At 68.8% G+C, this 56,115-nt stretch carries 51 protein-coding genes (1 of these 51 only partly in view); 20 read left to right on the top strand and 31 right to left on the bottom strand.

The window, feature by feature from the left end:
• Positions 1–281: 281 nt before the first annotated feature.
• From AC0IYU_RS29335 to AC0IYU_RS29420, 18 genes are all read right to left on the bottom strand, one after another.
• The gene (locus tag AC0IYU_RS29335; RefSeq protein WP_472124461.1) at positions 282–1,883 is read right to left on the bottom strand and encodes an ABC transporter substrate-binding protein; all 1,602 of its coding nucleotides are present in this window, start codon (positions 1,881–1,883) and stop codon (positions 282–284) included.
• A 38-nt stretch (positions 1,884–1,921) separates the two neighbouring features.
• Entirely contained in the window at positions 1,922–3,658 is a 1,737-nt protein-coding gene (locus AC0IYU_RS29340; RefSeq protein ID WP_472124464.1) for a hydantoinase B/oxoprolinase family protein, read from the bottom strand.
• Positions 3,655–5,352, bottom strand: coding sequence for a hydantoinase B/oxoprolinase family protein (locus AC0IYU_RS29345; RefSeq protein ID WP_472124467.1), 1,698 nt, complete (start codon positions 5,350–5,352; stop codon positions 3,655–3,657). The genes AC0IYU_RS29340 and AC0IYU_RS29345 overlap by 4 nt, the downstream gene beginning before the upstream one ends.
• Before the next feature lie 268 nt (positions 5,353–5,620).
• Positions 5,621–7,777, bottom strand: coding sequence for a hydantoinase/oxoprolinase family protein (locus tag AC0IYU_RS29350; RefSeq protein WP_472124470.1), 2,157 nt, complete (start codon positions 7,775–7,777; stop codon positions 5,621–5,623).
• A 42-nt stretch (positions 7,778–7,819) separates the two neighbouring features.
• Positions 7,820–9,025, bottom strand: a complete 1,206-nt coding sequence (gene metC, locus AC0IYU_RS29355; RefSeq protein WP_472124472.1) for a cystathionine beta-lyase — start codon at positions 9,023–9,025, stop codon at positions 7,820–7,822.
• Complete coding sequence (locus AC0IYU_RS29360) at positions 9,022–9,672, bottom strand: cysteine dioxygenase family protein (protein WP_472124475.1); 651 nt, start codon at positions 9,670–9,672, stop codon at positions 9,022–9,024. The genes metC and AC0IYU_RS29360 overlap by 4 nt, the downstream gene beginning before the upstream one ends.
• 25 nt (positions 9,673–9,697) lie before the next feature.
• Positions 9,698–10,546: an amino acid ABC transporter ATP-binding protein gene (locus AC0IYU_RS29365; protein ID WP_472124477.1), complete on the bottom strand. Its 849-nt coding sequence runs from the start codon at positions 10,544–10,546 to the stop codon at positions 9,698–9,700.
• Entirely contained in the window at positions 10,533–11,351 is an 819-nt protein-coding gene (locus tag AC0IYU_RS29370; RefSeq protein ID WP_472124480.1) for an amino acid ABC transporter permease, read from the bottom strand. Before AC0IYU_RS29370 ends, AC0IYU_RS29365 begins: the two co-directional genes overlap by 14 nt.
• Positions 11,341–12,087: an amino acid ABC transporter permease gene (locus tag AC0IYU_RS29375; protein ID WP_472124483.1), complete on the bottom strand. Its 747-nt coding sequence runs from the start codon at positions 12,085–12,087 to the stop codon at positions 11,341–11,343. The genes AC0IYU_RS29370 and AC0IYU_RS29375 overlap by 11 nt, the downstream gene beginning before the upstream one ends.
• A complete protein-coding gene (locus tag AC0IYU_RS29380) occupies positions 12,084–13,331 on the bottom strand; it encodes an aminotransferase class I/II-fold pyridoxal phosphate-dependent enzyme (RefSeq protein WP_472124486.1) in 1,248 nt (415 codons plus the stop codon). Before AC0IYU_RS29380 ends, AC0IYU_RS29375 begins: the two co-directional genes overlap by 4 nt.
• Positions 13,328–14,152, bottom strand: a complete 825-nt coding sequence (locus AC0IYU_RS29385; RefSeq protein WP_472124489.1) for a transporter substrate-binding domain-containing protein — start codon at positions 14,150–14,152, stop codon at positions 13,328–13,330. Before AC0IYU_RS29385 ends, AC0IYU_RS29380 begins: the two co-directional genes overlap by 4 nt.
• A 107-nt stretch (positions 14,153–14,259) precedes the next feature.
• Complete coding sequence (locus tag AC0IYU_RS29390) at positions 14,260–15,108, bottom strand: transporter substrate-binding domain-containing protein (RefSeq protein WP_472124492.1); 849 nt, start codon at positions 15,106–15,108, stop codon at positions 14,260–14,262.
• Between the two features lie 100 nt (positions 15,109–15,208).
• Positions 15,209–16,879, bottom strand: a complete 1,671-nt coding sequence (locus AC0IYU_RS29395) for a rhodanese-like domain-containing protein (RefSeq protein WP_472124495.1) — start codon at positions 16,877–16,879, stop codon at positions 15,209–15,211.
• A gap of 109 nt (positions 16,880–16,988) precedes the next feature.
• Positions 16,989–17,885, bottom strand: a complete 897-nt coding sequence (locus AC0IYU_RS29400) for an NmrA family NAD(P)-binding protein (RefSeq protein ID WP_472124497.1) — start codon at positions 17,883–17,885, stop codon at positions 16,989–16,991.
• Positions 17,882–18,982 carry an ABC transporter substrate-binding protein gene (locus AC0IYU_RS29405; protein ID WP_472124500.1) on the bottom strand — a complete coding sequence of 367 codons (1,101 nt, stop codon included), beginning with the start codon at positions 18,980–18,982 and terminating at the stop codon, positions 17,882–17,884. Before AC0IYU_RS29405 ends, AC0IYU_RS29400 begins: the two co-directional genes overlap by 4 nt.
• A gap of 157 nt (positions 18,983–19,139) precedes the next feature.
• Positions 19,140–20,756 (bottom strand): ABC transporter substrate-binding protein, encoded by a 1,617-nt coding sequence (locus AC0IYU_RS29410; RefSeq protein WP_472124729.1) that lies wholly within the window; start codon positions 20,754–20,756, stop codon positions 19,140–19,142.
• Positions 20,757–20,761: 5 nt separating this feature from the next.
• Entirely contained in the window at positions 20,762–22,279 is a 1,518-nt protein-coding gene (locus tag AC0IYU_RS29415; protein WP_472124503.1) for an amidase, read from the bottom strand.
• 39 nt (positions 22,280–22,318) lie between these two features.
• A complete protein-coding gene (locus AC0IYU_RS29420) occupies positions 22,319–23,926 on the bottom strand; it encodes an ABC transporter substrate-binding protein (RefSeq protein ID WP_472124506.1) in 1,608 nt (535 codons plus the stop codon).
• Positions 23,927–24,142: 216 nt separating this feature from the next.
• Here AC0IYU_RS29420 and AC0IYU_RS29425 point away from each other — a divergent pair, with 216 nt between their 5' ends.
• The 5 genes from AC0IYU_RS29425 to AC0IYU_RS29445 all read left to right on the top strand — a co-directional run bounded on the left by AC0IYU_RS29425 (position 24,143) and on the right by AC0IYU_RS29445 (position 29,975).
• Positions 24,143–25,375, top strand: coding sequence for an acyl-CoA dehydrogenase family protein (locus AC0IYU_RS29425; RefSeq protein ID WP_472124509.1), 1,233 nt, complete (start codon positions 24,143–24,145; stop codon positions 25,373–25,375).
• A 104-nt stretch (positions 25,376–25,479) separates the two neighbouring features.
• Positions 25,480–26,664 (top strand): LLM class flavin-dependent oxidoreductase, encoded by a 1,185-nt coding sequence (locus AC0IYU_RS29430; protein ID WP_472124512.1) that lies wholly within the window; start codon positions 25,480–25,482, stop codon positions 26,662–26,664.
• A 55-nt stretch (positions 26,665–26,719) separates the two neighbouring features.
• Complete coding sequence (locus AC0IYU_RS29435) at positions 26,720–27,745, top strand: aldo/keto reductase (RefSeq protein ID WP_472124732.1); 1,026 nt, start codon at positions 26,720–26,722, stop codon at positions 27,743–27,745.
• The gene (locus tag AC0IYU_RS29440) at positions 27,742–28,998 is read left to right on the top strand and encodes an SfnB family sulfur acquisition oxidoreductase (protein WP_472124515.1); all 1,257 of its coding nucleotides are present in this window, start codon (positions 27,742–27,744) and stop codon (positions 28,996–28,998) included. The genes AC0IYU_RS29435 and AC0IYU_RS29440 overlap by 4 nt, the downstream gene beginning before the upstream one ends.
• Positions 28,999–29,018: 20 nt before the next feature.
• Positions 29,019–29,975 (top strand): aliphatic sulfonate ABC transporter substrate-binding protein, encoded by a 957-nt coding sequence (locus AC0IYU_RS29445; protein WP_472124518.1) that lies wholly within the window; start codon positions 29,019–29,021, stop codon positions 29,973–29,975.
• Between the two features lie 77 nt (positions 29,976–30,052).
• Here the strand turns inward: AC0IYU_RS29445 and AC0IYU_RS29450 are convergent, their stop codons facing one another.
• Positions 30,053–31,057 (bottom strand): DUF2891 domain-containing protein, encoded by a 1,005-nt coding sequence (locus AC0IYU_RS29450; RefSeq protein WP_472124521.1) that lies wholly within the window; start codon positions 31,055–31,057, stop codon positions 30,053–30,055.
• Between the two features lie 171 nt (positions 31,058–31,228).
• On the opposite strand from AC0IYU_RS29450, the gene AC0IYU_RS29455 reads away from it, so the two are divergent.
• Entirely contained in the window at positions 31,229–32,032 is an 804-nt protein-coding gene (locus AC0IYU_RS29455) for a MetQ/NlpA family ABC transporter substrate-binding protein (RefSeq protein WP_472124524.1), read from the top strand.
• A 76-nt stretch (positions 32,033–32,108) separates the two neighbouring features.
• Positions 32,109–33,710 (top strand): ABC transporter substrate-binding protein, encoded by a 1,602-nt coding sequence (locus tag AC0IYU_RS29460; protein ID WP_472124526.1) that lies wholly within the window; start codon positions 32,109–32,111, stop codon positions 33,708–33,710.
• 261 nt (positions 33,711–33,971) lie between these two features.
• On the opposite strand, the gene AC0IYU_RS29465 is transcribed toward AC0IYU_RS29460, so the two are convergent.
• The gene (locus tag AC0IYU_RS29465; RefSeq protein WP_472124529.1) at positions 33,972–36,290 is read right to left on the bottom strand and encodes an EAL domain-containing protein; all 2,319 of its coding nucleotides are present in this window, start codon (positions 36,288–36,290) and stop codon (positions 33,972–33,974) included.
• Between the two features lie 176 nt (positions 36,291–36,466).
• Between AC0IYU_RS29465 and AC0IYU_RS29470 the strand changes: the two genes are divergently transcribed.
• From AC0IYU_RS29470 to AC0IYU_RS29480, 3 genes are all read left to right on the top strand, one after another.
• On the top strand, positions 36,467–37,144 hold the full coding sequence (locus AC0IYU_RS29470; RefSeq protein ID WP_472124530.1) for a hypothetical protein: 678 nt from the start codon (positions 36,467–36,469) through the stop codon (positions 37,142–37,144).
• A gap of 737 nt (positions 37,145–37,881) precedes the next feature.
• On the top strand, positions 37,882–38,106 hold the full coding sequence (locus AC0IYU_RS29475) for a hypothetical protein (RefSeq protein ID WP_435487882.1): 225 nt from the start codon (positions 37,882–37,884) through the stop codon (positions 38,104–38,106).
• Between the two features lie 102 nt (positions 38,107–38,208).
• The gene (locus tag AC0IYU_RS29480; protein ID WP_435440923.1) at positions 38,209–38,559 is read left to right on the top strand and encodes an RNA recognition motif domain-containing protein; all 351 of its coding nucleotides are present in this window, start codon (positions 38,209–38,211) and stop codon (positions 38,557–38,559) included.
• A 171-nt stretch (positions 38,560–38,730) separates the two neighbouring features.
• On the opposite strand, the gene AC0IYU_RS29485 is transcribed toward AC0IYU_RS29480, so the two are convergent.
• From AC0IYU_RS29485 to AC0IYU_RS29495, 3 genes are all read right to left on the bottom strand, one after another.
• Positions 38,731–38,964 carry a hypothetical protein gene (locus AC0IYU_RS29485; RefSeq protein ID WP_472124532.1) on the bottom strand — a complete coding sequence of 78 codons (234 nt, stop codon included), beginning with the start codon at positions 38,962–38,964 and terminating at the stop codon, positions 38,731–38,733.
• 148 nt (positions 38,965–39,112) lie between these two features.
• On the bottom strand, positions 39,113–39,331 hold the full coding sequence (locus tag AC0IYU_RS29490) for a hypothetical protein (RefSeq protein WP_435487880.1): 219 nt from the start codon (positions 39,329–39,331) through the stop codon (positions 39,113–39,115).
• Positions 39,324–40,079 carry a Crp/Fnr family transcriptional regulator gene (locus AC0IYU_RS29495; RefSeq protein WP_472124534.1) on the bottom strand — a complete coding sequence of 252 codons (756 nt, stop codon included), beginning with the start codon at positions 40,077–40,079 and terminating at the stop codon, positions 39,324–39,326. The genes AC0IYU_RS29490 and AC0IYU_RS29495 overlap by 8 nt, the downstream gene beginning before the upstream one ends.
• Positions 40,080–40,263: 184 nt before the next feature.
• On the opposite strand from AC0IYU_RS29495, the gene AC0IYU_RS29500 reads away from it, so the two are divergent.
• From AC0IYU_RS29500 to AC0IYU_RS29535, 8 genes are all read left to right on the top strand, one after another.
• A complete protein-coding gene (locus AC0IYU_RS29500) occupies positions 40,264–42,690 on the top strand; it encodes a catalase (protein ID WP_472124735.1) in 2,427 nt (808 codons plus the stop codon).
• An 84-nt stretch (positions 42,691–42,774) separates the two neighbouring features.
• Complete coding sequence (locus AC0IYU_RS29505) at positions 42,775–42,987, top strand: hypothetical protein (RefSeq protein ID WP_472124537.1); 213 nt, start codon at positions 42,775–42,777, stop codon at positions 42,985–42,987.
• A gap of 210 nt (positions 42,988–43,197) precedes the next feature.
• Positions 43,198–43,647 carry a peptide-methionine (R)-S-oxide reductase MsrB gene (msrB, locus tag AC0IYU_RS29510; protein WP_435486045.1) on the top strand — a complete coding sequence of 150 codons (450 nt, stop codon included), beginning with the start codon at positions 43,198–43,200 and terminating at the stop codon, positions 43,645–43,647.
• Complete coding sequence (msrA, locus tag AC0IYU_RS29515; protein ID WP_472124540.1) at positions 43,644–44,156, top strand: peptide-methionine (S)-S-oxide reductase MsrA; 513 nt, start codon at positions 43,644–43,646, stop codon at positions 44,154–44,156. The genes msrB and msrA overlap by 4 nt, the downstream gene beginning before the upstream one ends.
• 308 nt (positions 44,157–44,464) lie before the next feature.
• Positions 44,465–44,800, top strand: coding sequence for a DUF305 domain-containing protein (locus tag AC0IYU_RS29520; protein ID WP_472124738.1), 336 nt, complete (start codon positions 44,465–44,467; stop codon positions 44,798–44,800).
• Between the two features lie 93 nt (positions 44,801–44,893).
• A complete protein-coding gene (locus AC0IYU_RS29525) occupies positions 44,894–46,372 on the top strand; it encodes a YncE family protein (RefSeq protein ID WP_472124543.1) in 1,479 nt (492 codons plus the stop codon).
• Positions 46,373–46,407: 35 nt separating this feature from the next.
• Positions 46,408–46,962, top strand: coding sequence for a sigma-70 family RNA polymerase sigma factor (locus AC0IYU_RS29530; protein WP_472124546.1), 555 nt, complete (start codon positions 46,408–46,410; stop codon positions 46,960–46,962).
• Positions 46,959–47,792 carry an anti-sigma factor family protein gene (locus tag AC0IYU_RS29535; protein ID WP_472124549.1) on the top strand — a complete coding sequence of 278 codons (834 nt, stop codon included), beginning with the start codon at positions 46,959–46,961 and terminating at the stop codon, positions 47,790–47,792. Before AC0IYU_RS29530 ends, AC0IYU_RS29535 begins: the two co-directional genes overlap by 4 nt.
• 46 nt (positions 47,793–47,838) lie before the next feature.
• Here AC0IYU_RS29535 and AC0IYU_RS29540 read toward each other — a convergent pair whose 3' ends face one another.
• The 4 genes from AC0IYU_RS29540 to AC0IYU_RS29555 all read right to left on the bottom strand — a co-directional run bounded on the left by AC0IYU_RS29540 (position 47,839) and on the right by AC0IYU_RS29555 (position 51,056).
• Positions 47,839–48,474, bottom strand: coding sequence for an FMN-dependent NADH-azoreductase (locus AC0IYU_RS29540; protein ID WP_472124552.1), 636 nt, complete (start codon positions 48,472–48,474; stop codon positions 47,839–47,841).
• Positions 48,471–48,938, bottom strand: coding sequence for a GNAT family N-acetyltransferase (locus AC0IYU_RS29545; RefSeq protein WP_472124555.1), 468 nt, complete (start codon positions 48,936–48,938; stop codon positions 48,471–48,473). Before AC0IYU_RS29545 ends, AC0IYU_RS29540 begins: the two co-directional genes overlap by 4 nt.
• 124 nt (positions 48,939–49,062) lie before the next feature.
• Complete coding sequence (pdxR, locus tag AC0IYU_RS29550) at positions 49,063–50,466, bottom strand: MocR-like pyridoxine biosynthesis transcription factor PdxR (RefSeq protein WP_472124558.1); 1,404 nt, start codon at positions 50,464–50,466, stop codon at positions 49,063–49,065.
• Positions 50,467–50,507: 41 nt separating this feature from the next.
• A complete protein-coding gene (locus AC0IYU_RS29555; RefSeq protein WP_472124561.1) occupies positions 50,508–51,056 on the bottom strand; it encodes an MOSC domain-containing protein in 549 nt (182 codons plus the stop codon).
• Between the two features lie 153 nt (positions 51,057–51,209).
• On the opposite strand from AC0IYU_RS29555, the gene AC0IYU_RS29560 reads away from it, so the two are divergent.
• A complete protein-coding gene (locus AC0IYU_RS29560; protein WP_472124563.1) occupies positions 51,210–52,184 on the top strand; it encodes a ferritin-like domain-containing protein in 975 nt (324 codons plus the stop codon).
• Here AC0IYU_RS29560 and AC0IYU_RS29565 read toward each other — a convergent pair.
• Complete coding sequence (locus tag AC0IYU_RS29565) at positions 52,181–52,969, bottom strand: transglutaminase-like domain-containing protein (protein WP_472124566.1); 789 nt, start codon at positions 52,967–52,969, stop codon at positions 52,181–52,183. The two genes, AC0IYU_RS29560 and AC0IYU_RS29565, sit on opposite strands and share 4 nt — an antisense overlap.
• Positions 52,970–53,178: 209 nt before the next feature.
• Between AC0IYU_RS29565 and AC0IYU_RS29570 the strand changes: the two genes are divergently transcribed.
• Complete coding sequence (locus AC0IYU_RS29570; protein WP_435440682.1) at positions 53,179–53,580, top strand: hypothetical protein; 402 nt, start codon at positions 53,179–53,181, stop codon at positions 53,578–53,580.
• Positions 53,581–53,647: 67 nt separating this feature from the next.
• Here the strand turns inward: AC0IYU_RS29570 and AC0IYU_RS29575 are convergent, their stop codons facing one another.
• The 3 genes in view from AC0IYU_RS29575 to glgX are tightly spaced (at most 60 nt apart) and all read right to left on the bottom strand, a layout consistent with a single transcriptional unit that may run on beyond the window.
• Entirely contained in the window at positions 53,648–54,754 is a 1,107-nt protein-coding gene (locus AC0IYU_RS29575; RefSeq protein ID WP_472124568.1) for an extracellular catalytic domain type 1 short-chain-length polyhydroxyalkanoate depolymerase, read from the bottom strand.
• Between the two features lie 27 nt (positions 54,755–54,781).
• Positions 54,782–55,234 (bottom strand): CopG family transcriptional regulator, encoded by a 453-nt coding sequence (locus tag AC0IYU_RS29580; protein WP_472124571.1) that lies wholly within the window; start codon positions 55,232–55,234, stop codon positions 54,782–54,784.
• Positions 55,235–55,294: 60 nt separating this feature from the next.
• A protein-coding gene (gene glgX / locus AC0IYU_RS29585; RefSeq protein ID WP_472124573.1) for a glycogen debranching protein GlgX crosses the window boundary here: on the bottom strand, positions 55,295–56,115 show its 3' end. Its footprint extends 1,321 nt past the window's final position; 821 of the gene's 2,142 nt are visible here — the last part of the coding sequence; its start codon lies beyond the right edge, outside the window — the gene reads right to left on this strand; it ends in the stop codon at positions 55,295–55,297.

The following is a 56,115-nucleotide window of genomic DNA, read 5'->3' on the forward strand; positions in this document are numbered from 1 at the left end:
GGAGCCGAGCGCAGCGAAGGCGTGTCGGTGTCCCAACCCCTTCTGGATGCGCCGAGGAGCGCAGCGTTTCGCGGGTCAGGGCTCGCCCTTGTTTGAGCGAAGCGAGTTTGGGCGAGACCCTGCGGAACGTGAGCACCGCAGGTTGCCCGGAGCGAAGCGAAGGGACGCAGCCAGCAGGGGTCGCCTTTCTTTGCTTACTTTCTTTGGCGAAGCAAAGAAAGTAAGTCGCCCGCCGGGGCGAGACCCGGCCGACAGCCTCAAGACAGCCCGCTGCAAGCGCCTTACTTCTTCGCCTCGTCCACCCAAACATCCGCCAGATTCGACTCCACCCCATCCGCCGTCAACGAATGGTCATGCACCCGCTGGTTGGCGATGGTGATGAACACAGGCTGATAGAGGTTCAGGTCCGGCACATCGCGCGCCACGGTGTCCTGGAAGTCCTTGAACAGCTTCAGGCGCCTGGTGGCATCGTTCTCCACGGCCGCGTCTTCCAGCAGCTTGTCCACCACCGGGTTCTGGTAATGCGTGCCGTTGGAAAACGGCACGCCCTTGATGAAGTTCTTCGACCAGTACAGCCGCTGCACGCCCACGGTCGGGTCGAACAGGTTGCTCGCGCCGTTGTGCGTGAAGGCGAAGTCGCGGTCGGTGTAGATGCGCTTGATGAAGGCGCTCGGGTCCTGCGCGCGCACAGTCACCGCGATGCCCACGCGCGCCAGCGCCGAGCGCAGGTAGTCGGCCAGGCGCGGGCCGTCGGCGCCGATGGGGTTGAAGTCCAGCGGCACGCTGAAGCGCACGCCGCCGGCCTTCTTCGGAAAGCCCGCTTCGTCGAGCAGCGCGTTGGCCTTCTTCACGTCGAAGGCATAGGGCGAGGGCGCCGGGTCGTGGAAGGCCTTCAGGCCGGGCGCGATGGGCGAGTAGCTGACCTGGCCGTAGCCGTAGTTCACCACCTTCACGATCACGTTGCGGTCCACGGCGTGGGCCACGGCCTGGCGCACCTTCTCGTTCTTGAAGTACTCGTTGTCGAGGTTGAACTCCAGCCGCGTCACGTTCGACGAATAGCTGTTGCCCTTGGTCTCGAAGCGCAGCGCAGGCACTTTCTTCAGGCGCTCCAGGTCGGCCAGCGGCACGGGCGTGCGGTAGCCGAGGTCGACGGTGCCGGTCTCGAAGGCCACGGCCGCTGCTGCCTGGTCGGTCACGAAGCGCACGATCAGCTGGTTGACGAAGGGCTTGGGCTTGTCCCAGTAGTCGGTGTTGCGCTCGTACACGATGTGGCTGCCGCGCACCCACTCCTTGAACTTGAACGGGCCGGTGCCGATGGGCGCGTTGTTGTTCGGGTTGCTGGCCGGGTCGGTGCCTTCGTAGATGTGCTTGGGCACGATGGGCGTCTCGGTCGCGACCAGCGCGCGGATCAGGTACGGCGCGGGCTTGGACAGCCGCAGGATGGCGGTGTACTTGTCGGGCGTGTCGATGGCCGTCAGGTTGGCAAACGTGTTGCGCCCGCGCGGGTGGATCTTCTTCAGCAGCTCGATGGAATAGGCCACGTCGGCGGAGGTGAAGTCCTTGCCGTCGTGCCACTTCACACCCTGGCGCAGCGTGAAGGTGTAGGTCAGGCCATCGGGGCTGATCGCCCACTTGGTGGCCAGCTGCGGCTGCGGGTTGACGTCGTAGTCGTACTTCAGCAGGCCTTCGGTGACCTTGGCGCTCACGCTCAGGATGGGCGTGGCCACGTTGCCGATGGTGACGAGTGCGGTCGGCTCGCTGGTCGACAGCAGCGTGAGCGTGCCGCTGTGGTTGGGCGGCGCGGCGTGGGCTGCGAGGCCCACGGCGAGCAGCGCGGCGAGGAGGGCGCTGCGAACCCGGAAGGAGGGAGGCGAGAAAAACATGATTGGAAAAACAGGGTCGGTAGAAAAAAGGAAAAAAGTCAGGCGACGACAGGCTCGATGCCGTCGCGTACGGCGCCGGCCGAAGAAGCCTCAGGCGACACCAGCCCTTCGCGCAGGTCGCGCGCCACCAGCGCCGGGTCGCGCTTCGAAGGCTCGCCCAGGCCGCCGCCGCCGGGCGTCTCGACGATCAGGCGGTCACCCGCCGGCACGATCTGTCGGCCCTTGGCGCGCAGCGTGCCGCCCGAGGCCAGCCGCAGTGCGCCCGGCCCACCATTGCCGCCGCCGAGCGCGCCGCGCGCGGGGTTCGTCACGCGGTCGAAGGCCGCCGCGATCAGGAAGGCGGCGTCAGGCTGCGCATGGCGCACCTCGATCACCTGGCCCAGGCCGCCGCGCGCGGCACCGGTGCCGCCGGAATCGGTACGGAATTCCTTGCGCTCGAACACGATGGGCGCCTGCGTCTCCAGGATTTCGAGCGACACGTTGCGCACGCCGCTCGGGTAGGCGGTGACCGAAAGGCCGTCCTTGCCAGGCCGCGCGCCGGTGCCGCCGGTGGAAAAGCTGATGACGTTGAAGCGCGAGCCGCGGCGCACGGCTTCGGCGTTGGCCTGGCTGGTGCCCGCGAGCACCTCGCCGCCAACCAGCTGAAGGTTCCACAGCGACGAGGCGCCTTCGGCCGGCACCTTGTCGGCCCGGGCCTGGCGCAGCGCGCCGAACACCGCGTCGGGCAGCAACTGGCCTACCACGTGCCGCGCGGTGACCGCGGCGGGGTGCAGCGCGTTCAGGATGCAGCCCGCGGGCGCTTCCACGCGAATGAGGCCCAGCGAACCCGCATTGTTCGGCACGTCCGAGCCCACGAGGCAGCGGATGCCGAAGGAGGTGTAGGCGTCGGTGTACGCCTTCACCACATTGATGCCGCGCGCCACCGTGCCCGAGGTGCCGGCAAAGTCGACCACAATGCCGTCGTCGGCGATGGTCACGGACACCTGCAGCGTGATGGGCGCGTCGTAGCCGTCGGCCACCAGCGTGTTGTGCCAGGTGCCGCGCGGCCAGTCGCGCAGCGCCTCGCGCATGGCCTGGGCCGAGTGCGCAATGACGAAGTCGCCCAGCGCCTCGAGGTCGTCGAACTTGAACTCGCGCAGCAGCGTGCGCAGCCGCCGGCCGCCCACCTCGTTGCAGGCCACCAGCGCGTACAGGTCGCCCTCGACCTGCTCGGGGTCGCGCACGTTGGCGCGGATGATCGCGCGCACGGCCGGGTCCACCGTGCCCTGGCGCACGAAACGCAGGATGGGCAGGAACAGGCCCTCGTGGTAGATCTCCAGGCCGTCGGGGCTGGAGCCGATGCCGCCGATGTCCACCACGTGCAGCGTGGAGGCGAACAGCGCCACGGCTTTCTTCGCTTCGCCTTCGCCATGGAAGATGGGCGTGACCATCGTCATGTCGAACAGGTGCCCGGTGCCCTTCCAAGGGTCGTTGGTGAGGAACACGTCGCCGTCGTCCATCGTGTCGATGGGAAAGCGCTGCAGGAAGTGCTTGACCGATTCGGCCATCGAGTTGACGTGGCCCGGCGTGCCGGTCACGGCCTGCGCGATCATGCGGCCGTCGGGCAGGAACACGCCCGCCGACAGGTCGCCGGCCTCGCGCGTGGAGGTGCCGAAGGCGGTGTGGATCAGCACCTGCGCCTGTTCCTCGACCACGGAGAGCAGCCGGTTCCATGCGAGCTGGTTGCGGATGAGCTGGCTGCTGGCCAGCGCCTTGGGGGTGGGGGTGGTGCTCATGCAGCGGTTCCTGCGAGATCCTTGTGGGGGGTGGAAGGGGTGGAGGCGGCCTGCGTGACCAGCCCGGCCTTCAGGTCGCGCGCCACCCGTGGGGGGTCGCGTTCTGCCGGGTCGCCGAGGCCCGCGCCGCCGGGCGTCTCGACCACGAGCACTTCGCCGGCCGGAATGACCTGCCGGCCCTTGCCGCGCAGCACGGTGCCCGAATGCTTGAGCCGCGCGGCGCCCGGTGCACCGTCGCCGCCACCGAGCGCGCCGCGCGCGGGAAAGCGGATGCGGTCCCAGGTGGCCGAGAGCACCATCGGGTCGCCGTCGGCGTTCTCGATCTCGATGACCTGCCCGAGGCCACCGCGCGACGCACCGACACCGCCGGAGTCGCTGCGGTACTCCTTGCGGCGGAACAGCAGTGGGGCCTGGGTCTCGAGGATTTCCAACGACACGTTGCGCACCCCGCTCGGGTAGGCTGTGGCTGAAAGACCGTCCTTGCCCGGCCGCGCACCGGTGCCGCCGGTGGAAAAGCTCACGATGTTGAAGCGCCGCGCGCGCCGCAGCGCGTCGTTGGGTCCGCCCTCGATGGGCTGGCCGCCGAACAGGCGGATGTTCCACAGCGAAGACGCGCCTTCGGCCGGCACGCGGTCGGGCCGCGCCTGGCGCAGCGCGCCGAATACCAGGTCGGGAAGCATCTGCCCGATGGCCGCGCGCGCCGCCACCGCGGCCGGCGGCAGCGCGTTGACGATGGAGCCTTCGGGCGCCACCACGCGAATGGGTGCGAGCGAGCCCGAGTTGTTGGGAACGTCCGCACCCACCAGGCAGCGGATGCCGAAGGAGGTGTACGCGTCGGTGTAGGCCTTGGGCACGTTGATGCCGCGCGCGATGCTGGACGAGGTGCCCGCGAAGTCGACCTCGATGCCGTCGTCGGTGATGGTGACGGCCGCGTGCAGTTCCAGCGGCGTGTCGTAGCCGTCCACCGTCATGTGGTTGCGCCAGGTGCCCTTGGGCCATTCGCGCAGCGCCTCGCGCATGGCCAGCCGCGAGCGCTCGATGATGTAGTCGCCCTGCGCCTGCAGGTCGGCCAGCCTGAACTCGCGCAGCAGGCGCTGCAGCCGCACGGCGCCCACGGCATTGCAGGCCACCAGCGCGTGGAAGTCGCCCTCGACCTGGCCGGGCTCGCGCACGTTGGCGCGCACGATGTCGATCACCGACTCCTCGATCACCCCCTGGCTCGCGAAGCGCAGCGGCGGCAGGAACAGGCCTTCATGGAAGATCTCCAGCGCATCGGGCCCGGCGTTGACGCCGCCGATGTCGACCACGTGCACGGTGGACGCGAAGAGCGCCACGGGTTTTCCGTCGTGGAACACCGGCGTGACCATGACCACGTCGAACAGGTGGCCCGTGCCTTTCCAGGGGTCGTTGGTGACAAACACGTCGCCGTCGCGCATGGTGTCGATGGGAAAGGCACGCAGGAAGTGCAGCACCGAATCGGCCATCGAATTGACATGGCCTGGCGTGCCGGTGACCGCCTGCGCGACCATGCGCCCGTCGGGCAGGAACACGCCGGCCGACAGGTCGCCGGCCTCGCGCGTCGGTGTGCCGAAGGCGGTGCGGATGAGCGCTTGTGCCTGTTCCTCGACCACAGCGAGCAGGCGGCTCCAGACCAGCTGCTGGCGCAATTGCTGGCGTGCGGGTGCGGTGCTCATGGTTGTTGCTCCCTCACCCTCTGGGCGAGGGCAGGGGTGGGGGCAAGCGGCGTTCGATGAAGCGCTGCGGTGAAGCAAGCGCCGTCGTGCCCCCATCCCAACCTTGCCCCAGAGGGGGAAGGAGCAAGACCGTATTTCTCCCTCCCCCTCTGGGGGAGGGCAGGGGTGGGGGCAAGCGGCGCTCGATGAAGCGCCGCGGTGAAGCGGGCGCCGTCGTGCCCCCATCCCAGCCTTCCCCCAGAGGGGGAAGGAGCAAGACCGTGCGTGCTCATGCGACGGCCTCTTCGGTGATCTTTGCGTCGGCGTGGCGCACGGAGGCCGTGTCGTCCAGCACCAGTGCGCCCAGCCGCGTTGCGCGCGCTTCGAAGCCGGCGATCACGTGCGTGGTCGTCTCGTCTTCGACGATCAGCGCCGGGCCTTCGATCCACTTGCCCGCGCCCAGCGCGGTGCGTTCGTAGACGGGCACTTCGGCCCACTGGCCCGCGTCGGCGTCGTACAGGCGGCGTGTGCCAGAGGGCGCTGCGCGGCCCGTGTCGGCCACCACCGCATCGGGCTCGGGTGCCGCACGGCCGCCGGCTTCCACCGCGACCGACCAGCTCACCGCTTCGGCCGCGATGTGCGGCAGGCTGCGGCCGTACAGCGCGGCATAACGTTCCTCGAAGCGCTGGTGCAACGCTTTGCTCGCGGCCGCATCGAATGGGCCTTCGGGCAGCTCGACCGGAATCTCGTGGCCCTGGCCGGCATAGCGCATGAAGGCCTGGCGATGGCGCACCAGCGCGGCACCGGGCGCGGCGCGCAGCACCACGTCGTCGGCGGTGGCCGTCAGCTCGCCGAGCAGCTTGTCGACAGCGGCGTGGTCGATGCGGTCGAGCCGCTGCGCAAGGCTGCGCACCGTCTGATACGCCACAGGCGCCCACAGGAAGCCGAGCGCCGAGCCGACGCCGGCCGAGTTGGGAATCACCAGCCGCGCCACGCCCAGCTTGCGCGCGAGCAAGGCGGCATGCAGCGGCGCCGCACCGCCGAAGGCGATGAGCGTGCTTTCTTCAGCCACCTTGCCGAGTTCGGACGCATGCACGCGCGCGGCGTTGGCCATGTTCTCGGTGACGATCTCGATCACGGCCTGCGCGGCGGATTCGACGTCGAGACCAGTCTGCGCGGCAAGGCCCTGCAGCAGCGCGTCACGTGCACGCTGCGGGTCGAGCTGCACCTTGCCCACCGCGAAGCGCGCCGGGTCGATGGCGCCGAGCGCGGCGTGCGCGTCGGTCACTGTGGGCAGCTCGCCGCCCAGGCCGTAGGCGGCCGGGCCGGGCGAGGAGCCCGCGCTGTCGGGGCCCACCTGCACCACGCCCAGGTGGTTCACGCGCGCGATGGAGCCGCCGCCCGCGCCGATCTCCACCATCTCGATGACCGGGATGCGAATCGGCAGGCCCGAGCCCTTCAGGTGCCGGTGCACCCGGCCGAATTCGAAGCTGCGGCTGATCTGGGGCTGGTAGTCGTCGATGAAGCAGATCTTGGCCGTGGTGCCGCCCATGTCGAAAGAGAGCGCGCGCGTGGCACCGATCTGCTCGGCCACCTGCCGCGCCAGCACCGCGCCGCCGGCCGGACCCGATTCGACCAGCCGTACCGGCTCGTCGATGCCGGCCTGCAGCGTGGTGATGGCACCGCCCGACGTCATGAGGAAGGGCTCCGCGCGCAGGCCGCGCGCGGTGGCGCCTTCCTGCAGGCGGCGCAGGTAGCCGGCCACCTGCGGCTGCACATAGGCGTTGGCGCTGATGGTCGACAGGCGCTCGTACTCGCGGATCTCGGGGCACACGTCGGAGGCCAGCGACACCCACAGGCCGGGCGCGTGTTCGCGCAGGAGCTCGCGCACGCGGCGCTCGTGCGCTGGGTTGGCATAGCCGTGCAGGAAGCACACGGCCACGCTCTCGATGCCGTCGGCCAGCAGTTGCTTCGCGAGCACGGCCACCTGCGCTTCGTCCAGCGGCGTGATCACGCGGCCGGCCGCGTCCACGCGCTCGACCACCCCGTGGCGCCAGTGGCGCGGCACCAGCGGTGCGGGTTTTTCGAGGAACACGTCGTATTGGGCGAAGCGGTCTTCGAGGCCGATCTCCACCAGGTCCCGGAAACCGTGCGTGGTGAGCAGCGCCGTGGGCGCGCCCTTGCGCTCGATCAGCGCGTTGGTCGCCAGCGTGGTGCCCAGGATCAGCAGGTCGACGTCGGCCCAGCCGGCGCCGGCTTGCTGCAGCACTTCCTCGACACCGCCGAGCACGGCCTGTTCTGGCGCGGTCGGGGTGGTGAGCACCTTGAGCGTGTGTTTCTCGGCGCCGCGCAGCAGCACCACGTCGGTGAAGGTGCCGCCGACGTCGACGGCGACGCGCACGCGCGCATCGAGCGCCGCGGAAGATGGGTTGGAGTTCGAGGACATGAGAGAAAGAAAGAGAGGGAGGTGTCTAGTTGTCGAGAGGAATCAGCGCAACGGCGTGGCGGCCGCAAAGGCCTGCGACAGGTCGGCAATCAGGTCCGCCGGGTCTTCGAGCCCGATGTGCAGACGCACCACCGGCGCGTCGCCGGTCCATTGGCGGTGCTCGCGCAGCCGCTCGGGCTGGGCGACCAGGGCCAGGCTTTCGTAGCCGCCCCAGGACGCACCGATGCCGAAGAGCGCGAGCGCATCGACGAAGGCGTTGGCCGCGGCCGGCGTGGCATGGCGGAACTCGAAGGACACGAGCCCGCTGGCGCCGCTGAAGTCGCGCTTCCACAGCGCATGGCCCGGGTCGGAGGGCAGCGCGGGATAGAACACGCGCGACACCTGCGGCTGTTGCTGCAGAAACTCGGCCACCTCGGTGGCATGGCGCTGGTGCTGCGCGAGCCGCACGGGCAGCGTGCGCAGGCCGCGCAGCGCGAGGTAGGCGTCGTCGGCGCCGATGGTCAGGCCGAGCGCCTCGTAGGCGGTGGAGAGCTTGGCGGCCAGCGCCGGGCTGTCGACCACCACGATGCCCTGCATCAGGTCGGAGTGGCCCGAGATGTACTTGGTGGCCGCCTGAATGGAGATGTTCGCGCCCAGTGCGAGCGGCTGGTAGAACCAGCCGCCGCTCCAGGTGTTGTCGGTGGCGACCGTCACGCCGCGGTCGCGCGCGATCGCGGTGAGCGCCGGCAGGTCGAGCACCTCGTAGAGCAGCGAGCTCGGCGATTCGAGATACAGCAGGCGCGTGTTGGGTCGGATGCGGCTGGCCAGGTCGTCGTGCGCGGGCGAGAAGTACTCGATCTCCACGCCCAGGCGCTGGAGCAGCGTGCTGTCGACGCGGCGCAGCGGCGCGTACACGCCGTCGGCCACCAGCGCATGGTCGCCGGGCGACAGCAGCGCGAGCAGCACCAGCGTGATGGCCGAGAGGCCCGAGGGCGTGAGGAAGGCGCGATGCCCGCCTTCGAGGTTGGTCACTGCGTCTTCGAGTGCGCGGTGCGTGTCCAGCCCATGGCGGCCGTAGGAGGCCACGCGCTCGCCGGCGGTGCGGCGGTGATGGTAGTCGGCGTGCGCGGCGGTGTTCTCGAAGCGCACGGTGCTGGTGCGCACCACGGGCACGTTGACCGGCCCGCTGCCGTCGCGCAGCGCCGGCGCGCCGGCGTGCAGCAGGCGGGTGCCGGCGCCCAGCTTGCTTGCGCTCTTGCCTTCGCTCATGCCGCCACCTTGCTCGGCTTGAGCTGCGTGGCGTTGTAGTTGACGACCGCGCCGGTCTCCAGGTTCACGCCGATGCGCTGCGAGAGCGTTTCCAGCGGCCGGCCGTACAGGTGGAAGTGCAGCGTGGGCTGCTCGCCGATCACGTGGATGCTGTGCAGGTCGTCGGCCAGGAAGCCGATGGACGTGCCGGGCTGCACCGTGACTTCGCGGTCGAGTTCCAGCCGGGCCACTGTGGGGTCGCTGCCGTCGTCGGTGCGGCGGTATACGCGGTTCTCTTCCTGGCCCTCGACCGCCACGATGGTGGCCCAGGTCGTGTGGTTGTGGGGAATGGAGGTCTTGCCGGGGTTGATGGAGTTCAGGTAGAGCGCCACGCCGTCTTCACCGTCCGCGGGGTTGAGCCGGTAGCGCGTGGAGGCGCCCACGCCTTCGTGGATGGCCGGGGGCGGAAAGTCGGTGCGCGTGAACAGCGCGGTGTGCGAGGCCAGTTGTTCGAGCCGCTCCGTGATGCGCGCGAGCACGGCGCGGTCGAAGGGCACGGCGGCCGCGATGGCACGCACGTCGTCCAGTGCCTGGTCGACGGCGGCGCGGCGTTGGGCGGCAATGTCCGCGGAAGAAGAGCCGGAGAGGGTGGAGGTTGCTGTTGTCATGGTTCTTGGAGGATGCAAGGTGGGTTCAGAGTGCGAAGCGCAGCCGGTCGAAGGCCAGCACCTCGGGGAAGGGGGCCGGCAGGGCCGGCGGCACTGGCGCGGCGCGGGGGCCTTCGCCCAGCGCGCGGTGCAGGAAGGCGCGGGTGCGTTCGCTCTCGGGAGCGCCGAAGATGCGCGCGGCCGGCCCGTGCTCGACGATCACGCCGGCCTCGGTGAAATACACCTGGTCGCTGATCTCCTCGGCAAAGCGCATCTCGTGCGTCACCAGCACGCAGGTCAGGCCGTCGCGCACCAGGTCGCGAATGACGGTGAGCACCTCGCCCACGGTCTCGGGGTCGAGCGCGGAAGTCACCTCGTCGAACAGCATCAGCTCGGGCCGCATGGCCAGCGCGCGCGCAATCGCCACGCGCTGCTGCTGCCCGCCCGAGAGCTCGCCGGGGTAGGCCGCCTCCTTGTGCGACAGGCGCACCTTGTCGAGCAGGGCGCGCGCCTCGCGCTCGGCGGTGGCGCGGTCGCGCCCGGCCACGCGGGTGGGCGCGATCACCAGGTTCTGCAGCACCGTGAGGTGCGGGAACAGGTTGTATTGCTGGAACACGAAACCCACGCGCTTGCGCAGCGCGATCAGCTCGGCCTCGGTGCGCAGCGTGTCCACGCGCGTGTCGCCCACGCGGATCTCGCCGTGCTGCGGGCGCAGCAGCCCGGTGATGCAGCGCAGGATGGTCGACTTGCCAGAGCCCGAGGGTCCGATGATCGACACCGCCTGGCCGCGCTGCACGTCGAGGTCGATGCCGCGCAGCACCGCGTTGTCGCCGAACGAAAGCTGCACGCCGCGCAGGGCGACAAGCGGGGAAGCAGGGGTGTCAGTGACGGCCATGGCGGCGCTCCAGCGCGCGCGTGGCGCGGGCAATCGGGTAGCAGTAGGCGAAGAACACGCCGAGCAGCGTGAAATAGACGAGCACCGTGAAGTCGGTGCGCGCCACGGTGTTGCTGGCGATCTGCGCGGTGTCGACCACGTCGTGCGCGCCCACCAGCGACGCCAGCGCGGTGCTCATGGTGATGCTGGCGTACAGGTTCATCCACGGCGGCAGCATGCGGCGCAGGCATTGCGGCAGCACGATCAGCCGGAAGATCTCGGTGCGTCGGAAGGCCAGCGACTGCGCCGCTTCCCACTGCGCGCTCGGAATCGACTGGATGGCGCCGCGAAAAATCTCGGCCACCACCGCGCTGGTGGGCAGCGCCAGGCCCAGCACCACCTTGATCCAGTCGGGGAAGGGCACGGTCCACTTGACGATGTGCAACTCGAACGGAAACACGTAGGTGGTGAAGTAGATGAGCACCAGCACAGGCGCGTTGCGGAAGAACTGCACGTACCAGCGTGTGAGCACGCGCAGCGCGCGCACCGGCGAGAGCGACAGTGCCCCCACCACCAGGCCGACCAGGGTGCCCAGCGCCATGGCCAGCACGCTGATCTCGATGTTGGTGAGCAGGCCCCAGAGCAGCGCGGGCGTCCATTGCCACAGGAACACCAGCGCCACCGGCGTGGTGCCCGTGGCCACCCAGGTGCCCACGACCAGCAACGCGGCCGCCAGCGCGGTCCACCACGGGTGCCGGCGCGGATCGAAGCGTGCGCCGGATGCGGCGCGCACCGTAGGTGCGTTCAGCGTGGCTTCATTGGCCATAGCCGGGCATCCTCAGTCGGCCTTCGAGCCAGCTGCCGGCACGGCTGACCAACCAGGTCAGAGCGCCGAAGTACAGCAGGATCAGCAGCAACAGTTCGAGCACGTTGTCGCGCTGCGTCCAGATCATGATCGACTCGTAGGTCACGTCGCCCACCGCGATGGCCGAGGCCACCGCCGTCATCTTCACCAGGTCGACCAGGTTGTTGACCAGCGAGGGCAGCGCGAAGCGCACGGCCAGCGGCAGCTCCACGCGCCACAGCAACTGGCGCTGCGAAAAGCCCAGCGAGCGCGCCGCCTCGAGCGTGACCTGCGGCACCGCCTCGATGCCCGCGCGCAGCGCCTCGGCATGGAAGGCGCCCTTGTGGATCGCCACCACGATCACCACCCAGACGAAGGGCGTGAGCGGGTTGCCGCCCACACCTTCGAGCTGGCGCGTGATGAGCATGTTCAGCACCAGGAAAGCGCAGTACAGCTGCACCAGCGTCGGCGTGTTGCGCGTGACCTCGACGAAGGCGCGCGCGGGCAGCGCGAGCCAGCCTCGGCCCGAAGTCAGCGCCGCGGCCATCGCCACGCCGGCCGCGAGGCTGCACGGAATGGTCAGCAGGCACAGCTCGAAGGTGACGACCAGCCCGCGCAGAAAGGCCTGCCGCTCGCCCAGGTCGAGCAGGAAGGCGTAGTTCAGCCCCAGCGGCTTGATGGCCGCCACGGCCTGTGCGAGCAGGCCGGCGTCGCTCATTCGGGCGCCTTCAGCGCGGCCACCGCGCGCGCGATGCGCTGCACCGCCTGCGCCAGCACGGCGTCGCTGGCCGCGATCGACAGGCGGATGTAGGGAGACAGCCCGTAGGAGGGGCCATCGACCACCGCCACGCCCTCGGCGTCGAGCAGCCAGTCGACGAAGTCGGTGTCGCTGGCGATCACGCCGCCGTCGGGCCGCACGCGCCCGATCAGCGCGGCGCAGTTCGCGTAGACGAAGAAGGCGCCTTGCGGCGGCAGCACCGCCAGCCCCGGCACCGTGGCCAGCGCCTTGGTGACGAGCGCGGCACGGCGCGCATAGGCGGCGCGGGCCTCGCCCACGAAGTGCTGGTCCGCCGACTGCAGCGCGGCGGCGGCCGCGGCCTGCCCGATGGCATTCGCCCCCGAGGTGGCCTGCGACTGGATGACCGTCATCGCGCGCGCCAGCGGCTCGGGCCCCACGCCCCAGCCGATGCGCCAGCCTGTCATGGCGTAGGTCTTGGACACGCCGTTGACCAGCAGCGTGCGCTCGCGCAGGTCGGGCGCGGCATGCAGCAGGTGCGGCGGCGGCGCGTCGCCGAACCAGATGTGCTCGTACACCTCGTCCCACAGCACCGCCACGCGCGGGTGGCGTCGCAGCACGGCGGCCAGCGCCTGCAATTCGTCGCGGCCGTAGATGGCGCCGGTCGGGTTGCCGGGCGAGTTCAGCACGAGCCAGCGCGTGCGCGGCGTGATCGCCTGTTCGAGCGCGGCGGCCGTGAGCTTGAAGCCGCTGGCCTCGTCGCACGGCACGATCACCGGCGTGCCGTCGTTCACGCGCACGATGTCCGGGAACGAAGGCCAGTAGGGCGCGGGCACGATCACCTCGTCGCCGGCGTCCAGCGTGGCGGCGAAGGCCTGGAACACGATCTGCTTCGCGCCGTTGGCCACCACGACCTGCGCGGGCGCGACGTCGAGGTCGTTCTCGCGCCGGTACTTGGCCACGATGGCCTGGCGCAGGGCGGCGGTGCCGGGCGTGGCCGTGTACTTGGTCTGGCCGCGCGCGAGCGCGTCGACGGCGGCCTGCTTGATGTGCGCGGGCGTGTCGAAGTCGGGCTCGCCCGAGGTCAGCGTGAGCACGTCGCGCCCTTGCGCGGCCAAGGCGGCGGCGCGCGCGCTGGCGGCGGCGTTGGCCGAGAGCTTCACGCGCGAGGCGCGTTGCGAGAGCGCCAGCGCGGGGTTGGGGGTGTTCGTGGATGTGCCTGTCACAGCGGTGCCTTCGCGAACTTGGCCTTCAGTTCGTGCAGCAGCGGCGTGGGCGTCATGCCGTTCTTTTTCTCGACCTCGATGAGCCAGCCCGTGCGGTGCCAGTTCTGCACGATGCGGTCGATGGCGCCCTGCGTGTCGGTTTCGCCCTTGCGCACCCAGATGACGGAGGGCGAGGGAATCAGGTCCGACGGCGAGACGATGGCGTAGTCCTTCCAGTCGGCGTTGCCGGCGGCCAGTTCGCGCAGCGTGGGGCTCACGTGCACTGCGGCCACGCAGTTGCCGCCCTTGAGCGCCAGCAGCGATTCGGGCTGTCCGCGAAAGGCCTTGATCTGCGCGCCGTACTGTTCGGCCAGCGGCTTGGTGAAGTTGCTGCCCTGCGACACGCACACGGGCTTGCCGCGCAGGTCTTCCCACTTCGAAAGGCCGCTGTCCTTGCGCGCGATGGCCGCGCCGCCCACTTCCTCGAAGGGCGTGGGAACGAACGACAGAATTTCGCTGCGCTCCTGCGTCCACTGCATGTTGGCGATGAGGATGTCGACCTTGCCCTGCTGCAGAAACTGCACCCGGTTCGACGGCTGCACCTGCACCGTTTCCAGCCCCACGCCCAGGCCCTTGGCGACGCCCTCGGCCAGCTCGACGTTGTAGCCCACGGGCCTCTGTGTCGCGGGGTCGATGGTGCCGAAGGGCGGCCCCGAGAGGATGACGCCGACGGTCAGGCTGCCGCGTTGCTTGATCTTGTCGAGGGTGGCGTCGGCGTGCGCGCCGGCGCTTGCCGCCAGAAGAAGGATCGACAGCAAGGGAGTGAAGGAGCGTGGCGTCATGGCGTGGAATCGGCAAAAGGAAGTGCGGGGAGCCGTCTTGCAGGGCTCCCCGAAGGCTGACGTGCGTCGGCGTGAGCCGTGCCCGGTCGTGTCCGGTCAGGAGGCGATCAGGGCGCGGCGCGCAGCTTGGCCTGCAGCTCGGGCAGCAGCGGCTGCGGCGGCTCGATGTGATTGCGTTTCTCGGTCTCGATCAGCCAGCCGCTGCGGTGCCACTGCTTCACCACCTTGTCGACCGCCGCGATGGTGTCGGCCTCGCCCTTGCGGGTCCAGACGACGGAAGGCGCGGGCAGGATCTCTTCGGTGATCGGCGCCGCGTAACCGGCCCATTCGGCGTTGCTGCGCAACAGGGGCTGGATCAGCGTGGAATCGTGCACCGCAGCCACGCAGTTGCCGCCGCGCAGCGCCAGCAGCGATTCGGACGACGTCTTGAAACCGCGCACCTGCGCGCCGTACTGCTCCTGCAGCGGCTTCACGAAACTGCTGCCCTGCGAGGCGCAGACGGTCTTGCCGCGCAGGTCTTCCCACTTGGCGATGCCGCTGGTCTTCAGCACGGCCGCGGTGCCGCCCACGCGGTAGAACGGCGTGGGCGCGTAGCCGAGGATTTCGCCGCGGTCGGCGTTGTATTCCATCGAGGCGATCAGCAGGTCGACCTTGCCCGATTGCAGGAACTGCACGCGGTTCGAGGGCTGCACCTGCACCAGCTCGACCTCGGTGCCGAGCTGCTTGGCCAGGTCGCGCGCCAGGTCGGGGTTCCAGCCGATCAGTTGCTGGGTGGCGGGGTCGATCGAGCCGAAAGGCCCGCCGTTCACCATCACGCCGATAGAGACCTTGCCGCGCTGCTTGATGCGGTCCAGCGTGGCGTCGGCATGGGCCGCGCCCGCACCGATGGACAGCAGCGTGGCCAGGGCGATGGCGATGCGGGAAGAAGGGAAGAGGGGGCGCGAGCGGGAAATCATCGAATGGGAGCCCAAAAAAAGGCGTAACGAGGCAAGCGGCAATCTTCCAAGGCCGCGCCCGCGCTCACAACGAACACCTTCGACTATCGATATGCGTTTTTCAGTGCGAACTTTGGTGCGCAGCTGCGGGAACGCGGAATGTGGCCAGTTCCTCGGGCGCGCACTGGGCAATGAGGCCCAGTTCCCAGTCGAGGTAACGGCGCGCGGCGTCCAGGTTGCCGTCGTGGCGGTCGTGCACGAAGAGCAGGTAGTCGATGGCCTCGGCATCGGGCGGCGATGCGGGTGTGGCCTGCTGTGCCCAGCCCGCGGATTCGACCGCCTCCGCACGCGCCCACGAGAGATGCTGCCAGCCGGCCTCGCGCAGGTCTTGCGCGGCCAGGCGCGCGGTGGTTTCGTCGGGCGCGATCAGCAGCACAGGGTGCTGCAGGTCGCCGCCCGTCGCTGCCTGTGCGTCGGCCGCCACGCGCGGGCGGATCGACCAGACGGCGCCGCGCGCATGTCGCGCCCGGTAGGCGGGCGAGGGGCGCAGGTCGAGAACCGCGGGCGGCGCGTCGGTGTCGTCGCGCCAGGCGGACAGCGATTCGGGGTCCGCGGCTGTCACCGCCGGCGGCAGCCGCACGGGGGCACGCACGGGCACGCGCAGGTCGGCGGCCAGGCCGTCCTCGACCAGCGCCGCATCCAGGCCGAGCCGGCGCAGCCACAGGGCCACCACCGGTGAGCGCACGCCGTCGTCGTCCAGCACCAGCACGCGGGCGTGGCGCACGCCGACCTTCAGGTCGGTGGCTTGCAGCAACTGGCCGCCCGCCGCATGGCGGGCGCCCTGCAGGCCGCCCGCCGCGAATTCTTCCGCCGTGCGCACGTCGAACACGAAGGTGGTGCGGGTGCCGTCGTCGAGCCAGGCCTGCGCCTCGGCGGCGGTGAGCACGGGCACGTGCGCGCGCCGGGCCGCCGCAGCAGAGTCTTCTCGAGCGGCCAGGCGCTGCGCCGCATCGGGCGCCGGTGGCAGCGCCCGGGCGCTGCCGCGTTCGAGTTCGAGGCCCGCGAGCGCCCAGCCCTGCGTGCCGTTCTCCAGCGCGAGCACCGGGTTCGGCACGCCCAGGTCGCGCAGGATCTGCGCGCCGACGATGCTGCGCGTGCGGCCCGCGCAGTGCACCACGATGGTCGTGGTCGCGTCCGGCACCAGCGTGCGCCAGCGCAGGGCCAGCTCGCCATTGGGCACGGGAATGGCGCCGGGCAGCGTCATCTTGCGGTGCTCTTCGAGCGTGCGGCCGTCCAGCAGCACCAGCGGCTCGCCCTTGCGCTGGCGCTCGGCCAGTTCGCGGGCGCTGATGTGCGGCACCTCGAAGGCGTGTTCGGCAATTTCGCCGAAGGTCTTCGAGGGCAGGTTCACGCCCTTGAACAGCGTGTGGCCCGCGCGTGCCCAGGCCGGTGCGCCGCCGGCGAGCACCGAAACGTCGTCGTAGCCCAAAGCCGCGAGCCGGCCGGCCGCGCGCCGGGCCAGCGCCGAGCCTGCGTCGCCGTCGTCGAACAGCACCGTGCGGGTGGCGCGGCGCGGCACCAGGCGCGTCACCTCGGTTTCGAGGCGGCTGTAGCCGGCATGCACCGCGAAGAAGGGATGCCCTTCGCCGTACTGGCCGTGCTCGCGGATGTCGAGCAGTGCAAGCTCGCGGCCGTCCTGCAGCCATTGGTGCAGCGTGTCTGCGGAGATCGCAGGCGCCAGGGAGGAGGGGGCCGCCGCGGCGGATTGGGGAATTTCTGCGGTGAGGGACATGGGTGCGCTTGAAGAGAGGTCGGCGGCACCATAGCGCCGCCGCCGCGGGCGTGCTACGAAGACTTCCGCATATGCAAACGCATTCGCCGACGACCGCGCGTGGCGTGCCTCACGCTGCGGCACCGTGTGCCACGGTCTCGGCCAGGAAAGCCTCCACGGTGCGCGGCGGGCGGCCGAGCACATCGGCGACCGTGCCTGTCACAGGCGCGGCTTCGCCCGCGGCGATGAGTTCGGCGAACTGCGCGTGCACGCGGGCGATGTAGGGCGACGGTGCATTCGCAGCCAGGCGCTGCTGCTGCGCCTGCGCGGACAGCGGCGTGGCGACGATGGCGCGGCCCGTGAGCGCGGAAGCAGTGCGCGCGATGTCGTCGTAGCCCACGGCCGTGGCGCCTGTGAGCACCCATGGCGCGGGTGAAGCCTCGGGTGCGTCGTTCTGCTCGAACAGGGCCTCCACCGCCACGTCCGCAATGTCCCGCGCATCGATGAAGGCCACGCGTGGATCGCCCGGCGGCGCATGCAGCACGTCGCCGGCCGCCAGCTCGGCCGCCACGCGCGCCAGCATCACCTGCAGCCAGGCGTTCGGGCGCAGCACGCGGTGCGCGATGCCTGTGCGCGCCAGCGCGGCCTCGACCTCGCCATGCGCGTCGCCCGACAGCGATCGCCCCGGCGGCTCGATGGTCCAGTGCGACCCCGACAGCTTGACGATGCGCTGTACGCCGGCCGCCGCGGCGGCTTCGATCACCGCGATCTGCTGCGCCGCCAGCGTGGGCGTGATCGGCGACAGCAGGAACAGATGCGAAACCTCCCGCAGCGCTCGGCGCAAGGCGGCAGCGTCGTCGAAGTCGGCGACGGCCGTTTCCACGCCTTGCGCGCGCAACTCGTTGGCCCGTGCCGCATGGCGCGTCAGCGCGCGCACCGAGGCGCCGCGCGCCAGCAGGCGGGGCACGAGCAACTGGCCCAGGCGCCCGGTCGCGCCCGTCACCAGGATGCGAGGCGCGGCACTCACGCGGCGGTCGCCAGCGTGGCGAACTCGGCGGGTTCGACGACGGTCTTGTGCGCCGCCTGCGCCTGCAGGGCGCGCAGCGGAGCGTGGTCGACCCAGGCATCGAGGTCGAAGTCGGCAGGCAGGAAGCCCCATTCGAGCAAGAAGTCCTTGAAGTGCCCGACGGCCGCGACCAGCGGCGCGTCGAGGCCGATGCCCAGGTGCCTGTGCACCTCGGGTCCGTTCGATGCCAGCACCGCCTCTTCGCTGGTGGAGATCTCCCTCGCCACGAAGCGCAGGGTCTCGTCCGGATGCGCCTCGGCCCAGCGGCCCGCACGCGCCACCACGTCCAGCAGGCGCACCACCAGGTCGGGGCGCTGCTGCGAGAGCGCGTCGTCCACCGTCAGCACACGCGGCGTGCCGTTGTTGATGCGCACCTTCGGGTCGGGGTGGTTGCCGAACTCGGCCACCACCTGCGCGCCGATCAGGTTCGCCACCACCACGCCTTCGGCGCCCTTGAGGAAGATGGCGTCCACCTCGCCGCTGACCAGCGCCTCGACCTCGCGGAAATACGGATGGCGGCGGCGCAGCCCGAACAGGCTGGGCTCGCCCTGCGCAAGGATCACCGACTCCTCGATGGGCAGCTCCACCAGCGTCAGGTCCTTCGTCGTGAGCCCGGCCAGCGACAGCCCGGAGACCACGCCTTTCAGCGCGGTCGCGCGGTGGAAGTCGATCAGGTCGTTCACGCGGCGCGGCACCGCGAAGCGCCGGCCGGCGAGTTGCTCGATGGACGCGATGCCGCGCCCCGGCAGCGTGACGATGGCCTGGAACTCGTCGGTCCAGGTAATGGCCACCAGCCGCGTGGCGCGCCCCTTGGCGCGCGCCCAGATCGGCGGGATGTTGCCGCCCTGGCGGAAGGACCACGCCAGGTGATGGTCGAAATGGCTCTCGCGCACGCTGCGGTCCTTCGAGTCGATGATCGATTCGATGGCGATGCCTTCCTCGGCGAAGGTCTGGGCCAGCCAGCCCTGGCGCGCGGCGATGCCCAGCGGCGAAGGCACAGGGCAGCGGGTGTACCAGAGGACGTCGGGGTTGGTGGCGGGGGATGCGGATGAAGTCATGGGTTGGTCTCCAGCTTGGATGATTGGTTGTTGCTCCTTCCCCCTCTGGGGGAAGGCTGGGATGGGGGCAGGCAGAGCGCCCGGTGGATACGCCGCTTGCCCCCACCCCAACCCTCCCCCGGAAGGGGAGGGAGCAATGCCCCGGCCGAGGTGGCGTTCATGTAGCTATCCATGCGCCCGCCAGATTGCCCGCAATGCCGTCCGCGCTCACCGTGTGCCCGCGCACGCGCCGGTCGGCAATCGTGTAGTTGTCCAGCGCCAGCAGCGTGATGTCCGGCAGGTCGCGCACGATGTGGCGCTGGAATTCCGTAAAGGCCTGCCGGCGTCGGCCCTCGTCCACCTCGACGGCTGCGGCTTCGAGCAGCCGGTCGACCTCGGGGTTGCTGTAGCCCGAGCCGTTGGAAAACGGCAGGCCCTTCTTGAAGTTCTTCGACCAGTACAGCCGCTGGATGCCCACCGTCGGATCGAAGGTGTTGCTCATCACGCTCACATGCAGGTCGAAGGCGCGCTCGGTGTACACGCGCCGCACGTAGGTCGCGAAGTCCTGCGCGCCGATGGTCACCTCGATGCCGATGCGCCCCAGGCTCTGCTTGAGGTACTCGGCCGTGCGCTGGCCGCCTTCGTTGGGAATGGGCACCACCGCCAGCTTCAGCCGCAGGTTGCCGCCGGCCTTGCCGCGCGTGAAGCCCGCCGCGTCGAGCAGGGCCTCGGCCTGCTTCACGTCGTGCGGCAGCACCGGCAGGTCGGGCACATAGAACTTCTTCAGCGCCGGGTGCACCGGGCCGCGAATGAGCTGGCCCTGGCCGTACCACACGGTCTTCTGCACCACCTGCCGGTTGATGGCGTGCGCAATGGCCTGGCGCACGCGCAGGTCCTGCAACGCGGGGTTCTCCAGGTTGAACTCGATGCGCGAGACGTTGTTGATGTACTGGTAGCCGTTGGGCTCGAACACCAGGTTCGGCTTGGCGCGCAGCCGCTCCACATCGCCCAGCGGCACGGGCGTGCCGGGGCTCAGGTGCACCTCGCCCTTCTCGATGGCCGCGGCGCGCGCGGCGGCGTCCGGAATGAAGCGCACGATGAGCCGGTCGACGTAGGGCTTGGGGCTGTCCCAGTAGTCGGGGTTGCGCTCGTAGGTCACGTGGCTGCCGCGCACCCACTCCTTGAAGATGAAGGGGCCCGTGCCGATGGGTGCGTTGTTGGCCGGGTTGGCGTCGGCCTTGCCGGTCTCGTACAGGTGCTTCGGCACGATGGGCGACTCGGAGGCCGACAGCGCCGTGAGCAGGTAGGGCACGGGCTTCGAGAGCACCAGCACCGCGGTGTAGGCGTCGGGCGTGCGCACCTCGGCCACGCTGGAGAAGGTGGCGCGCCCGCGCGGGTGGTACTGCTTGAGCAGGCCGATGGAATGCGCCACGTCGGCTGAGGTGAAGGGCTTGCCGTCGTGCCACTTCACGCCCTTGCGCAGGGTGAAGGTGTACTGCAGCCCGTCGCTGCTCACGGCCCACGCGGTCGCCAGCTGCGGCTGCGGCGTCAGGTCGAAGTCGTAGGTCAGCAGGCCTTCGGTGGTCTTGGCCGAGATCAGCACCGACGCGCCGGCCGAATGCGCGATGGTGGTGAGCGTGGGCGGCTCGGGATCGATCAGCACGGTGAGCGTGCCGCCGCGCACGGGCGTGGCCGCGGCAGGGGCTTGCGCCCATGCGGGTTGGAAGCCGGTGAGGCTGGCGATGCCGAGGCCGGCGCCGCCCTGGAGCAGCAGGCGGCGGTGGACCGCAGGCACCGGCTTCACGCGGCGCACTCCGCGCCGTAGCCGGGCGGCGCGACGAAGCCGCCGTACACCTGTTCGAGCAGATGCGCGAAGGCGATGGTCGTGCGGTCTTCCAGGTACGGGCCCACGGCCTGCGCGCTCACCGGCAGGCCTTGCGCATCGAGCCCGATGGGAAAGCTGGTGGCCGGCAGGCCCGGCAGCACCGGCAGGCCGGCCCAGTGGAACAGGTCGAGAAAGCGCACCTCGCGCGTGCCGTGCTCCAACTCGACCGGGTAGGTGCGCGCGTCCTTGGGCTCGCTGTGGTTGTGGGCAAAGGCCGGCAGCGGCGCGACCGGGGTCACGACCACGTCGAAGGACTCGAACAGGCGCTCCCACTGGTGGCGCAGCGCATGGCGGGTTTCGTTGTCGCGCAGCCATGCGCCATGGCGCAGCGTGGGCGCGCGAAGCCAGGCGGCGTCTGCGCTGTCGTCGTCGGCGGAAAGCGCTTCGAGCCGCTTCTGCGCCGCTTCGCTCAGCGCCGGCGGCGACGCCAGCGACGAGCCCAGCAGGCTGCGGTACACGCGGTGCTGCAGCGCCAGGTCGGGCAGCAGGCCGGCCGGCACGTCGGCCGTGCGGCTCACCTGCGTGCCCTGTGTGCGCAGGCGGTCCACCACGCGCTCGACCACCTGCCGCTCGTGCAGGCTGCGCTCGCTGCCGGGCCACTGGTCGATGACCAGCACGCGAAAGTCCTGCAGCCGCGTGTGGCGCGCGGGCGGCAGCGTGGCCTTCCAGGCCTTGGCGGCCAGCGGCTCCCGGTTGAGCAGCAGGTCCAGCGCCAGCGCCAGGTCGGCGGCAGTGCGCGCCAGCGGCCCGGCCACGGTCAGGTCGCGGTCGGCCACGCGGCCCGAAGGCACGCCAGTGCCGCCCAGCGCGACCAGGCCCGCGGTCGGCTTGTGGCCGTACACGCCGTTGAAGTGCGCGGGAATGCGGATCGAGCCGCCGATGTCGGTGCCCAGTTCCAGGGCCACGTAGCCCGCCGCCAGCGCGGCGGCCGAACCGCCCGACGAGCCGCCCGGCGTGCGCGTGAGGTCCCAAGGGTTGTTGCTCACGCCGTAGATGGCGTTGTAGCTCTGCAGGTCGGCCAGCGCGAGCGGCACGTTGCTCTTGCCGACGATGACCGCGCCGGCCTCGCGCAAGGCGGCCACGGCCAGTGCGTCTTTCCTGGCGACGTTGTCGGCATAGGCCGGGTTGCCGCTGCTCGTGACGAAGCCGGCCACGTCGAACGATTCCTTCACGGTGATCGGCACGCCCAGCAGCGGCCGGCGCTCGCCGCGTGCCAGGGCGGCATCGGCTTCGCGCGCCGCAGCGCGTGCGCCCTCGTCGTTGCGCACCACCACTGCGTTGATGTCGTTGTCGAAACGGTCGATGCGCGCGAGCACGTGTTCGAGCAGGTCGACGGCCGACACGCGGCCGTCGGCCAGCGCCTCGGCCTGCGCGCGGGCGCTTGCATAGGTCAGCGAATGCAGATGGGGGTGCTTGAGGTCCTGGGTGGTCATGGCGGTTCCTTGGGCGTTCGTTGTCTGGTCTGTGGCGTCTTACTTGCGCGGCTCGATCCAGGTGTCGGCCAGGTCGCCGGCCATCAGGTCGATGCTGTTGTTGAGGTTGTGCACTCGTGCGCTGTACACCTGGATCAGGGGCACGGTCACCAGCGGCAGCACGGGCAGCTCGCGCCCGACGATCTGCTGGATCTGCTTGAACTGCGCGGCGCGCTTGCCGGCGTCGAGCTCCACGGCAGCCTGGCGGAACAGCTCGTCGACCTGTGGGTTGTCGTAGTGCGCGCCGTTGATCCAGATCAGCGGGTTGCGCACGCCGTCGCCCCAGTAGAAGCGTTGCACGCCCACCGTCGGGTCGAACAGGCGGCCCAGGCCGTTGATGTTGATGTCGAAGTCGCGCGTGCTGTACACGCGCTTCAGGAAGGTGGGCAGGTCGCCGTCCACCACCTCGACCTTGATGCCCACGCGCGCCAGCGCCGAGCGCAGGTAGTCGGTGGTGCGCTTGAACTCCGCGCCGGGGATGTAGCTCAGGCGCAGCGAAAAACGCTGGCCGTTGGCCTGCCTGGGCTGGCCCGCTTCGTCGAGCAACCGGTTGGCGGCCGCCACGTCGAAGGGGTAGCGGAAGGTGCTGTCGTCGTAGTAGTCGGACAGCACGCGCGGCACGGGCGAGTTCACCACCTCCACGCGCTTGTAGTAGATGGTGTTGCGGATGAAGTTGCGGTCGATGGCCTGCGCGATGGCGTGGCGCACCTTGACGTTGGCCAGCACCGGGTTCTCGATGTTGAACTCCAGGAACGAGGCGTTGTTCAGGAAGCCGTCGTAGGTGTCGTCCACCTTGAGCTTCGTGTTCGCGGCCAGGCGCTCGAGGTCGGCCAGGCCCACGCCTTGCGCCACGTCGACTTCACCCGTTTCCACCGCGGTGGAAATGGCGGCCGGGTCGCGCACGAACTTCACGATCACGCGGTCCAGGTGCGGGTAACCCTGGCGCCAGTAGTTCGGGTTCTTGCGCAGCACCAGGTGGCTGCCGCGCACCCACTGCTCGAACACGAAGGGGCCGGTGCCCACGGGCGCCGTGGTGTTGGGGTTGCCCAGCGGTTCGCCGTCGGCGTAGCGGTGCGCCGGCACGATCGGCAACTCGGCCGACGACAGCGACTTCAGCAGGAAGGGCGCGGGCTTGGACAGCACGATCACCGCGGTGAGCGGGTCGGGCGTGTCCACGCGCTCCACGTTGGCCAGCGTGATGCGACCGCGCGGGCCTTGCTTCTTTTGCGTGAGCACGGCGTAGCGCACGTCTTCGGCGGTGAAGTCGCGCCCGTCGTGGAACTTCACGCCGGGGCGCAGCTTGAAGCTGTACTTCAGGCCGTCCGCGCTCACCTGCCAGGCGATGGCCAGCAGCGGCTGCGGCGTGAATTTGGCGTCGTAGCGCAGCAGGCCTTCGGTGACCTTGGCGCTCACGTTGCGGTTGTCGGTCTTGGTGTCGAGGAAGGACACGAGCGACGTGGGTTCCTGCGACACCGCATAGGTCAGCGTGCCGCCTTGCACGGGCGCCTGTGCGGCCGCCGTGAACGGCAGGGCCGCCAGCGCCAGATGAACCAGCCGGCGGTCGAAACGGAGTTTCTTGAGCAATGAAGGAAGCAGCAGAGAGAGCATGAAATGGAGCGCCGTACCGGCAAATGGAATTCGTTGAAAGTCCAGCTGATGGTCCTGGAAATTCACGCTCGCACTTAGCATTTTTTCGATCTTCGAAATTCGATGCACCGCGAAATCGAGATGCGGATTCGAAACGACAAATCCGAGTTTGTTTATGCGAAAAGCAACGCCCGTGCGGGCCTATATTCGCCACCCTCGATCCCTTCAGGAATTGCAATGAATGCCGTCCTCCAAGCTGCGCCCTACCCGGCGCAGGCACCGGAACTCCAGGCCCTGCTGCAGCGCCTGCCCGCGCTGGCCGCATCGATCGCCGAGGGCGCGGTAGAGCGCGAGCGCGACCGCACGCTGCCCTTCGAGGCCTTCGCGCGGTTCCGTGCCTCGGGGCTCGGTGCGCTGCGCGTGCCGCCGGAGCGCGGCGGCCCGGGCGGCTCCATCGAAGACCTCGTGCAGGTGGTGGCCACGCTCGCCGCGGCCGACTCCAACGTGGCGCATGCGCTGCGCACCCACTACAACGCCATCGAGCTCTGGACCAGCGCCCCGCCCGATGCGAACAGCGAGCGCCAGCTGGCCCGCGTGCTCGACGGCGCGCTGTTCGGCGGCGCCTTCACCGAGCTGGGCACGCCGCGCTCCGGTACCGTGACCACCGCGCTGGAACGGCAGGGCAGCAAGCGGGTGCTCAACGGCAGCAAGTACTACGCCACCGGCACAGCCTTCGCCGATTTCGCGAGCATCGCGGTGCACGACGAGCAGGGCCGCGACGCCACCGTGATCGTGCCCACCGGCCGCGAGGGCCTGCACGTCAAGGACGACTGGGACGGCATGGGCCAGCGCCTGACGGCCAGCGGCAGCCTGGCGTTCGACAACCTCCAGGTGCACGAAGACGAGGTGGTGCACCCGCAGCAGCGCAGCCTGCAGCGGCGCCATGCATCGTCGCTGCGACAGCTCTACCTGGTGGCGGTGGCCGGCGGCATCGTGCGCAACGTGTTCAGCGATGCGTTGCACTACGTGCGCCAGCACGCGCGGCCCGCCGCGCACAGCCCGGCGGCGTCCGCCCGCGAAGACCATTTCACGCAGTGGGTGGTCGGCGACCTCGCCACCCACACCCACGCGGTGGACGCGCTGATCGCGGACAACGCGCGGCGCCTCGACCGTTCGGCGGATGCACTGCGGCGCGGCGACGACGACAGCGCCGTGCAACTGGTGCTCGACGGCGCGCTGGCCACGGCCAAGACCCAGCTTGCGGTCAGCCGCATCGCGTTGCAGGCGGCGGAACGGCTGTTCGACGCGGGCGGCGCCTCGGCCACCTCGCGGCAGCACAACTTCGACCGGCACTGGCGCAACCTGCGCACGATCTTCAATCACAACCCGCTGCAGCAGAAGGCGCGCGTGATCGGCGACTACCACCTCAACGGCACGACCACGCACCTGGAAGAGGGCAAGGTTTTCTGAGCGCCGCGCGCATTGCACTTTCATGAATGTCGATATGCGAATTCCGGGCGTGCCAATTGCGCGGCGGCTCGCCAGAATCGATGAAGCCCTGAGGTAATTCCCCCATGTCCATTTCCAACCGGCCCGGCGCCATTGCCGGGTGGGAGCGCTTCGTCGCGCCTACCGAATTCAGCGAGAGCCCGATCTCGCAGGCCTTTCGCCAGCCCGTGCTGCTGGGCCTGTTCCTGCCGATCCAGGCGGGTGGCTGGAGCGCGTCGACCTTGCCGCGCACCACCGACTGGCGCTACGACTACAACAAGAATCTGGTGCTCAAGGCAGAGTCGCTCGGCTTCGACCTGGTGTTCGCGCTGTCGCAGTGGCTGCCCAAGGGCGGCTACGGCGGCGTGTTCGACGGCAACGCGCTCGACTCGTTCATGACCACGGCGGCGCTCACCGCGGTGACCCGCCGCATCATGCTGATCTCGACCATCCATGTGCTCTATGGCCCGCTGCATCCGCTGCACCTGGCCAAGTACGCTGCCACGCTCGACCACATCTCGGGCGGCCGCTGGGGCATCAACGTGGTCACCGGGCATCGCGCGGTGGAGCACGAGATGTTCGGCTCGCACCGCATCGAGCACGACCGGCGCTACGAGCTGGCGGCCGAGTTTCTGGAAGCGGTGCAGCGCCTGTGGGCCGACACCGAGAACTGGTCGTTCCAGGGCGAGTCGCCCTGGAAGCTGGAGGGCGCTTTCGTTTCGCCCAAGCCGAACTTCGGCCGCCCGGTGCTGGTGAACGCCACGGGCTCGGACGCCGGCATTGCCTTTGCCGGGCGCTATTCGGACATCGTCTTCATCACCAGCCCCAGCGGCTCGGCCTTCGCGAGCGCCATCGAGGCGTTGCCGGCGCACACCGCGCGTGTGAAGCAGGCCGCGCGCGACGTGGGGCGCGAGGTGCGCACACTGCTCAACCCGATGGTGATCAGCCGCGAGACCGAGCGCGAGACCTGGGATTACCACGACGCCATCGTCGCGCACCTCGACGCCGACCCCAAGACCAGCTTCAACCGCTTCGACAGCGACGCGCACGCCTGGCGCGGCCGCGTGGGCAACGACGCGCCCAAGCGCCGCGCCATCGGCGGAAACGTCGAGGTCATCGGCACGCCGGAGCAGGTGGTGGAGCAGTTCGTGCAGTTGAAGCGCGCGGGCGTCGACGGCCTGCAGCTGAGCTTCTTCGACTTCAAGCCCGACCTCGAATTCTTCGGCGACCGCATCCTGCCGCTAATGAAGCAGGCGGGGCTGCGCTTTTGAACGCCATTTCTTTCAACCGACCCGACACCGCGAAAGTTCTTCCTTCATGAGCACCATCGACTACCGACCCCTCGGCCGCAGCGGCATCCTCGTGTCGCCTCTGACCCTGGGCACCATGATGTTCGGCGGCCAGACCGACCGTGCCACGGCGCAGCGCATCACCGACCGCGCGCTGGAGCAGGGCGTGAACTTCATCGACACCGCCAACGCCTACAACAAAGGTGAATCGGAAACGGTGGTGGGCCAGCTGGTGGCCGCCCACCGCAACCGCTGGGTGGTGGCGACCAAGTTCGCCAACGCCGACCCCGACATTGCCAGCCCCAACAACAAGAGCACCGGGCGCCACGGCATCGTGCAGTCGGTCGAGGCCAGCCTGAAGCGCCTGGGCACCGACCACATCGACCTGCTGTACCTGCACCGCGAAGACCGTGCCACGCCGGTGGCGGAAACCGTGCGCGCGCTGGGCGACCTGATTCGCGCGGGCAAGCTGCGCAGCTATGGCCTGTCGAACCACCCCGCTTGGAAGATCGCGGAGTTCGCGCGCACGGCCGATGCCCTGAACGTCGACCGTCCGGCTGCGAGCCAGCCGCTCTACAACCTCGCGAACCGGCAGATCGAGGCCGAGCACCTGCCCGCGGCCGAGTACTACGGCCTGGGCGTGGTGTCTTACAGCCCGCTGGCGCGCGGCGTGCTTACGGCGAAGTACGAGCCCGGCAAGGCGCCGCCGCCGGGCACGCGCGCCGGACGCGACGACAAGCGCATCCTGCAGACCGAATGGCGGCCCGAATCGCTGGAAATCGCCCAAGGCGTGAAGCATCACGTCGAGGGGCGCGGCATCACGCCCGGCCAGTTCGCGCTGGCCTGGGTGCTGAACAACCGGCTGATCACCTCCGCCATCGCCGGTCCGCGCACGCTGGAACAGTGGGAAGACTACGTGCCCGCGCTGCAGTACCGCTTCACCGAGGAAGACGAGGCGCTGGTCGATGCGTTGGTGACCACCGGGCACGCGTCGCTGCCGGGCTTCAACGACCCGAGCCATCCGTTCTTCGGGCGGCTGCCGCGGCATCGCGCCAACGCATGAGCGCCGTGCTGGCCTCGGTGAGCAAGCGCGGCGCCGGCCACCGCACCGCGCGCGAGGTACGGGTGGCGCAGTTGCTGCGAAACGACGCCGATGTGCTCGACGCGGCCCGCCGCATCGCCCGGTTGCTGGCCGACGGCGCGGCGCTGCGGGACCGCGAGCGCATCCTGCCCGAGCAGGAACTCGACGTGGTGTCGGGCGCAGGCCTGTGGGCCATGAACGTGCCGCGCGACCACGGCGGCGCGGGCGTGTCGTATGCGACGGTGGCGCAGGTGTTCGCCATCCTGTCGGCCGCGGACGCGTCGATCGGCCAGATCCAGCAGAACCACAACAGCGCGGTGTTCTGGCTCTCGACCGTCGGTAGCGCGGCGCAGAAGGACTTCTTCCTCGGCGAGATCCTTCGTGGCTGCCGCTTCGGCAATGCCAACGTCGACGCGGCGCCTGTTGAGGGCGTCCAGGGAGTCCAGGGCGTGCAGCCCACCGTCATCGCGCGCGCCGCGCGCGGCCATGTGCTCAGCGGCGAGAAGGTCTACGCGACGGGCGCGCTCTTCGCCCACTACGTCACGGTCATCGGCCAGAACGAGGCGGGCGAGAAAACGGTCGCCATCATTCCGGCGGGCACGCCGGGCCTCACGATCGAGGACGACTGGCAGAGCTTCGGCCAGCGCACCACCGCCAGCGGGCGCGTGCGGCTCGACCGCGTCGAGGTGCCCGAGCTGTGCGTGCTGCCCATCCACCGCGCCTACAGCGAGCAGCCGATGGGCGCCGTGTCGCAGCTCAGCCACGTGGGCATCGACCTGGGCATTGCGCAGGCGGCGCTGGACGACACGGTGCGCTTTCTGCGCGAGCAGTCGTCCATCAGCCAGCCGGCAGGCGCGCCGCGCGCGGTGACCGACGCGCTGGTGATCGCGCAGGTCGGCGAGATCCAGACCCGCATCCATGCCGCCGAGGCGATGACGCTGCGCGCGGGCCTGGCGGTGGACGCCGCCATCGCCGAGCCCGACAAGCCGCGCAGGGCGGCCGCGTCGCTGGCGGTGGCCGAGGCCAAGTGGCTCACGTCCGAGGTGGCGCTGCATGCGTCGAGCAAGCTCTTCGAGCTGTGCGGCACGCGCTCGGCGCAGCACCCGCACGCCTTCGACCGCCACTGGCGCAACGCACGGGTGCACACGCTGCACGACCCGGTGCGCCACAAGCTCACCGTGGTGGGCGACCACCTGCTCAACAGCATCGGCCCCGAGAGCGCCGGCGCGCTCTGACTTCACACACCCCTCGCACCATGATCTCCCGAAGACATTTCGCCCTCGCGGCCGGCGCCGCTTCCTTCGGCCTCTCTGCCCGCGCCTGGAGCGCCAGCGGCTTCAAGGGCTCGACGCTGACGCTGGGCTTCCAGAAGACCGGCATTCCGCTGGTGGCGCGCCAACTGAAGGTGTTCGAAAAACGCTTCGAGCCTCTGGGCATCCGCGTCGAGTGGGCCGAGTTCACCTCGGGCCTGAACCTGCTGCAGGCCATGGACACCGGCGACGTCGCCTTCGGCAATGCCGGCAACGTGGGCTGCATCTTCCTGCAGGCCTCGGGGGGACGCGTGGCCTATGTGGCGGCGCAGCCGTCGACGCCGCGCTCGGAAGGCATCCTGGTGAAAGAAGGCTCGCCCATTCGCAGCATCGCGGACCTGAAGGGCCGGCGCATCGGCTATGCCAAGGGCTCGAGCTCGCACAACCTCGTGGCCGCGGCGCTGGAGCGCCAGGGCCTGGACATCAAGGCCGTGACCAGCATCGGCCTGAGCGCGGCGGACGCGGCCTTCGCCTTCGACGGTGGAGACATCGACGCCTGGGCCATCTGGGACCCGTACTTCACCATCGCCCAGCGGCGCAACAAGACCCGTGTGGTGGCCTACCAGGGCGATGTGCTGAAGGACAGCGCGGGCTTCCTGCTGGCCAACACCGAGTTCGCAAAAGCTTGGCCCCAGCATGTGAAGGCGCTGGTCGACGGCTCTGCCGAGGCCGGCGACTGGGCCAGGCGCAACCTGGGCGAGGTCACGAAGTCGCTGTCGGCGGCCACCGGCATGCCGCTCGATGTGGTGGCCGAGGTGAATGCCAACGCCGGCTTCGACGTGGGGCCGCTGACGCCCGCGATCCTGGATTCGCAGCAGCGCACGGCCGACCGGCTGTTCAAGCTCGGTGTGCTGCCCAGGGCGGTCGAGGTGCGCAACGCCGTGTGGTCGGGCGCGGCGTGAATGGGATCGAGCCGCGGTCGGCCCTTGCGCTGTTGCTCAGGGCGCACTCACGCCGAACGGCAACGACGACCTGAGGCTCAGGCCTCCAGCGCCAGCACCGCGAAGCTCGCGAGCCAATGCTCGCCCATGTAGTCGCCGGCGATGTGGGGCAGCCCTGCGGCGAGATGGTCGTCGGCCGCCTGCAGCGCCACCGCACGGCGCGCATCGCCGGCGGGCAGCGCCGACGCGATGCTCCGCCAGCACCAGGCGCGGCTGAGGTTCAGGCCGTCGAGGTGCGCGAGCTTCCCGTCGGTGCGAACGGAAACGCTGGCCGGGCGGAAGAGGGTGGCCGGCGCCTGCGTGGCGATGCGCGGCAGGAAGCGGTCCAGCCAGGGAATGAATTCGGCGGCCGGCAGAAGGCGCCGCATGCATTCGGCCTCGATCAGTGCGGAAGACTGGAAGTCGTCTCCGCTGGGTTCGCCCCAGGCCGGGCAATCGGTGTCGTCGCCGTACCAGCGCCGGCCGGTGCCCAGCAGCAGGTCGGCCAGTGCGGTGTCGGACGTCACCTGCGCATAGTCGGCGGCCATGCGAAGGCCGAAGGCCGTATTGAAATGCGTGCCGACGCGCACGGGGTAGGTGGACAGGGGCAGGAAGTCACGGTAGCGCTGCGCGAACACCTCGGCCAGCGGGGCCAGTGCGGTGGCCCACCGCGGCGTGGAATGCTGCGCCAGCTCCGAGGCCAGCTTGAGCAGCCAGCCCCAGCCGTAGGGGCGCTTGAAACCGCGGGCCGTGGGTTGCGCCAGGTAGGCGCATTCGACCGCGACCTTGTCGTGAACGAACTGCTGGTCGAACAGGCGCTCGATTCTTTCTGCCGGCGCAATGCCCGGAAAGCGCCGCAGCAGATACGCCAGCATCCAGTAGCCGTGCACGCAGGAATGCCAGTCGTAGCTGCCGTAGAACACCGGGTGCATGTCGCTCGGGGTGCGCGCGTCCAGCGGACCCGCCAGCGTGTGGTCGGGCTTGTTGGGGTACTCGCGGGTGACATGGCCGAGTGCGATGTCGGCGAAGCGTGCGGCCATGTCCGCGGTGAGGGTCTGTGGCATCGGGTGCTTCCATTGTTTTCGTTGCCATGCATCGTCGCAGACCGTGGCGAGCCTTGCACGCGGCCTTGCTCCCAAAACAGATAAGCAACCGCCAATTCATCGCTTGGGCGGCGCATGCCGCGCCACTAACCTGCGCGTCGTTACACCAACTTTCTTCGAGGGAACTTAACGATGACGATTCCATTTCAACGCGCGCTGTCCGTGATGGTGCTGGCTGTCGCCGGCCTGGGCGCCTCCGTGCACGCGCAGGAAGCGCTGCGCGTGGCCGCCTCGCCGGTGCCGCACGCCGAGATCCTCGAGTTCATTCGCCCGCAGCTCAAGGCGCAGGGCGTAGACCTGGAGGTCAAGGTCTTCAACGACTACGTGCAGCCCAACCTCGCGGTGAGCGACAAGCAACTGGACGCCAACTTCTTCCAGAACCGGCCGTATCTCGACTCCTTCAACAAGGACCGCAAGACCGACATCGTCGAAGTGCCTAACAGCGACGTGCACATCGAGCCCTTCGGCGCGTACTCGCAGAAGATCAAGAAGACCTCGGAGCTGCGCGACGGCGCCGTCATCGCGATACCGAGCGACCCGTCGAACTCGGGCCGCGCGCTGTCGCTGCTGGCCAAGCAGGGGCTCATCAAGCTGAAGGACGCGTCGAACATCAAGTCGACCGCGCGCGACATCGTGTCGAACCCGAAGAAGCTGGTGATCCGCGAACTCGAGTCCGCCCAGCTGCCGCGCGCGCTGCCCGACGTCGACCTGGCGCTGATCAACACCAACTACGCGCTCGAAGCCAAGCTCGATCCGGCCAAGGACGCGCTCTTCATCGAGAGTGGCCAGAACTCGCCCTACGCCAACTTCATCGCGGCGCGCAAGGACAACGCGGCCTCGCCGGCGGTGAAGAAACTGGTGGCGGCCCTGCACACGCCGGAAGTGCGCAAGTTCATCCAGGACAAATACAAGGGCGCTGTCATTCCCGCGTTCTGAGCGCCGCGCGCGTCTCCCGGTGTGAGGGCGCCGGGATTTTTCGACTCTCGACTCCACACAACAGCGACAGGTTCACATGAAGCAATGGAAAGGGGCACGCTCGGTCGTGCGCCACGCGGCGGTTGCCGTGCTCGCGGTCTTCACCGCATGGACGGTGGCGGCGCAGCCGCGCGCGGGCGGCACACTGACCTGGCTGGTCAACCCGGTGCCCGCATCGATCGTGCCACTGACCACCACGGCCGGCGGCAATGCCGAGATCGGCCCGAAGATCGTCGAGGGGCTGCTCACCTACGACTACGACCTCAAGCCCAAGCCGCTGCTCGCGACCGCCTGGTCGCAAAGCAAGGACGGCCTGCAATACACCTTCGCGCTGCGCAAGGGCGTGAAGTGGCACGACGGAAAAGATTTCACCTCGGCCGACGTCGCGTTCTCGATCCTCACGCTCAAGCAGGTGCACCCGCGCGGGCGCGGCACCTTCGCCAACGTGGTGGACGTGAAGACGCCGGACCCGCACACGGCCGTCATCGTGCTGAGCAAGCCGTCGCCGTTCTTGCTGACCGCGCTGGCCTCGACCGAATCGCCGATCGTGCCCAAGCACCTGTACGAGGGCACGGACATCGCGTCGAACAAGTACAACAGCGCGCCCGTGGGCACCGGCCCCTTCGTCTTCAAGGAGTGGGTGCAGGGCAGCCACATCATCCTGGAGCGCAACCCGGACTACTGGGACAAGCCCAAGCCCTATCTCGACCGGGTGGTGGTGCGCTTCGTGCTCGACTCGGCGGCGCGCGCGGCTGCGCTGGAGTCGGGCGCGGCCGACCTGGCCAACGGCACGGGCGGCATTCCTCTGTCGGACGTGGAGCGCTTCGGCAAGCTGCCGGGCGTGCAGATCGACACGCGCATCTCGCCGTACCTGGGCAGCCACCAGCAGATCTATTTCAACCTGGACACGCCGGCGCTGCAGAAGATCGAGGTGCGGCGCGCCATTGCGCAGGCCATCGACGTGAACGCCTTCGCCAAGACCGTCTGGTACGGCTACGGCACCTTGTCCGCATCGCCCATCGGCAAGGGCATCGGCCGCTACCACGACGCGAGCATCCAGCCTTACCCCTTCAACCCGAAGGAGGCCGAGGCGCTGCTGGACGCAGCGGGCTTCAAGCGAGGCGCCGGTGGGGCAGGTGGCACGCGGCTGAAGCTGCGCGTGCTCTACAACCCCTTCCAGGAGCGGCGCGCCGCCGACTTCGTGCGGCAGTCGCTGGGGCGCATCGGCATCGACGCGGCGGTGGAGAGCTACGACTTCGCCACCTACGTGACCAAGGCCTATACCGAGCGCGCCTTCGACATCACGCTGGAAAGCCTGACCAACCTGTTCGACCCCACGGTGGGCGTGCAGCGCGTGTTCTGGTCGAAGAACTTCAAGATCGGGCTGCCTTTTTCCAACGCGGCGCACTACGTGAACCCCGAGGTCGACAGGCTGCTGGAAGCGGCCGCCGTCGAGGTGGACGAGGCCCGGCGCCGACAGCTCTTCATCGACTTCCAGCAGGCGGTGCACCGGGACATTCCGTCGATCGAACTGGGGGCCAACCCGGCTATCACGGTGGCGGCGAAGAAGGTGCACGATTACGCACCGACGGGCGAACACATTCGTGGGAGTTTCTCCGATCTGTATTTCCGGCCTTGACCTGAGCGCGGCGGATTGGTCGCGTTGTGTGAAGTGGGGCAGGGGGGATCGGCAAGGGCGCAGCGACTCGGCGGCGTAGCAGCGGCTGATGCACGCTCGTTCGGCCTTGGCTGCCAGAGGCGGCAGCACCCGCCCATGACATTGAGCCCGTCGAGAAGAGCGTCGCGCAGCGCGAGCGGCAATCTAGGGTCAAAGAGCGGCGGAATCCAACACTGGGTCGATTTTGGGCGGCAAGCAATGCTCCTTGTCCTCGCCCAGCATTTACAGGCCGGCCGTTTTCGGCATGCGGTGCTCAGAAAGGACCGCGTCCACCAGTTGCCGTGACATCAGCTGCCGTGCCTGCTCGGCGTCGGGGGCGTCGAGTACCTGCCAGCCGTCGGTGAGCAGATGCCGGCGCAGCGCTGCGACGTTGCTCTCATCGCTGCAAACCAGCAGCAAGGTACGCTGCGCGGAGCCTTGTCCGAGCAGCACAGGATCAACCTGACGTCCCTCGAGCAGCATCGTCTCGATCTGGGCAGCCGTCACTGCGGCGCTGAACCAATATCCTTGCATCTGGTCGCATCGGTTGGCGGCCAGCGAGGCTGCCTGGCCTTCGCTCTCGACGCCTTCGGCAAGCACCTTCATCTGCAGCCGGTGCGCCATGGTGATGATGGCTCGCGTGATCGACACATCGTCAGCCGGTGCCGCCACGTCCGGCACCAGCGAGCGGTCGATCTTGACCACGTCCACTGGCAGACGGCGCAGATAACCCAGGCTTGAGTAGCCAGTGCCGAAGTCGTCGAGCGAGACCTCGACGCCCAGCGCCCGGAGCGCTTGCAGGTGTTGCACCGCTTGATTGAAATTGACGATCAGCGTGCTTTCGGTCACCTCGACACCAAAAAGTCGGGGGTCCAACCCGGCCGCGGCGAGCAGTCCTTCGATGCGCCATGCCAGGTCAGGCTGCACCAACTGGCGCGCAGACAGGTTCACCGCCATGCGCAGCGGCGGCAGCCCGGCACGCTGCCAGGCCGCTGCCTGTTCTATCGCGCAACGCAATACCCAGTCACCGATGGCGACGATCAGGCCGGTCTCTTCGGCGATGGGGATGAAACGATCGGGGGCGATATTGCCCAGCGTCGGGTGCTGCCAGCGCAGCAGGGCCTCGACGCCCACGATGCGTCCGTGCTTCAAGTCGACTTGTGGCTGGTAGTGCAGTTCGAATTGCTCGTCGTGCAGCGCATGGCGCAGCGCAGTCTCCAGCGTCAGCCGTTCGGGGTCGTCATCGTGCTCCGCGCCGGCGTAGACGCAGACCTGGTTGCGGCCCAGCCGCTTGGCCTGTTGCAGCGCGGCATTGGCACGGCGTATCAATGGATCGGCGCTGTCGCTGTCTTCTGGTGCCACCGCGACGCCGATGCTGCAGGTCAGGTGGATCTCGTGGCCTTCGATCGTCAGGGGTTGGGCGATGGCCCCAAGCAGCGCTTGCGCCGTGGGAAGCGTCGAATCCGAAGGGGCGGGCATCACGATCACGAACTCATCGCCGCCCCGGCGCGCCACCAGGTCGACGCCGCGCACAGTGGCGACTATTCGCTGTGCCATTTCACGCAACACCGCGTCGCCGACCTGGAGACCGAGGCCATCGTTGATGCGCTTGAAGCGGTCGAGTTCCACGACCAGGACCGCCGTTTGGGCGCTGGTCTGCAACGTGGCGACCAAGCTTTCAAAGAGGCCCTGGCGGTTCGGAAGACCCGTCAGTTCGTCGAAGCGCAGCAGTTGCTGAATGCGGCGTTCAGCAGTTCGGCGCTCCCGCAAGTCGTCCATGCAGACATGAGCGAAAGTCTCGCCGTCACTCGTCACAAGACTGACGGAGACAGAAACCGGAATCTCATGACCCTCGTCGTGGCGAACGCTGGTCTCGAAGCGCAGCGAACCTCGCTCGCTCAGCTGGCGCCAGCACTGGGGCCATGCCGCCCCCTCCATCTGAGTGTCGACGTCCGCCACGCGCAGTCGCAGCACCTGTCGGCGGTCCATGCCCAGCAGTCGACAGGCGGCTGCGTTGGCATCGTGAAAGGCACTGTCGGGCCCCACCAGGAACAGCGCATCGTTGGCCTGTTCAACGGCATGGCGGGTCAACAGCAATTGGCGCTGGGCCTGCTCCCGCTCGCTGACGTCGCACGCAGAAGGTATGAGCCACACCACCCGTCCATCAGGGCCATACAGCGGCAGCAGCGAAAAATCCATGACGAGTGTGTGAACACCGTCCGTGACGATGCGCGCATCGAAGCGCGAGGCTTCTCCGCGCAAGGCGTTTGCCAATGCCCCCTGCAGCCGCTGCCGTGACAAATCGCACCCTTGCCACCAGGGCGTGGTGTCGAAGCGCCGGCCGATCACCTGCTCCGGCGTGCAGCCGACGGCTCGCAGCGCCGCATGGTTGGCGTAGCGAAGAACGCCATCGGCGTCGAGCAGACCAGCGAAAACCGATGGCCCCAGTCGATCAAGCACGTCGTGGAGCGCGCGTTCGGCAGCTGGCGGGACGCGGCTCGCCGCAGACAGGGGCACCGCGCCATCGCTGCAAGACATTCGCTGATCCGGGGCATGTTCCATGCGGGAAGTCTGCCCGGCAAACTGCGCCGCCTGTGTGATCAGTTGCGGGCCCAAAGGACCGGATCAGATCGAGTGCCGCGCTTCGGTGCTTGCCGCTGTGTCGTCGTTGCCAATGCCGCCGGATCTGGGAAGGGCAGTGGCCGCTTCATGGGAGCGAATTCAAGCGACCCGTCAAGGTGGTCTACACGCGCACGCAGATGTTCACCGGGCACGGCTACCGGCCGCACACCATCCAGAAGATCGCGCTGGGCGCCGAGCGCAATGGCAAGCTGTCGAGTACGACCTGCGCCGAACCGAATCGCACACGAAAGAAAGTCGCGTCAAAGACTTGTCGCGAACGCAGGCCTCACCTGCATCGACGGACCTTGGGCCACATGCTGCGATGGCGCGCCTGGCGGCCGGTCTTTTTTCGTATGCGAGAGGCTGCCACTCGCCGCGTCCGACCTCTTGAAATCTGCCGCAGGAAGGTCTATCTTCCTTGCCGTCGAAATCTGGTCGACCGACAAGGAGGTACTGAAATGACCATGAACTTGCTCAGGCAAATTGCGGGCTCTCGACTGCCCGTTTCGTTCTACCGCAACGAAGACATCGACAGCGTCAGGGTGCTTCGGGCCGCCGGCCTCGTCGTCGCACTGGTTCCTTCGTCTTCGGGTTCCCAGACCCTGTCGGGGTCGCCCCCTGCTGCCCAGGTGCTTGCGGTCACCCAGAAGGGGCGCGAAGAGCTCTCGAAGTTCGACTTTCCCGAGTCGCGCCCGCCGCGCTGGAGGTTCCAGATGCCAAGGATCAAGACGGCAGCCTTCGGCCGCTCCGCGGCTGCGTCCTCGGCTTCGCGTGAGCCTGCAAGACCGCAGTAGGGAAGCACCCGTCAGGTGCGGCGACGGCCCTTGTAACCCGTAGTCCAACGTTCCGCTTGAGGAAAGGAGTCAACATGTCTTCCGGTTTCGGCTCAATCTTTTCGGCGAACCGCCAGTCCCCTGCCAAGGCGTCGCATCGGCAAGGCCTGATCGTCATGGGCGAAAAGCAGATCGAAGCCTATCTCCTGGCGCGCGACGCGCTGCGGCGGGTGAGGGCGGCTGCTACGTCAATGCCGCCCCGTCCGCCCGGTGGGCGCGGTCGGGTCCGCATTGCGGGGGGTCGCGGGTAGCGGCTTGGCAGCAAGCGCATATTTGGGGTGGCCACCGGCGGCGAGGCTCCTGCAGGTACAGCCGCCCCAGATGCACACGTTGGCTGCGCACACTGCAACCGCGGCGCGCCATGGTGAGTCGACCCGGTGGGTGTGCAACGAAGATGCAGCAAGCGTTGGTTCTTGGGAATGTCCGCGGCTGGCTAACGCGTCCCTTTAATACCAAAAATATTAATGAGCGGCGTCTATTGCTGCTGGGGGTTATAATAGTTGCCGTTGCAACGGCAGCCTCAGTGCCTCCTCGCAACGCCTGTTCATGAGGTCACCCTCACCCTGCAGGCCCTGTGTCGCGACTGTCGTCGCCTGTTGGTCTGTAGAGCTGCAGCCAACCGAGTTCCTAGTTGGCTCACGCACGTTGATTCAAACCTGCGGTCCCGGACAAATTAGATTCCAAATATCGGCATTTCCATGGGCAAGTTCGTCGTTTCGCCCGCGACACATCCGACCGACTGCGGCCGCTTTCGCGCCTCTTTCTCGGTCCATAGATCTCGGAGCGATGGCAGCTCATGTCGGGTATTCCAGCTCGACAAGGCCTTTGCCTCGCGCGAAGCTGCCCGGCTTCTTGCGGTCACACAGGCGTGGCTGCAAACGTGCATGCCTCACCCGCTGAGTGCTGATGCGCTACCGGCATAGATCCCACTCACTTGTGCCAGTTGCTGCGGACTCCCGATCCGAAGATCCTGGTTTCACCGTCGCGCCATTCGTCGCGCACCTTCATTCAGAAAGGCTCTTTTCATGAGCGTCAAAATTTACGTGGGCAACCTGCCCTTTTCCGTGACCGATTCCATCCTGGAAAGCAACTTTGCCGAGTTCGGCCGGGTTTCTTCGGCCAAGGTCATGATGGATCGCGAAAGCGGTCGCTCCAAGGGCTTCGCATTTGTGGAAATGGGCTCTGCCGAGGTTGCTCAGGCCGCCATCACCGGCCTGAACGGGATGTCCGTCGATGGGCGCTCTATCGTGGTGAACCTGGCCCGTCCCCGCGAAGAGGGGAGCGGCTCGGGTGGCTACAGCGCGGCCGGTTACAGCACAGCCAAACGCTCCGACGTCGGCTACGGCAATGGCGGCTTTGGCGGCGGTCGTTACTGACCCCGGGAATGTCTTCTGAAAAACCGGCCTGACGGGGCCGGTTTTTTTTCGTCCGTTCGCCGGACGCTGACTCGCTGAAGCTCGCTGTGCATCACACGCGAGATGTCTTCAGGGGCCACCGGTTGGCCGTCGTGCGCACGGACAAGGCCCGCAGTCCACCAGTCGTGCCGCCTATGTGTGGCCTGCGCGGCCTCCCGCGTCGGTGTCACGCCTGAGCTCTGCGCGTCCCAGCGGCGTGATGCGCAGGATGGTGCCTGTGCTGTGAGCGTCGAACGGCTCCGGCGGCAGGATCGCCTCCAGCATCCCCGCAGCGCGCAAGATGGCGGCATTGCGAATGTCCTGGGGATTTCGAACCTCGATCGGAAGAGCCGCATGCTCGATCTTGCGCAAGAAATCTTTAGCCATGCGGCGTACGCCTCCGGATGTTGGCCATTGCCTTCAGAAGAGAAACAGCCGCACGGCTTTGCGCAGGCCCGAGGCCTTCGCACGCGAGACACGCTCGTGAATCACCTTCACAGGCTGTCTGGCAGGGGCGTTGCGGATGCAGCAAGGCTCACGACCCGCCGACGACGGCGTGCGCGGCGTCGGGGCCCTGCCTTGTGTGCCGACGGGCTTCGTTCGCCGCGGCGTGCAGGCTGTCGGCCGTCCGGGTGGCGGCATCCGCGGTCATGGTGACGGCCACGCCGTCGGGACCATCCAGTACCACCACGCCATCGATCGCCGTGGCCACGCCCGCGTCTTCGCGCGGATGAAGCGCGGTCTTGTTATCCATCATGGGACTCTCCAGTTTGCCCAACCGCCTCGGCGGCCACGCGCGCATTCAAATAAAGGTATCCAGGTTCGAACAGCGCCGCTTTCACCAACCCGGCGAGGTCGAGGATCTGCACCTGCGATGAGCGCACCTGGCACAGCCTCATCTCGCGCAGATCCCGCAAGACACGGTTGACGTGCACGTTCGTCAGGCTGCACACCTCGCCGATGTCCGACTGCGTCATCGGCAGCGAGAACCCATGGTCGCGAGACCGGCCCACCGCCAGCAGACGGGCATGGGTCTCGCATAAGAAATGAGCCACACGTTGCAGCGCGGTGAGGCTGGACAGCCGATAGATCCACTGGCGATGCTGCGCGGCATCGAGCATCGTGATGAACCACAGGCGCCGTGCCAGGTCGCTGTCGTCATGCTGGATCTGTTCCAGCGCTTCATGCGTGAAGACCGCGACGCGCACATCCGTGAGCGCGCCCACGTCGTGATCAAGCCGCTTCAGGGTGAACGCATGCAGGTCGACGAAATCGCCCGGCACATGCACGGCGACAAGGTGCCGCTTGCCATCGCGCGCGTCCACGTGCCGTGTCATGAAGCCTTCGACGAGCAGCAGGCTGATGTTGATTGGCCTGTCCTGGTGGACCGCGATCTCACCCGCGTTGAATGTCCGAACGCTGGAGATGGCGGACTCCAGCCGGTCGCGCTCGGCATCGGGCAGCGTGGTGGCGCGGTTCAGGAGGACGGAGTTGGTCAGCATAGGTCGGGCGAGGGCGCCATCGTGCGTCATGTCGGAGGTGATTGCATTAACCCAGATCAAGATTGAACCTGAATTTGGGGGTTGCCGTGCAGAGGGATTGCGTCCTACAGCACGAGGCGCGGCGCGGTCTCTACGCTGCATGTCGGCGCCGTTGCCGCATGCCACTCGAACCCCACATTCCATCATGGCCAAAAGACCCACCCCCGAGCTCGTGGCCGCACGAGCTGCCGCCCGAAACACCGACAGCGCACCTTCGCAACCGGCCCCTGCTGCCGCCGGGTCAGGCGACGCACCCGCGCAGAGGGCGATCGACACACAGGCGCTTGCCGCGTCCATGCCCGAGAACTCGAACAAAGCCTTCGAACACGAAAACCACGGCCAGGAAGCGCCGGTGGGCCTGCACGTGAGCTCGCCTTCGCGCCTGCCCACGGGCAGCACGCTCTCGGAGGCCAATGCGTCGGACAAGGTCGGCACCGCCGCCGTGGAAGGTGTCAACGCGACGATCGGCACGCTCGATCACGTGCGCGTCGATTCAAGCGGGCAGGTGCTCACGACCAACCAGGGCGTGCCTGTTGCCGACAACCAGAACTCGCTGAAGGCGGGCGCGCGCGGTCCGGTCCTGCTGGAGGATTTCATCCTGCGCGAGAAGATCACGCACTTCGACCACGAGCGCATTCCTGAACGCATCGTGCACGCGCGCGGCTCGGCCGCGCATGGATTCTTCGAGTGCTACGAGCCGCTCACCCGGTACACGAAGGCAGCGCCCTTCAAGGAGGCCGGCAAGGTGACACCGGTATTCGTGCGCTTCTCGACCGTCGCTGGCGAGCGCGGCTCCAAGGACACCGCGCGCGACGTGCGCGGCTTTGCCGTGAAGTTCTATACGGACGAGGGCAACTGGGACCTCGTGGGCAACAACATGCCGGTGTTCTTCATCCAGGACGCGATCAAGTTCCCGGACCTGATCCACGCTGTCAAACCCGAGCCTCATCACCAGATGCCGCAGGCGGCCAGTGCGCACGACACCTTCTGGGATTTCGTGTCGCTCATGCCGGAGTCCACGCACATGCTGATGTGGCAGATGTCGGACCGCGCGATTCCGCGCAGCTACCGGATGATGCAAGGCTTTGGCGTACACACCTTCCGGCTCGTCAACGAGGCGGGCGAGTCGGTGCTGGTCAAGTTCCACTGGCAGCCGAAGCTGGGGACGCACTCGCTGGTGTGGGAGGAGGCGGTCAAGATCTCCGGTGCGGATCCGGACTTCCACCGGCGCGACCTGTGGGAGGCGATCGATGCGGGCGAGTACCCCGAATGGGAGCTGGGCCTGCAGATCTTCACTGAAGCGCAGGCTGAGCAGTTCAGCTTCGACATCCTGGACGCCACCAAGCTGATCCCCGAGGAGCTCGTGCCGGTGCAGATCGTGGGCCGCATGGTGCTCAACCGCAACCCGGACAATTTCTTTGCCGAGACCGAACAGGTCGCATTCTGCACGGCCCACATCGTGCCGGGCCTGGATTTCACCAACGACCCGTTGCTCGCAGGCCGCATCCACTCCTACGTGGACACCCAGATCAGCCGGCTTGGCGGCCCGAATTTCCACGAACTGCCGATCAATGCGCCCATTGCCCAGGTTCACAACAACCAGCGAGACGGGATGCACCGTCAGGCCATCCACCGCGGACGCGTGGCCTATGAGCCCAATTCGCTCGCCGGCGGCTGCCCCTTCCAGGCGGGCGCGGCGCAAGGCTTTGCCAGCGTGGCTCGACGCATCGATGCCAATGAGAGCGCCGACAAGGTGCGCATCAAGCCCGAGAAATTCGCCGACCACTACACGCAGGCGCGCCTGTTCTTCGAGAGCCAGACGGACGACGAGAAGGCGCACATCGCTCGGGCGTTTCGCTTCGAGCTGTCCAAGGTCACCGTCCCTGCGATCCGGGAGCGCACGGTCGCGATGCTTCGCAATGCGTCCGAGTCGCTCGCTGCGCAGGTGGCCCAAGACCTCGGCATGGCGCTGCCCGAGGCGCTGCCTCCAGCGATCGAGACACCCGCGGCGGCCGAAGTGCAGAACTCGCCCGCCTTGTCGCTGCTGGCGCGGCCGGGAGACGGGAGCGTCCGCACGCGCAAGGTCGCCGTGCTGGTCGCCCAAGGGGTGGAAGGTGCATCGCTTCAGGCCCTGGTGGCGGGACTGTTCGCCCAAGGCGCCGTGCCGCGGCTGATCGCCCCCCGGCTGGGCACCTACACCGCAGCCGGCGGCGAGACATTCCACGCCGATGCCACCATGGAGAACTCGCCTGGCTTCCTGTTCGATGGCTTGGTCCTGCCCGACGGCGCGGCCGGGGTGGAAGCGCTCGCCGCGGATGCCCACACGCTCGAATTCCTGCGGGATCAGTACTGGCATTGCAAGCCGATCCTGGTGCTGGGCGCGTCCGAGGCCTTGCTCGTGGAAGCGCAGATCCCGCTTACCCTGGCAGACGGGTCACCGGACGCTGCGCTGATCCTGGCCTACGCCGCCGCAGCGACCGAGGCCACGGCGCTGTTCATCGACGCGCTTGGCAAACCGAGGGACTTCGCCCGTGAGGCCAATCCGCCGCTGCCAATGGGCGAGACCGCCTGATGCACCTGCCGAAGTGCCTCGGCAGGCGGGTCGACCTTGCCCAGGCCGCGCTGGCGGCCAACGACACTTTGCGAAGGCCGCCGCATGCTCGGTATCGCCATCCCTGCCCATGACGAGCGCTCGTCCATCGCTGCGTGCGTGCGCGCCGCGTTGGACGCGGCCACGCACGCCCGTCTGAACGGCGAAGCATGTGTGGTGATGGTCGTGGCCGACGCGTGCAGCGACGACACGGCATTGATCCGCGCGATCCACCATCGCCTGGAGGCGGGTTCGGCCACGGGTCGGGTCGACGTCTGAATCGCAAGGTGGAGTGAGCCCCGTCGACTGGACCACTGGGGTCATCAGGCGCTGGGCCCATGGCAAGGGGCAGGCCGCGTCGGCATCGTGGGGTCTGGAACACCGCGTTCGCTGCGGGGCCTGGCGATTTCGGGTGAAATCCATGCACCGGTTGAATATCGACACGCACGGACCCAGATAGCTGGAGCCCGAAACCTCTGAAGGACCCCCATGCCCGACTATCGAAAAGACCCGGACGCCATTGCCAGGCTGAGCCCCGAGCAGTACCGCGTCACCCAGCAGAACGGCACCGAGCGCCCCGGCACCGGTGAATACCTGGACAACAAGGCGCCCGGCATCTACGTCGACGTGGTGTCGGGCGAGCCCCTGTTCGCGTCGTCGGACAAGTACGAGTCCGGCTGCGGCTGGCCCAGCTTCACCCGCCCGATCGAGCCGGCGCACGTCAGCGAACTGAAGGACGCCAGCCTCGGCATGGTTCGCACCGAAGTCAGGTCGGCGCAGGGCGACAGCCACCTGGGCCATGTGTTCCCGGACGGCCCCAAGGCGCAGGGTGGCTTGCGCTATTGCATCAACTCGGCCTCGTTGCGCTTCGTTCCCCGGGACCGCATGGCGCAAGAGGGCTACGAAGCCTATCTGGACCAAGTCAAGGAGATCTCATGAGTCAAGAACGCGCAGTGCTCGCCGGCGGCTGCTTCTGGGGCATGCAACAGCTTTTCAGGCGCTACGACGGCGTGCTTTCCACCCGCGTGGGCTATTCGGGCGGCGACGTGCCCAACGCCACCTACCGCAACCACGGCACCCACGCCGAGGCGATCGAGATCCTGTTCGACCCCGAGCGCATCAGCTTTCGCAAGCTGCTGGAGTTCTTCTTCCAGCTGCACGACCCGAGCACGAAGAACCGCCAGGGCAACGACGTGGGCCTGAGCTACCGCTCGGCGATCTACTACACCAGCGACGAGCAACGGCGCGTGGCGCTGGACACCATCGCCGACGTCGACGCCTCGGGCCTGTGGCCCGGCAAGGTGGTCACCGAGGTCGCTGCCGCAGGCGACTTCTGGCAGGCCGAGCCCGAGCATCAGGACTACCTGGAGCACCGGCCCGACGGCTACACCTGCCATTTCATCCGGCCTGGCTGGGTGCTGCCGGTGCGGGCAGACGCAGCCCGCTGACCTGTTGTGAACGAGGCTTGCGCCGGCCGCGTCGGGGCTTGACGCAACCGGCCGGCCCGGCGGTGCCGCAGCGCAGCGGCACGCCCGGCGACGCATTTCTTTTCGCCCCGCCGGAATAAGCCCCCGGCCGCGGTGTCTACCTCTGTGACGGCCCAGTGCCATCCACCAAGAGGACACCCATGCAGATGAAATTCAGACGCGGCGTGCTACGCCCCGGCGCACTGGCTGCCGGCACCGCGGCCATCGCCTGCGCCGCGGCGGCTCTTGCCGCGACACACATGCCGCCCGGCAGCCCAAGCGCGGCCGCGATGGCCGGGCTGATGGACATCTGCACCAGCCGCGACCCGGCCGAGGCCGGCTTCGCTGCGGAGAACGACGCCGCCATGACCAAGATGATGGCCGGCATGAACATCAAGCCCTCCGGCGACGTCGACCGCGACTTCGCCGACATGATGATCGCCCACCACCAGGGCGCGATCGACATGGCGCTGGCCGAGTTGCGCCATGGCGGCAACGAGCAGCTGCGCCGCATCGCCCAGGAAATCATCGTCGAGCAACAGCAGGAGATTGCCGCCATGCGCCTCGCGCTCGGCCAGCCGCTGCCGCCCTCGACCCCCGCGCCCACGCAGGCCGGTCGCATGTAGGCCTGCCGCCGTTCCCTCGGCTCACGCCCGTTCCCGCGCATATCAGGCATCAACCCACGCATCAACCCGCGCATCAACCCCCAGAGCGACACCATGAAAAAGCACCGCCTCTTCCACATCCTGGCCGCCACCGCGCTGGCCGCCACTGCCGCTTGCGCACAGGCCGGCCAGGCGCCGGGCGCAGCCGCCAATGCCGACGTTCCCATGAGCCACCGCGACCGGGTCTACACCGCCGAGCAGTTCTCCAACACGGTGTCGGTCACCGACCCGGTCGACAACAAGCTGCTCGGCGTGATTCGCCTGGGCGACCCGTCGCCCGGCAACTTCAGCCCCCTCTACAAGGGCCAGGTGCTGGTGCACGGCATGGGCTTCTCGCCGGACCACCGCACGCTGGCCGTGGTGTCGATCGGCTCGAACTCCGTCACCTTCATCGACACCGCGACCAACGCGGTCAAGCACACCACCTACGTCGGCCGCTCGCCGCACGAGGCCTTCTACACCCCCGACGGCAAGGAGGTGTGGGTCACGGTGCGCGGTGAAAACTACGTGTCGGTGCTCGACGCGGCCACCTTCGAGGAGAAGACACGCATCACCACGCCCGGCGGCCCCGGCATGCAGATCTTCTCGCCCGACGGCACGTACGGCTACGTGTGCTCGTCGTTCAACCCCGAGACGGTCGTGATCGACACCGCCACCAAGCAGACCGTGGGCCGCGTGAAGCAGGACAGCCCCTTCTGCCCCAACATCGCCGCCTCGCCCGACGGCAAGCAGGTGTGGATGACGCTCAAGGACGTGGGCCGCACGATGGTGTTCGACGCAAAGCCGCCGTTCGCGGTGATCAAGTCATTCGACACGGGCCCGATCACCAACCACGTGAATTTCGTCACCAACCGCAAGGGCAGCTTCGCCTACGTGACCATCGGCGGCCTGAACGTGGTCAAGGTGTTCCGCACCGACGACTTCTCGCAGGTCGCGACCATTCCCGTGGGCAAGCTGCCGCACGGCATCTGGCCTTCGGGCGACGGCAAGCGCGTCTACGTGGGCCTGGAGAACGCCGACGCGCTCGCGGCCATCGACACCGACAGCAACACCGTGGTCGCGACCGTGCCCGTGGGCCAGGCGCCCCAGGCCATCGCCTATGTGCCCAACGCCGTGCCGGTGGAAGCAGGCGACGGCCTGCAGGGCTTGCAGGCCCCCGGCTTGTCGGGCCAGGTCGCGCACCTTGCGCTGGTGACACCCGAGGCACGGAAAGCCTCGTCCACCGGCAATCCGCCGACCAGCGTTGCGCTGTTCGACCAGGGCCTGCTGCAGGTGCTGCAGGCCTCGGCCACGGGCCTCGTGCCCAGGCAGCCTTACGTGCTCGCGCTGTCGGACCAGCCGGACGGCAGCGGCACGCTGCAGCCGCTGGCGAATTTCATGACCAACCCCGCGGGCGCCGCGATCGTGAACGCCATCGGCCCGATCCGCCAGCAGATCCAGGGCGCTGCTCCCACGGACAGCAAGCGCTACCTGGTGATCGCGCCACAATCGGACGGCAAGCCCGGAACCCCGGTCCAGGTGCAGAGCCTGTAAGGCGCGGCGCCGTTGCACGCTGCGATGTCCGGAACATGAACGACCTGCTCCTTCTCGTCGAGCCGATGATCCCCGCACTGCGGCGCTACGCGCGCGCCTTGCTGCGCGATCGCGAATCGGCGGACGAACTGGTGCAGGACTGCCTGGAGCGCGTCATCAGCCGCTGGGGCCAGCGGCGCGAGGCCGAGGACACGCGCCAGTGGGTCTTTGCCATCCTGCACAACCTGGCGATGAACCGCTTGCGGCAGCAGTCGCGCCGCGGCCTGCACGTGGCCGTGGAAGACATCGACGAGGCCGAACTGAGCACTCCCGCGCAGCAGGAGCACCGCGTGACGCACCACGAGCTGATGCGCGCGCTCGACCTGCTGCACGAGGACCAGCGCGCGGTGCTGCTGCTCGTGGCGGTCGAAGACATGAGCTACGCGCAGGCCGCCGCGACGCTCGACATTCCCATCGGTACCGTCATGTCGCGGCTGGCGCGCGCACGCCAGCGCGTGCACCGCATGCTCGACGGCGTCGACCCGATGCCTTCGGCCGCGCCTTCCGACGCGCAAGCCCCGGCGCGCCCCAAACTGCGAGTACTCCAATGAACGGCGACCCCATGGACGCACGCCCCATCCTCGAAGAAGACCTGCACGCCTACGTCGATGACGCGCTCGATGCGCCGCGCCGCCGCGAGGTGCGCGAGTACCTGGCCCACCACCCCGAGGCGGCGCGCCAGGTCGAGGCCTACGCCGCGCACCGGCAGGACCTGCGGGCGGCCCTTGCACCCATCGCAGAGGAGCCGCTGCCGCCTTCGCTGAACCTGGCGCGGCTGGTGGAAACGCACGCGCAGCGCGAACGAGGCGACCGGCACGCGCCGCACCGCCGCTGGCCCTGGGGCATGGTCGCGGCCGTCGTGCTGGCACTCGGGCTGGGCACCGGCGCCGGATGGTCGTTGCGCGGCGGCGTGCCCACCGGCGGCGATGCCGGCATCGCCGCCCTGGCGCGCGAGGCCGCGCGCAGCTACGCCGTCTATGCGTCGGACACCGAGCGGCCCGTGGAGATGGGGCCGTCGCAGCGCACGGAACTGGTCGACTGGGTTTCCGCGCGGCTCGGGCGCAAGGTGGCGATTCCCGATCTGTCGGCCTCGGGCTACAACTTCATCGGCGGGCGCCTGGTCATGACGGCGCACGGCCCGGCCGGGCTTTTCATGTACGACGATGCCGGCGGCTCGCGGCTCGCGCTGACGGTCAGGCCGATGGAGGTCGACAAGGACACGCCGGTGATGCGGCCGATCGAAGGGCAAGGGCCGGTCGCCGGCTATGCCTGGGCCGACAAGGGGCTGGGCTACGGCGTGGTCGGCGCGCGCAAGGCCGAAGTGCTGCATCCGCTGGCGGACGAAATGCGCCGCCAGATCGGTGTGAGCCTCAGGAGCTAGCGAGGCACCGCAGCCGGTCGCCGGCAACCCCGACTTCACATCGCCGTCACACCGCCGCGAGCGGCATCGGCAGCCTCCGGTCGAGCAGCGTCTGCACGCCGCGCAGGGCGCTGTCCACGGCCGCCTCGCCCATCACCGTGTGCTGCAGCGCAAAGAAATGCAGGTCTCGGATGCCGATGGTCTTGAACACGGCCTCGAGGTACGGCGTCAGGAAGTCGGGTTGCCGCGCCCCTTCGCCCGTGTAGCCCCCGCCCGACGCCACGGCGATGTACACCGGCCGGTCCGCGAGCAGGCCCACCTTGCCTTCTGCCGAGAAGCCGAAGCTGCGGTGCGCGCGCAGCACATGGTCGATCCAGGCCTTCAGCACCGAGGGCACGGTGTAGTTGTGCATCGGCGTGCCGATGACGACCGCATCTGCCTCCTCGAGTTCGCGGATCAGCCGCTCCGACTGCGCCAGCGAGCCGGGCCGCTCGTACGCGTCGGGCCGCATCGGCCAGGAGCCCGCGAGCGTGTGGCCGTAGGTCTCGTCGATGTGCGCGAGGCCGAGGGCGCCGAAGTCGCGCCGCACGACCACCGCGTCGGGATCGCGCGCCAGCAGGCGCTCCACGATGCGCTGCGAGAAGTTGGCGCTGAACGACGCGTTGCCGCGCGGGCTGGCCGTGATGTGCAGGATGTTCTTCATTGCGCCGCACCTCCCAGCACCTTGCTGAAGCGCATCGCGCCGGTCAGCAGCCCCTGGCGGAAGTAGAAGCGCTGCGCCAGCGAGTTCGCCAGGCCGGTGTCGAGCACCAGCTTTGCGCAGCCGGCTTCCTCGGCGATGCGCGTGGTCGCTTCGATCAGGCGCGCGCCCCATTGGCCGCCGCGTTCGCGTTCGAGCGTGACAAGGTCGTCGAGGTACAGGAAGCGCCCGTAGACCAGGTTCTCCTGCAGCCGGTAGCCCGCGAGCGCGATCGCTTCATCGCCGCGCCACACGGCCAGCAGGCGGTAGCCGTCTTCGCGCATGCGGTGCACGCGCTCGGCCAGGTCGCGCGCATCGCGCAGGTGCGGCCGCAGCGCGTGCATGGCAGGCCAGCAGGCCTGCAGCTCGGCCTCGCTGTCGGCGTGCCGGATGGCGAAGCCCGGGGGCATCGCGCGGGTCGGGTTCATTCCGTGTCCTTCATCAGAGTGGGGTGCATGAAGGAATTCTGCGGACCGCGGCGCGCACGCGGTAGACCCAAGAATTGCAACGCGCAGTGGACCATGCGCGCGTTTGCGCAGCGCAAGGGCTGCGTCAGGCGCGCCGTTCGATCAGCCGCATCAGGCGTTCGCATGTCGCGCGGGCGCGGTCCTCGTGCAGGTTGGTCACGCCCAGCAGCAGGCCCGCGCGCTCGGGGCCGGGCACGGCGTACCACGGCGAGAGCGGCGTGGGCGACAGGTCGTGCGAGCGCGCCGCCTTCACCAGCGCCACGTCGTCGTGCAGCCCCGGCGGCAGCCGCAGCAGCACCGCGAGGCCCGCCCGGATGTAGGTGGCCGACATTGCGTCGAGCGCGGCGGTCAGCGCGTCGCGGCGCGACAGGTACAGGCGCTTCATGCGCCGCAGGTGCCGCAGGTAGTGGCCCTCGCGCATGAACTCGGCCAGCGCGCGTTGCGTGAGCGGTGAGGCCGCGGGCGACAGCACCGCGGCGGCGCGCGTGAAGCGCTGCACCTCGCCCGGCGGCACCACCAGGAAGCCGAGCCGCAGGGTCGGGCTGAGTGTCTTGCTGAACGAGCCGATGTGCAGCACGCGCGCGGCCGGGTCGCGTGCGCCCAGCGCGGGCACGGCGCGGCCCTGCAGCTGCAGCTCGCTGAGGTAGTCGTCCTCGACGATCCAGCCCTTCGAGCGCGCGGCCCAGCCGAGCAGTGCCAGGCGCCGCCGCGGCGACAGCGCCACGCCCAGCGGCGCCTGCTGTCCCGGCGTGACCAGCGCAAGCGCGGCCTGCGGCGCGCGGGCGATGCCGCAGGCCACGTCGAGCCCTTCGGTGTCGACCGGCACCGGCACCACCCCGATGCCCAGCAGGCCCAGCGCGCGGCGCGCCAGCGGGTAGCCCGGGTCTTCCACCCACGCCGCGCCGCCCGCCAAGCCGAGCGCGTGCACGGCCAGCGACAGCGCCCCGGCGTAGCCCGTGGTCACGAACACCTGCGACGGCTGGCACGCGAGGCCGCGTGCGATGGCCAGGTGCGCCGCGATCTCCGCGCGCAACGCGGGCAGCCCGCGCGGGTCGGGGTACACCTGCGGCGCGCTGGCCGCGGCGCGCACCGCGCGCGCCACCGTGCGCGACCACACCTGCGCGGGAAAGGCGTCGTGCGCGGGCACGCCCATCTGGAACACCGAGGCGGCCGAGGGGAAGGTCGCAAAGTCGTCTGCGATGGACCCTTCGCCCGGCGTGGACGGCACCTGCGCCGGCGGCGGCCGTTGCACGACGCGCGTGCCGGCCGCGCCGAGGGCGACGACCAGCCCTTCGTCGATCAGCCGTTCGTAGGCCAGGCGCACCGTGCCGCGCGCCACGCCGAGCTGTGCCGCGAAGTCGCGCCACGACGGCAGGCGCGCGCCCGGTGCCAGGCGCCCGTCGCGCATGGCGGCGCGCAGGCCCGTGCTGATCTGCACGGCGATAGGCTCGCGCGCGCCGCGCTGGATCGGGATTTGCAGGTCGGCCATGCGGGCGATGGTATCGGCGTGCGCCTCGGCGGCTGCGCGCGTCAGACCGGCTTCAGCGCCCGCCACGGTTGGCCCGGACGCTCGACCACGATGGCATCTCCCGCGCCGACGTGGCCACCATGCACCACCACGCCCATCACGCCGGCCCGCACGCTCACGGAGGCACCCGGGCGCCTGATGCGCATCTGCGCCAGCAGGCCGGCCTGGAACCGTTCGATGTAGACACAGGGGTTGCGCAGGCCGGTGAGCTCGACGACGGCCTCGTCGCCCAGCAGCAACCGGGTGCCTGTGGGCAGCACCGTCAGGTCGATGCCGCGCGTCGACACGTTCTCGCCCAGCTCGCCGGGATGCACCCGGAAGCCTTCGGCTTCGAGCGCGTCGAGCAGCTCGGCCTGGATCAGGTGAACCTGGCGCAGGTTGGGGCTCGCGGGGCGGCGGCTCTTGTCGTAGCGGTGCTGCACGGTCGCACCGCAATGCGCGTCGCCTTCCACGCCCAGCCCCTGCAGCAGCCGGATGCCCAGTTGCGCGGGCTTGCTGAACTTGTGCACCGGGCTCAGGTGCACGCTGGTGACGACCGGAAGTGAATTCATTCGCCCGGATTCTGCACCGCCGTGCTCGCGGAATGGACTACAGCACACCGCGCCGCTCGCCGACCTCGCGGGCGTTGCAAGCGGCGAACCATGGTGCTCAAACAACCCGAACAAACAGACCGGACCTTCATCCATTTTTTGCAAGGAATCACCATGACCCAAATCAAGAACCAAGCCGACCGCGACGACCTGCACCTGGACCCGATCACCGGCGAGCCGGGCGCGCACCCGGTGGGCACCGGTGCGGGCGCCACGGGCGGTGCCGTGGCCGGCGCGGCGGTGGGCGCCATCGGCGGCCCGGCCGGTGCGGTGGCAGGCATGCTCGTGGGCGCCGTTGTCGGCGGCCTGGGCGGCAAGGCCGTGGCGGAGCGCATCAACCCGACCGCGGAACACAGCCATTGGGAGGGTTCGTTCACCCGCGAGCCTTACTACGAACCCGGCCTGAGCTACGAGCACTACGCGCCGGCCTACGAACTCGGCTGGAGCCGCCGCGCCACGGCGGACGACGAGTTCGCCGCCGTCGAGCCCTCGCTTGCCCGCGAGTGGGAGGCGCGCCGCGGTGCGTCGTCGCTCTCATGGGAGCAGGCCCGCCCGGCCTCGCACGCCGCCTGGGAGCGGGCCGACAGGCTCTACATGCGTGAAGAAGACATGTCCTTCCCCGAAGGCGATCCGCTCTCCAACGACGACGTGGTCGACGTGCTGAACGACGTGCTCGAGAACACGCGCGACGGCGAAGCCGGATTCCGCACCTGTGCCGAAGAAGTCGAATCGGCGCGGCTGAAGGAAGTCTTCGCGACGCGCGCCGAGCAGTGCCGTGAAGCGGCCGCGCAGCTCTCGCAGGTGATCGTCACTTACGGCGGCAAGCCCGCCGAGGGCGGCACGGCTTCGGGTGCGCTGCACCGCGGCTGGGTGCATGTCAAGGGCGCCGTGGGCGCGAACAGCGAGCTGTCGATCCTGGAGGAATGCGAGCGCGGCGAAGACGCCGCCGTGGCGCGCTACCGCAAGGCCTTGAAGGCACAGCTGCCGCAGGGCGTGCGGCAGATCGTGCAGGCGCAGGCACAGGCGGCACAGCGCAACCACGACCAGATTCGTGACCTGCGCAATGCGGCGAGGGCGGCCCGCGCCTAAGCTGGCAGCGCTACGCGGGTGGTGCCGGCGCGGACCTCGTCCACCGTGACGGTCATTTCACCCATTTCCAGCGGGCCGTAGTTGGAGAGAAAGGCCACGTCCGCGGCATCGCGGCCGTAGGCCACCACGATGCGCCCGCCGCGCGGCCGGTCTTGCGTGGCGTCGAAGGTGTACCAGCGCCCGCCCACGAAGGCCTCGAACCACGCATGCATGTCCATGGGGTCGAGTTGGTAGAGGTAGCCCACCACCAGCCGCGCCGGAATGCGAAGCGCACGGCACAGGCCGATGGCGACGTGCGAGAAGTCGCGGCACACACCTGCGCCGTCGTTCAGGGTCTGCAGCGCATCGGTGGAGCCGTTGCTCACGCCGTACCTGTATTCGAGGTTGGCGTGGATCCAGCTTCGAATGGCCTCCACCTGCGCATAGCCCGGCGCCACGTTTCCGGCGATCTGCTGCGCGCGCTCGCCCATCTTGTCGGACGGGCAGTAGCGGCTCTGCAGCAGGTACTGCAGCGCGTCGAAGGGCAGGTCTTCCACCGGAACGGCCCCTGCGTCGGGCGCCACCGCGATGTCGGCTTCGGCCTCCATGATCATGTCGACCTCGATGCGCATCGCGCCCTGGGGGATCTTGAGGCGCTGGCACAGGTTGCCGTAGTTGTCGACGTACTCGGTGGTCGGCACCCAGGGGTGCAGCTCGTAGCGTTCGCTGACCATCCATTGCGCCTCGCCGCTGCGCGGACGAAGCATGGCGACCACGGGGCAGTCGGCGCTGGCGGTAACGGTCATCTTGCAGGTGAAGCCTCATGGCGATTCCTCCGGGAGTGATTTGTCAGGCATGCAAGGGCCGCGCCACCCGCCTGCGAATGCGTGTGGTGGCAGCCTAGATGGGGGATCGGTGTCGTCCTACCCGCTGCGGATTCTGGCCTTCGTACATTGCATTCACCGGAGCCGCAAAGGGTGGCTCCACAGATCAATCAACTACTGAGGGACTTCCCATGAAAAAACATCTTCTCGTTCTGGCCATCGCTTCCAGCTGCTTCGCGATGTCGGCCGCCAACGCCATGACCAAGGACGAATACAACGTCGCCAAGGAAAAGATCTCGGCCGACTACAAGGTCGCCAAGGCCAAGTGCGACACGCTGAAGGACAACGCCAAGGACGTGTGCGAGAAGGAAGCCAAGGGCACCGAGAACGTCGCCAAGGCCCAGCTCGAACAAGACTACAAACCCACCGCCGGCCACGCCAAGAAGGTCGCCGAAGAAACCGCCACCATGAACTACGAAGTGGCAAAGGAAAAGTGCGACGACCAGTCGGGCGATGCCAAGAGCGCTTGTGTGAACCAGGCCAAGGCCGACCACGACAAGGCCAAGGCCAGCATCAAGGCCATGAAGGGCTGAGTTGCATGAAAGGCTGAGTTACTTCAGCCTTTGAAGAGGGCGCCGCTGGCGCCCTTTTTTGCGCGCGTCATTTCAGTTTGCCGGCGTCCAGGCGATGCGCCAGGAAGAAGCGGAGCATCTCGCGGCTGGCATCGACGCCCTCGGGCTGTGTGTAGCTGCCTTGTGCGCTGCCGCCCGACCAGGCATGGCCCGCCGCGTGAAGGCGCCAGTGTTCGGCCTCGGCATGGCCCGCGTGCGGCGGGTAGTGCGTGCGCGTGAAGCGCCGGCCCGACGGTGAGTGGCCTTCGCCCACCTCGCCCGGTGTGGCACCGGCGACGAGGGCCAGCCCGTTGCTCGCATGCACCGTCGTGTCCGCATCGCCGTGAAAAACGATGGTGGGCGGAGTGGTCGTGTCTGCGGCGGTGCGCACGGGCGCCGGGCCGCTTCGCATCGCATTCAGCGCCGACATCATGTCGTGCGCCGCGCCGTGCGGCAGCCCCGAATGCACGCCCACGGCCGCGTAGATGTCCGGATAGCAGTGGCCCAGTACATCCGCCATGGCGCCGCCTGCCGACAGGCCCGCGACATAGAGTCGCGAGCGGTCTGCCTGTTGTTGCTCTGCGATGTGCAGGGTGAGTGCGGCAAGCAATGCGGGCTCGCCCTTGCCGCGCTGCTGGTGCTGGGGCTTGAACCAGTTCCAGCATTTCTGGCCGTGCGCGCGCTGCGGCTGCTCGGGGTAGAGCACGATCGCGCCGCTGTCGCGCGCGTGTTCGTTCATGCGCGTGCCCGCCGCGAAGTCCGCGGCGTTCTGGGTGCAGCCGTGCAGCATCAGCACCAGCGGGCGCGGCGTTGCGGGTTGCCCTGAAGCGACCGCAGGCACGAAGAGCATGTAGTCGACCGTGCGGCCCTGGTGCGCGAAGCTGCCGTGGGTCCACTGGTCGGCGTCTTGCGGCGTGAGCGGCGCAGCGCAGGAGGCCGCGGATGGAGGCGAGGGCGCGCCGCGTTCGCTTTCGATCACGCGCGCCTCGACGTCGATCACGTCGGCATCCGTGGCCGGTGCGCCCGGCGCTGCGGACTGCGCGTCGGCACCGCCGCCCCGCAACGCACGCTGGATTGCCTCGGTGGCTTCGGCCAGGCGGCCGTGGCGCGTGAGGTCGGCCGCCTCTTTCATCAAGCCCGAGAAAAGTGGATTCATTGAGTGGCCCAGGTGGTTGCCGGTTGACTAACGGATGCGTCCGGCCAGTGCGGCCTTGACGGCCGGTGACGCGTGAAGCGCCCCCAGCACGGTGAGCGACTCGATGGTCGCTTTCGCCAGCGCCGGGCTCACGTCGGGCGCGATGACTGCCAGGCCGAGCACGCGCACCTGCAGCGTCTCGCCCGCGGCGCGCACGGCCTCGAGGTCTGCAACGGAAAAGCTCTGCAGCCCCAGCACCAGCGTCTTGCGCGACACCGCCTGGCGCAGCACGTCGGCATGCGACGCCAGGTGGGTGCGAATGGCCGTGCGGATGAAGTCGGTGCGGTTCGAATAGAAGCCCTCGGCCACCATCAGGTCGATGTGGCCAAGGTCGACGAAGCCCATGTTGATGGTGATCTTCTCGGACTCGGGTGTCTTCAACGGCGCGGGTGCGGTCGGTGCGAGTGCGGCCGCGGCGGCTGGATGTTTATTGGCTGGCATGGGCCATCCTATCACCATCTGTATGGATGGTGATAGGATGGTTTTTGTAAAGACCGGTGCCTACCGGCTGGTGAATACCAGCACCGAGCGCCCGGTCGCGAGGTACTCCTCCTTCGTCGTGGCATCGTCCACGCCCAGCGCCGGGTCGGCCGTGTCGATCTTCAGCGTCCACGCGCCCGCAGGCGGGGCGGGCAGCACGAAGGGCACGGCGTCCTGCCAGCCGTTGAACACCAGCAGCACGCTGGCGTCGTGCGCCTTGACCGGAATGGCCGAAGCGGGCGCGCGGCCGTCCAGCAGCAGCGCGAACGAGCGGGTCTGCAGGTCTTCCCAGTGGGGCGCCTGCATTTCCTCGCCCGCCGGCGTGAACCAGGTCGAGTCCTTCACGCCGATGTCCTCGAAGAAGGCGCCGGCCAGGAAGCGGTTGCGCCGCAGCACCGGCAGCTCCTTGCGCAACGCGAGCAGCCGCGCCGAGAACGCGGCCAGCGCGCGCCCGGCTTCGCCCTCGGCCGTGGTCCAGTCGACCCACGAGATCTCGCTGTCCTGGCAGTAGGCGTTGTTGTTGCCCTGCTGCGTGCGGCCGAACTCGTCGCCCGCCAGCAGCATCGGCGTGCCCTGCGACAGCATCAGCGTGGCGAGCTGGTTGCGTTGCTGGCGCGCGCGCAGCGCGAGCACTTCCTCGTCGTCGGTCGGGCCTTCGACACCGCAGTTCCACGAGCGGTTGTCCGAATGGCCGTCGCGGTTGTCCTCACCGTTGGCCTCGTTGTGCTTCTCGTTGTAGCTCACCGTGTCGGCCAGCGTGAAGCCGTCGTGCGCGCTGATGAAGTTGACGCTGGCCCAAGGGCGGCGTCCGCGCTGGTTGAAGCGCTCGCCGCTCGCGGTCA

The sequence above is a fragment of the Variovorax sp. AC103 genome, assembly GCF_979254005.1.

Coding starts and splice junctions, on each gene's coding strand:
- AC0IYU_RS29335 (WP_472124461.1), bottom strand. CDS start 1,883: ATGTTTTTCTCGCCTCCCTCCTTCCGGGTTCGCAGCGCCCTCCTCGCC.
- AC0IYU_RS29340 (WP_472124464.1), bottom strand. CDS start 3,658: ATGAGCACCACCCCCACCCCCAAGGCGCTGGCCAGCAGCCAGCTCATC.
- AC0IYU_RS29345 (WP_472124467.1), bottom strand. CDS start 5,352: ATGAGCACCGCACCCGCACGCCAGCAATTGCGCCAGCAGCTGGTCTGG.
- AC0IYU_RS29350 (WP_472124470.1), bottom strand. CDS start 7,777: ATGTCCTCGAACTCCAACCCATCTTCCGCGGCGCTCGATGCGCGCGTG.
- metC (WP_472124472.1), bottom strand. CDS start 9,025: ATGAGCGAAGGCAAGAGCGCAAGCAAGCTGGGCGCCGGCACCCGCCTG.
- AC0IYU_RS29360 (WP_472124475.1), bottom strand. CDS start 9,672: ATGACAACAGCAACCTCCACCCTCTCCGGCTCTTCTTCCGCGGACATT.
- AC0IYU_RS29365 (WP_472124477.1), bottom strand. CDS start 10,546: ATGGCCGTCACTGACACCCCTGCTTCCCCGCTTGTCGCCCTGCGCGGC.
- AC0IYU_RS29370 (WP_472124480.1), bottom strand. CDS start 11,351: ATGGCCAATGAAGCCACGCTGAACGCACCTACGGTGCGCGCCGCATCC.
- AC0IYU_RS29375 (WP_472124483.1), bottom strand. CDS start 12,087: ATGAGCGACGCCGGCCTGCTCGCACAGGCCGTGGCGGCCATCAAGCCG.
- AC0IYU_RS29385 (WP_472124489.1), bottom strand. CDS start 14,152: ATGACGCCACGCTCCTTCACTCCCTTGCTGTCGATCCTTCTTCTGGCG.
- AC0IYU_RS29390 (WP_472124492.1), bottom strand. CDS start 15,108: ATGATTTCCCGCTCGCGCCCCCTCTTCCCTTCTTCCCGCATCGCCATC.
- AC0IYU_RS29395 (WP_472124495.1), bottom strand. CDS start 16,879: ATGTCCCTCACCGCAGAAATTCCCCAATCCGCCGCGGCGGCCCCCTCC.
- AC0IYU_RS29405 (WP_472124500.1), bottom strand. CDS start 18,982: ATGACTTCATCCGCATCCCCCGCCACCAACCCCGACGTCCTCTGGTAC.
- AC0IYU_RS29415 (WP_472124503.1), bottom strand. CDS start 22,279: ATGACCACCCAGGACCTCAAGCACCCCCATCTGCATTCGCTGACCTAT.
- AC0IYU_RS29420 (WP_472124506.1), bottom strand. CDS start 23,926: ATGCTCTCTCTGCTGCTTCCTTCATTGCTCAAGAAACTCCGTTTCGAC.
- AC0IYU_RS29425 (WP_472124509.1), top strand. CDS start 24,143: ATGAATGCCGTCCTCCAAGCTGCGCCCTACCCGGCGCAGGCACCGGAA.
- AC0IYU_RS29430 (WP_472124512.1), top strand. CDS start 25,480: ATGTCCATTTCCAACCGGCCCGGCGCCATTGCCGGGTGGGAGCGCTTC.
- AC0IYU_RS29440 (WP_472124515.1), top strand. CDS start 27,742: ATGAGCGCCGTGCTGGCCTCGGTGAGCAAGCGCGGCGCCGGCCACCGC.
- AC0IYU_RS29445 (WP_472124518.1), top strand. CDS start 29,019: ATGATCTCCCGAAGACATTTCGCCCTCGCGGCCGGCGCCGCTTCCTTC.
- AC0IYU_RS29450 (WP_472124521.1), bottom strand. CDS start 31,057: ATGCCACAGACCCTCACCGCGGACATGGCCGCACGCTTCGCCGACATC.
- AC0IYU_RS29455 (WP_472124524.1), top strand. CDS start 31,229: ATGACGATTCCATTTCAACGCGCGCTGTCCGTGATGGTGCTGGCTGTC.
- AC0IYU_RS29460 (WP_472124526.1), top strand. CDS start 32,109: ATGAAGCAATGGAAAGGGGCACGCTCGGTCGTGCGCCACGCGGCGGTT.
- AC0IYU_RS29465 (WP_472124529.1), bottom strand. CDS start 36,290: ATGGAACATGCCCCGGATCAGCGAATGTCTTGCAGCGATGGCGCGGTG.
- AC0IYU_RS29475 (WP_435487882.1), top strand. CDS start 37,882: ATGGGCAAGTTCGTCGTTTCGCCCGCGACACATCCGACCGACTGCGGC.
- AC0IYU_RS29480 (WP_435440923.1), top strand. CDS start 38,209: ATGAGCGTCAAAATTTACGTGGGCAACCTGCCCTTTTCCGTGACCGAT.
- AC0IYU_RS29485 (WP_472124532.1), bottom strand. CDS start 38,964: ATGGCTAAAGATTTCTTGCGCAAGATCGAGCATGCGGCTCTTCCGATC.
- AC0IYU_RS29490 (WP_435487880.1), bottom strand. CDS start 39,331: ATGGATAACAAGACCGCGCTTCATCCGCGCGAAGACGCGGGCGTGGCC.
- AC0IYU_RS29495 (WP_472124534.1), bottom strand. CDS start 40,079: ATGCTGACCAACTCCGTCCTCCTGAACCGCGCCACCACGCTGCCCGAT.
- AC0IYU_RS29500 (WP_472124735.1), top strand. CDS start 40,264: ATGGCCAAAAGACCCACCCCCGAGCTCGTGGCCGCACGAGCTGCCGCC.
- AC0IYU_RS29505 (WP_472124537.1), top strand. CDS start 42,775: ATGCTCGGTATCGCCATCCCTGCCCATGACGAGCGCTCGTCCATCGCT.
- msrB (WP_435486045.1), top strand. CDS start 43,198: ATGCCCGACTATCGAAAAGACCCGGACGCCATTGCCAGGCTGAGCCCC.
- msrA (WP_472124540.1), top strand. CDS start 43,644: ATGAGTCAAGAACGCGCAGTGCTCGCCGGCGGCTGCTTCTGGGGCATG.
- AC0IYU_RS29520 (WP_472124738.1), top strand. CDS start 44,465: ATGGCCGGGCTGATGGACATCTGCACCAGCCGCGACCCGGCCGAGGCC.
- AC0IYU_RS29525 (WP_472124543.1), top strand. CDS start 44,894: ATGAAAAAGCACCGCCTCTTCCACATCCTGGCCGCCACCGCGCTGGCC.
- AC0IYU_RS29530 (WP_472124546.1), top strand. CDS start 46,408: ATGAACGACCTGCTCCTTCTCGTCGAGCCGATGATCCCCGCACTGCGG.
- AC0IYU_RS29535 (WP_472124549.1), top strand. CDS start 46,959: ATGAACGGCGACCCCATGGACGCACGCCCCATCCTCGAAGAAGACCTG.
- AC0IYU_RS29540 (WP_472124552.1), bottom strand. CDS start 48,474: ATGAAGAACATCCTGCACATCACGGCCAGCCCGCGCGGCAACGCGTCG.
- AC0IYU_RS29545 (WP_472124555.1), bottom strand. CDS start 48,938: ATGAACCCGACCCGCGCGATGCCCCCGGGCTTCGCCATCCGGCACGCC.
- pdxR (WP_472124558.1), bottom strand. CDS start 50,466: ATGGCCGACCTGCAAATCCCGATCCAGCGCGGCGCGCGCGAGCCTATC.
- AC0IYU_RS29555 (WP_472124561.1), bottom strand. CDS start 51,056: ATGAATTCACTTCCGGTCGTCACCAGCGTGCACCTGAGCCCGGTGCAC.
- AC0IYU_RS29560 (WP_472124563.1), top strand. CDS start 51,210: ATGACCCAAATCAAGAACCAAGCCGACCGCGACGACCTGCACCTGGAC.
- AC0IYU_RS29565 (WP_472124566.1), bottom strand. CDS start 52,969: ATGACCGTTACCGCCAGCGCCGACTGCCCCGTGGTCGCCATGCTTCGT.
- AC0IYU_RS29570 (WP_435440682.1), top strand. CDS start 53,179: ATGAAAAAACATCTTCTCGTTCTGGCCATCGCTTCCAGCTGCTTCGCG.
- AC0IYU_RS29575 (WP_472124568.1), bottom strand. CDS start 54,754: ATGAATCCACTTTTCTCGGGCTTGATGAAAGAGGCGGCCGACCTCACG.
- AC0IYU_RS29580 (WP_472124571.1), bottom strand. CDS start 55,234: ATGCCAGCCAATAAACATCCAGCCGCCGCGGCCGCACTCGCACCGACC.